This window comes from Micromonospora sp. R311 (assembly GCF_056780015.1).
The window spans coordinates 1-57,671 of sequence record NZ_JBSWCE010000033.1 but is presented as its reverse complement, the minus strand read 5'-3'; the positions used below and the strand labels follow the sequence as shown (position 1 = coordinate 57,671).

Below are 57,671 nucleotides of genomic sequence, written 5' to 3'. Positions count from 1 at the left end.
GTGAGGACGACCTCGACCCGCGGCGCGTTGGCGAGCGCCTGGGCCACCAGCAGCGAGTTGGTCACCACGGCGAGCTCGGCGTGGCGGGCGAGCTGCTGGGCGAAGAGTTGGGTGGTGGTCCCGGCGCCGACGACGATGGCGTCTCCGTCCTCCACAAGGGAGGCGGCGAGCTCGGCGATCGCCGCCTTCTCGGCGGCGGCGACCTGGGCCTTCTGGGCGTAGGTCGGCTCCCGGGACAGCGCGCCGGGCAGGGTGGCCAGCGCGCCGGGCAGGGTGGCGCCCCCGTGATGGCGGTTGAGCAGCCCGTCGGCCTCCAGGATCCGCAGGTCACGCCGGACGGTGACCTCGGAGGACTGCACGGCCTGGGCGATGTCCCGCAGCGAGACCGCGCCGTTGGCGTGCATCAGCTCGAGGATGCGTTGCCGGCGCTCGGCGGCGAACATGGTCCGCCGGCCCTCGGTCGCTGTCCGGGAATCGTCCCCAGCTGCCACGTGGTCCTCTCCTCGTGAACGAGTCGGTCTGGTTCTGATCGTACTCTGCGCCGACTCCACGCCTGGTGAAGGCGCTCTCCGATCGGTTCTGATCGTATCTGATCGAATGGTATTGACTTGGGATCGTGACGGTGATTGATTGTTTCTCAACGATTTCAGGCAGGCCGTACCCGGCCCGACCGGCTCTCCGCCGGCCCGGTGCCCGGGCGCTCCGGCCTGTCCTCTCACGCCACGCTCGTGAGAAAGGGGCCCTGAACGATGAGGAAAGCAGTCACCGCACTGATCGCCGCGGCCTGCGTCGTGGTCGGCGGCGTGCCGGGGGTCGCGCGCGCCGAGGCCACCTGGCAGCCGGGGACGCCACCGATCGCCACGCCGTGGACCGACCAGGTGTCGCCGGACAACGCGCTTCCCGACTACCCCCGCCCGCAGCTGGTCCGCAAGAGGTGGGAAAGCCTCAACGGGGTCTGGGAGTTCGCGGGGGCGCACGACGGCGAAGCTCCGCCGATCGGAGAGCAGCTCAGCGAGCGGGTACTCGTGCCGTACCCGATCGAGTCGGCGCTGTCCGGCATTCAGCGGCACGAGGACCGGATGTGGTACCGGCGCACGTTCGAGGTGCCGGCGAACTGGCGGATCGGTGGCGACGAGCGGCTGCGACTCAACTTCGGCGCCGTCGACTACGACGCCACGGTCTGGGTCAACGGCGTCAAGGTCGCCACCCACCGCGGCGGCTACGACGGCTTCAGCATCGACGTCACCGACGCCCTGCGCGGCCCGGGGGCCCAGGAGTTGGTGGTCGGCGTCGAGGACCGCACCAACCAGACCTGGCAGCCGGTGGGCAAGCAACGCACCGTGCCGGACCGGGGCATCTTCTACACCTCGTCGTCCGGCATCTGGCAGAGCGTGTGGATGGAGCCGGTGCCGGCGAGCCACGTCGAGCAGCTGCGGATGACGCCGGACCTCGACGACGCCAGCCTCCGGGTCACCCCGCAGGTCGCCAGCGGCAGCGGCCGTACGGTCGAGGCCGTCGCCTACGCCGGCAACAAGGTCGTCGGCCGCGCGTCCGGGCCGGCCGGCACCGAGCTGCGTGTGCCGGTGCCGAATCCGCGGCTGTGGTCGCCCGACTCGCCGTACCTCTACGACCTGACGGTGCGGGTGCTCGACGGCCGCAAGGTGGTGGACCAGGTCGACTCCTACTTCGGCATGCGCGAGGTGACCAAGCTCCGGGGGGCCGACGGCAAGCTCCACCTGGCCCTCAACGGCAAGATCCTGTTCAACATGTCCACCCTGGACCAGGGCTACTGGCCCGACGGCATCTACACCGCCCCCACCGACGAGGCGCTGCGCTTCGACATCGCCGAGACCAAGCGGCTCGGCTTCAACACCATCCGCAAGCACATCAAGGTGGAGCCGGACCGCTGGTACTACTGGGCCGACCGGCTGGGCCTGATGGTGTGGCAGGACATGCCGTCCATGCGTACCGGCGGGATCCCGCCCGTCGACGCGCAGCAGGAATTCGAGCGGCAGCTGAAGGAGATCGTCGCCGAGCACCAGAGCTGGACCTCGATCACGGTCTGGGTGCCGTTCAACGAGGGCTGGGGCGAGTGGGACCGCACCGCGACCGGGCGGATCGCGGACGAGCTGCGCGCCCAGGACCCGAGCCGGATGGTCAACGCGCACAGCGGCGTGAACTGCTGCGACTCCAAGGGTGACTCGGGGCGCGGCGACATCATCGACTTCCACCAGTACCTCGGCCCGGCCTCCCCGGCGCCGAGCGGGGACCGGGTCGCCGTGGACGGCGAGCACGGCGGCCTCGGACTGAAGGTGCCCGGCCACATGTGGTTCGGCGACGGGCACGGCTACGAGATGACGCCGGACAGCGCCACCCTCACCCGGCGTTACGTGGAGAACCAGCGTGACCTGCTGACCGTGGCCAACCGGTGCGGGCTCTCCGGCGCCGTCTACACCCAGACCATCGACGTGGAGCACGAGGTCAACGGCTTCTACACCTACGACCGCCAGGTCCAGAAGATGGACTTCGACCGGGTCCGGGACATCAACCGGGCCATCGTTCGCTCGGTCGACGGTACCGGCGCGAACGCGCCGCAGCTGCCGCCGGGCACGCCCGGGCTGACCGGCGTGGGCTGGTGGCCGCTGGACGAGGGCAGCGGCACGGTGACCGACGACAGGGCCGGCGAGCACGACGGGACGCTGGTCAACGGCGCGACCTGGACGACCGGCCCCTCCGGCGGCGCCGTGCAGCTCAACGGCGTGAACCAGTACGTCGACACCGGCGCGGCGATCCTCGACACCACCGGCAACTACACCGCCTCGGCCTGGGTCAAGCTGGACAGCCTCGGTGGCTTCGCCACCGCGGTGAGCCAGGACGGCAACAGCCACAGCGCCTTCTTCCTGCAGTACTCGGGCGCTGACAACCGGTTCGCGTTCAGCTTCGCCGGGGTCCGGGCGCTCGCGCCGACCGCGCCGGAGACCGGCCGCTGGTACCACCTGGTCGGCGTGCGCGACGCCGCGGCCGGCACGCTGACGCTGTACGTCGACGGCCAGCCGGCCGGCACGGCCAGCTCCTGCCTCGGCGAGGCGTCCAGCGGGCCGACCGTCATCGGGCGGGCCAGGTACAACGGCGGCCCGGTCGACTACTGGCGCGGCGCGATCGACCAGGTGCGGGTCTACGACCGTGCCCTGTCCGCCGCCGAGGTCGGCCAGCTGCACGCCTCCGCAGGGCTGCAGTGAGGCCGACCCGCCTCACCGCCGTCGCCGCGGCGGTGCTCGCCGCGGCGACGGCCGCCCAGCCATCCCCCGCCGACTGACAACCCGCCTCGGGAAGGGAACCTCATGTCCAGGACATCCGGATTGGCGGCGGTCGCGCTGGCCGCCCTGCTCACCACCGCGGCCTGCGCCAAGAGCGAGGACGGCGGCGACCCGCCGGAGCCGGCCGGCAGCGCGGGCCAGCAGGTCGTGCAGAGCACGGGCGCCACCGGCCCGACCTGCACGCTGCAGAGCTTCGGCGGGCAGAAGTTCGACCTCAGGAAGGATGTGGTCGGCTTCTCCCAGTCGGAGAAGGAAGCCAACCCGTTCCGCATCGCCGAGACCAAGTCCATCAGGGACGAGGCCGCCAGGCTCGGCATCGCCAACCTGCGCGTGACCAACGCGCAGTCGCAGTTCTCCAAGCAGATCTCCGACGTGCAGCAGCTCATCGCCCAGGGCGCCAAGCTGCTGGTCATCGCGCCGCTGAACTCCGATGGCTGGGAGCCGGTGCTGAGGCAGGCGGCGGAGAAGAAGGTTCCGATCATCACCATCGACCGCAAGATCAACGCTCAGCCGTGCACCGACTACCTCACCTTCATCGGGTCGGACTTCTACCAGCAGGGCAAGCGGGCCGCCGACCAGATGATCGAGGCGCTCGGCGGCCAGGGTGAGGTCGCCATCCTGCTCGGCTCGCCCGGCAACAACGTCACCACCGACCGGACCAAGGGATTCAAGGACCGGATCCAGGAGAAGGCGCCGGGCATCACCATCTCCTTCGAGCAGACCGGCGAGTTCACCCGCGAGAAGGGTCAGCAGGTGACCGAGCAGCTGATCCAGTCCCGCCCCGGCACCAAGGGCATCTACGCCGAGAACGACGAAATGGCGCTCGGCGCCGTGACGGCGCTCAAGGGCGCGGGCAAGACCCCCGGCGAGGTGAAGATCGTGTCCGTGGACGGCACCCGCGCCGCCGTGCAGGGCATCGTCGACGGCTGGCTGTCCGCGGTAGTCGAGTCGAACCCTCGCTTCGGGCCGCTCGCCTTCTCCACCGCCCAGAAGTTCCTGGACGGGGAGGGGATCCCGGCCACGGTCATCATCAGCGACCAGGAGTACACGACGGCGAACGCCAAGGAGAGCCTGGGAAACGCGTACTGATGGCCACCGCGGTTCTGGAGGCCCGGGGAATCTCGAAGGGATTCCCCGGGGTCCTCGCCCTCGACGACGTCTCCTTCCGGCTGGACGCGGGGCAGGTGCACGCCCTGGTCGGCGAGAACGGCGCCGGCAAGTCCACCCTCATCAAGGTCCTCACCGGCGTGTACCGGCCGGACCGGGGAAGGCTGCTGCTGCGCGGCGAGCCCGTCAGCCTCGACACCCCCCTCGCCGCCCAACGCGCCGGGATCTCGACCATCTACCAGGAGGTCAACCTCGTCCCGCAGATGAGCCTCGCGCACAACCTGCTGCTCGGACGGGAACCGCGGGGCCGGCTCGGGGTCATCGACGTGGCGGGGCTGTACGCCGAGGCTGAGCGGGTCATGGGCCGGTACGGCATCCGCACCGACGTACGCCGGCCGCTGCGCTCACTCGGCATGGGCACCCAGCAGATGGTGGCGCTGGCCCGCGCGGTCTCCATCGAGGCCCGCGTCGTGATCATGGACGAGCCCACCTCGGCCCTCGAGCCGCGGGAGGTGGACACCCTCTTCGGCGTCATCGCCGACCTGCGGGCCCAGGGCATCTCGGTGATCTACGTGAGCCACCGCCTCGACGAGCTGTACCGGATCTGCGAACGGGTCACCGTGCTGCGCGACGGCCGGGTGGCGCATGCCGGGCCGCTCGTCGAGCTGCCGCGGGTGGACCTCGTCGCGCTGATGCTCGGCCGCGACCCGGTCGAGATCCGGCGCGAGGGCGCGACGAAGTTCTCCGGCGAGCACACCACCGCGGCCGGCGAGCCGCTGGTGGAGGCGCACTCGGTGTCCCGCCGGCCCGTCCTGCGCGACGTGTCGGTGCAGGTACGCCCCGGCGAGGTGGTCGGCTTGGGCGGGCTGCTCGGCGCCGGGCGCAGCGAGACCGCCAAGGCGATCGCCGGCGCGCTCCCGGTCGACGGCGGCACGGTGACGGTGGCCGGGCAGGAGGTACGTCGTGGCTCCCCGGCGGCGGCGATCCGGGCCGGCGTCAGCCTCGTCCCCGAGGACCGCAAGGCCGAGGGCATCGTGCCCACCCTGTCGGTACGGGACAACATCGCGCTGGCCGCCCTGCCCCAGCTGTCCCGGTCCGGAGTGGTGTCCGACGCCCGTGTCGACCGGATCGTCGCCAGCTTCATGCGGCGGCTGCGCATCAAAGCCGCCTCGCCCCACCAGAAGGTCTCCGAGCTGTCCGGCGGCAACCAACAGAAGGTCCTGCTGGCCCGATCGCTGGCCACCGGAGCGAGAGTGCTGCTGCTCGACGAGCCGACCCGGGGCATCGACGTCGGGGCCAAGGCTGAGGTGCAGGCGCTCATCGACGAGCTGGCGGCCGAAGGGCTCGCGGTGCTGCTGATCTCCTCCGACCTGGAGGAACTCGTCGAGGGGGCGGACCGTGTGGTGGTGCTGCGCGACGGCGCGGTCGCCGGCGAGCTGAGCGGCGACGAGGTGACGGAAGAAGCGATCATGGCAACGATTGCCGCGACGGGAGAGACCGATGGCTGAGACCGCGGCCGCGCCGCGCGTGTGGGGCGGCCGGCTACGCCTTCTCGGATGGCTGCAGGAGTACGGCGTGTACGCGTCGGTGCTCACACTCCTGCTCTTCAACGTGGCGTTCACACCGCACTTCCTGGAGGTGGCGAACTTCCGGACCCAGCTGATCCAGGTGGCGCCCGTCGTGATCACGTCGCTCGGTATGGCGCTGGTGATCGGCACCGAGGGGATCGACCTGTCCGTCGGTTCGGTGATGGCACTTGCCTCGGCGATGGTGGTGCTCTACCTCGGGTACGGCGCCCCGGTCGCGATCGTCGCGGCCCTCATCGCCGGCGCGGCCGTCGGCGCGGGCGGCGGCGCGCTGGTGGCGTACGTGGGGGTGCAACCCATCGTGGCGACGCTGGCGCTGCTGGTGGGCGTACGCGGCCTGGCGAACGTGCTGGTGCCGCAGCTCACCGAGTTCCGCAACCCCACGCTGATCACGCTCGGCAGCCGCTCCGTGCTCGGCCTGCCGCTCGTGGTCGTCATCGCGGCGGTGCTCACCGTACTGGTCGCGTTCCTGGTCAAGCGCACCACCTTCGGCCGCCAACTGGTGGCCGTGGGCGGCAACCGGGCCGCCAGCCGGCTGTCCGGCCTGCCGGTACGACGCGTGCTGGTCACCGTCTACGTCATCTCCGGCCTGCTCGCCGCGGTGGCCGGCGTGCTGGCCACGTCCCGGCTCCAGGCCAGCGACCCCACCTCGCTGGGCCTGCTCATGGAACTGTCCGCGATCACCGCGGTGGTCGTCGGCGGCACCCCGCTCACCGGCGGCCGCGTCCGAGTGCTCGGCACGGTGATGGGCGCCCTGCTCATCCAGCTGCTCCAGGCCACCCTCATCAAGCACAACCTGCCGCAGTCCTGGACCCAGATGGTCCAGGCGGTCATCATCCTGGCCGCCGTCTACGCCGCCCGAGGGAGGCGCGCATGACCACCATCGCCGACGCGGACGCCGGCGCCGACGCGCGGTCCCGACCCCGCGCGCTTCGCCGCGAACGGATCGGTCACCTCCTCCAGCACCACGGCGCGCTCATCGTGCTGGCGGTCACCGTCCTGGCCGGGACCGTCGCGTTCGACTCGTTCGCCACCCCGCAGAACGCCGCGAACATCGTGGTGTCGTCGTCGTTCCTGGCCATCGTCGCGATCGGGATGACCTTCGTCATCATCAGCGGCGGCATCGACCTCTCCGTCGGCTCGTCGTTCGTGCTCGCCGGGGTGCTGGCCGCCTACGGCTCCCGGTACGGGCTGCTCGTCGCGCTGCTGCTGCCGCTCGCGGTGTGCGGCGCGATCGGGCTGATCCAGGGGCTGATCGTGGCGCGCACCGGCATGGCGCCGTTCATCGTGACCCTGGCCGGGCTGCTCGGCATGCGGGGCCTCATGCTCGCGGTGTCCGACGAGGGGGCGAACACCTACCTGGTCCAGAACGAGGCCTTCAGCGCGTTGGGCCAGGCGTCCTTCCTGGGCCTCACCATGCCGGTCTGGATCACCCTGGTTCTGGTTCTGCTGGGCGGCGTGCTGCTGCAACGCACCGGCTTCGGGCAGAACGTCTATGCCATCGGCGGCAGCGAGGAGGCCGCGATGCTCATGGGCGTACCGGTCACCCGGGTCAAGGTCTTCGTCTATCTCATCTCCGGTCTGCTGGCCGGGCTGGCGGGCGCCCTCAACGCCGCCCGCCTGTCCTCCGGCGTCACCATCCTCGGCGTCGGCATGGAACTCGACGTCATCGCCGCCGTGGTGATCGGTGGCACGCTGCTCACCGGCGGCGCCGGCGGACTCACCGGCACGATGGCGGGCGTGCTCCTGCTCGGCGTCATCCAGAGCCTGATCAACCAGGTCGGCGTGCTCACCTCGTCGTTCCAGCAGGTCGTCAGCGGGGCGTTCCTCGCACTGGTGGTGGTCACGCAGCGGATCCTTCACCGGACGCAGCGGCTGTCCTGAGCGTCGCGCCTTGTCGGCGTCCGCCCCAATACCAGCGGTATGGGCCGAGGCCACCCCCACCCGCCATGATCCCGCTGTACCCGCCGATCGGGGTGCTCCTGCTGGCCGCGGTCTCACCGGCCGTGATTATCCTACCGCCGCTGGCCGTCGCCATCGCGCCTGTCCTTGTCCTAGCCGGGGTTGCGACAGCCGACGCGACCCGCGCCCGAGGGCGCCCACCCGAGGCGCCGTCACCACCTCACCAGCTAGTGGAGCTGGGCAGGCGGGGACGGCGCCTCTGGGGGGCGGCCGGCTGCGTGTCGGGCGTCCGCGAGGGCGATGCCGAACAGTACGACGGTGGCGGCGGTGGTGGCGATCAACGGTGGGCTGAATGCGAGCGGCAGCGCGAGCAGGAGCAGTGCCCCGATGCCGACGAGCCGGCGTACGGAGAGCCGATCGAAAACCGCCCGTTCCAGTCGGATGCGGCCGATGAGGAACAGTGCCGGCCCGCCAAGGATCACGGCGAGCCAGGCCGGCCGGGAGTGCCCGCCGGGATGTTTCTGGACGATCTCGGATCCGATCGCGACGGCAACGATGCCGAGCACCATGAGAATGTGGGCCACGCCGACCGCCTGGCCGACCGCCGGCCGGTTCGACGACGCCGCGACGGCCTCTGCGAGGACCTGGCCGGAGCGATAGAAGTAGATCCGCCACATCAGCACGGTCGACAGGAACGCCAGCACCAGTGCCGCCGTTGTGGCGAGGGTGACTGGTTGGTTGGTGTAGGTGATTCCGGCCGCGAGCACCGTCTCGCCGAGCGCAATCAACAGCAGTTGCTGGTACCGGTCGGGCAGGTGACTGCTGCTGGTCATCGCCCACGCGCTGGTGGGCAGGTAGCGCATGCCGGGTACCGGCCAGCTCAGCCGCGCCGCGACCAGGTCCATACTGATGGCGACCAACCACAGGGCGACCCGGTACTGCCCACTCACCAGCGCTCCGGCGAGCCACACCACCCCGGAGGCGGCGGCCCACACGGACTTGCGGGCGTAGAGGGCCCGTAGCGCGTCGTGCTCCCGCAGCTTCGGCACGAGCAGCAACGGCCGTCCGAGGTGCAGCAATACGTATGGCGCGGCGAAGGCGAGGCCGCGTTCGATGAACGCGTACGGCAGCGACGTCGACATGATCAGCAGACCGAACGCGCTCGCCAGGATCATCAGTTGGATCCGCGGGTGACGGGGATCGAACCAGCTGGTGATCTGCGCGGTGGTCGTCCACAGCCAGAGCAGCGGTAGGACCAGCACGAGCGCGTACAGCAGGGACAGCCACCTCAACGCCGGGCTTTCCGCGGACAGGTCCGGCACGATGCGGCTGACGACCCCGATCAGGGCGAAGACCAGCACGAGATCGAAGAACAGCTCCAGGAAGTTGGCCTGCCGGGAGTCCTCCTCGCCTCGCAGGATGCTCCTGGCCCGCGTCGCCTCCGACATCCGCCCCACCCGCCCATGGTCGCCAGACGGCCTACGTCCCCGGGCGAATTCGGCGTTTTGCCTGGCTGGACGTGGTCGCCGATCTTCGCTCCCTCAGCGCCCGCAAGCGGCGCGAGAGCGATAGGCTGTCGGCAGCGGGTGAACGACGGCCGACGGCCCAACCACACCCCGCCTCCCTTCCCAGTTCGCAGCTACCGGTGAATCCGTTGTGCGCCGCCCTGAAGATCTTGGAGTGCGTTTTGGCAGATGTAACGCCGCCCGCCCTGAATCCCTTCGGTTCGCAGGGGGACGGTGATGCTGACGGCGATCGTGCGCGGGCCGTAGACGTGAGCGCAGCCACGATGACCCGCATGCGCACGCCGTTCGTGTCCGGGGACACTGAACGCGGAACGGCTGACGAGACCGGCCGCCAATAGCCATCGACGCCGTCGCCATGCCCGACGTGAGCGGCGGCCGCACAGCAACCCGTTGCGCCGCCGGCGGGTAGCCGCCCGGCTGGTAGGGCACGGCGGAGACCGGCGGGTACGGGCCGGGCGGGGCGGACACCGGCGGGTAGGGCCCGGGGATGCCGGAGACCGGCGGCTGCGGGCGGTACGGGTCGTGGCCGGGCTGCGGGTAGGTCATCGTCCGGGTTCCGTTCTTCCGTCGAGTCGGGTGAGTAGGGCGCTCACCTCGGTGTGCAGGCGACGCAGCTCCGCCGCGGTGGGCGCCAGCTCGTAGCAGTGGTGGTGCGCGGCGGCGGAGAGCGTGGCCCAGGCGAACGCCACCCGCCGCGCCGTTTCCGCGCCCGGGCCGAGCCGGCCACGCAGCATCAGCTGCTTGGCGCGGCCCTGCCGGCAGGCGGCCACGGTCGGCTTGACCCGCCGCCAGTAGGCGTCGATGCCGCCTTCGAGGGCGAGCCGGATCAGGCAGGCGCAGGCCCGCGGCCACCAGCCGGCGGTCACCGCTGCGGCGCCGAGCACACCGGCGCCGCGCAGCAACTGGTCGGCCGCCGCCAGGCAGCGCTGCGGCGTCGGCGCGGTCACGACAGCACCGCCGCGAGCAGGCGGGCGTCCGCGACCAGGCCGGGCAGGTCCGCCAGGTACGCCCCGTGCACGCCTTCCCGGCACGCCTGGTACGCGTTCACCGCCCGCGACCCTTGCCGGCGGCTGAGCCAGCCGAGCACGTCACCGCCCCGATCGGCGTCGTCGAAGGCCGCCAGGGCGAGGATCGTGGTGAGCCGCCGGGACGCGTCCTCGATCGCCTTCTCGATGTCGGCGTACGGCACGCCCCGCCCGACCCGGGTCCGCCAGATCACCCGGTGGCAGGCCGCCTCGAGCGCCGAGCGGCACAGCTCCGCCACCACCGGCCCCCGCACCTCCGCGGCGATCTCCTCGTTGCGGGCCAGCGCGTACGCGTCGTCGAGGTGCCGGGTCACCGGGTCGGAGGCGGGCCGCAGCGTCACCACCGACCGCTCCGCTCGGGTGACCTCGACGATCCGGGCGTCACCGAGGCCGAGGCGGGTGACCGCGTCGGGCAGCCGGGTGTCGTGGGTGAAGACCACCACCTGCCGCTGCTCGGCCAGTGCGGCGAGCACCCGGGCCAGGCCGTCCACCTTCGCCGGATCCATGCTCTGCACCGGGTCGTCGACGACGATGAACCGGAACGGGCTCTCCGGCGCGCAGCCGCGCGGCAGGAACGTCGCCAGCCCGAGGGCGTGCATCTCGCCCTGGCTCATCACGCCGAGCGCGGTGCCGTTGTCGGCGCCGTCCACGCTCACCGGGAACACCACCCGCCGCCGGGTATTTGTGCCCGCGAGGGTCATCGCGCCCAGCTCGACGTTGCTCTCCTGCCGCAGCTGCGCCCAGATCCGCTGCGAGTGCTCCGCGAACGGCGCCACCCGCTCGTTGCGCAGCTGCGCCGCGGTGTCCTTCAACCAGGCCCGCGCACCCTTCAGCCGGGCGAGGGTCGCCTCCCGCTCCGGCAGGCCGGCGGCGGCGTCGACCCAGGGCCGCAGCTCGGCCGCCGCCCGCCGCCACCCGGTGTCCCGCTGCCGCAGAAACCCCTCGGCGTACGCGCGGGCGGCCCGCGCCGCCGCCACCACCGCCGGGTACCGCGCGGTAAGGTGCGCCGCCAACTCAGCCGGCTCACCGGGTACGTCCCGTAGCGCGGCCACCGCCGCGCGCAGCCCGTCGAGCGGCGTCTCCGGCAGGTCGCCGTCGGGCACGACGATGTCGTCGACCAGGTGGCGCGCCTGGCGCAGCAGCGCGTCCAACCGGGCGGCCGCCGCCTGGGCGGCGAGGCTGCGGTCCCGCAGCTGCGCCAGCGACCCGGCGGCGGCCTGGTGCCAGTCCCCGTCAAGCGTGCCGGCGGCGCAGACCGGGCACGGGCCGTCGCCGGCGTCCTCGTGGTGCTCGATGGCGAGACGGAGCAGCTCGGCGCTGCGCAGCGCCGCCCGGGACCGCCCACCGTCGTGCCGCTGGGCTTCCGCGGCGGCCTCCACCAGCTGGGCGGCCAGCCGGGTCACCCCCTCCGGCGCCGGCAGGGTCAGCTCGACCAGACCCCGGCACAGCAGCAACGGCCCGTCGGCGGTGACCTCCTCCGGCTCGTCGCAGATCGCGGTCAGCGCCGCGAGGTCAACCGCGCCCCGACCGGCGAGCAGCGCGCCGGCCCGCCGCGCCCGGTCGTCGGCGACGTCGGCCAGGCTGGCGACGAGGGTGGCGCGCTGCGCGCGTACCTCCTTGATGGCCGCCTCGACGGGCCGGGCGGCGGCCATCAGCCGCTGGTCGGCCTCGGTGATCGCCTCCAGACCGAGGATCGCGGAGATCGCGTCGAAGAGCTGGCTCTGCGTGCCGGCGGTCAGCCGGCCCAGCTCGGCGGCGGTGAGGAACGGCCGGTACAGCTCCAGCGGGCGGGCCAACCCCAGCTCGGCGAGGTCGGCGTGGCGACCCCGTTCGCTGCTGACGGTGACCTCCGCGTCGGCCAGCGCCGCCCCGACCGGCCACGACCGGGTCACCGTCACCGGCTTCGCCACCCCGTCGATCCGCAGCTGCACCACGATCCAGCACGGGTCGGGGGCGTGCAGGTTGCGCCACCCCGTACGCCAGACGCTGTTGCGCTCCGCCCACCGCGCGCTGTCGCCGGTCAACGCCAGCTCCACCGCCTCGGCGAAGCTCGACTTGCCGGAGCCGTTACGGCCGACCACCAGGGTCAGGCCCGGACCGGGGTCGATCTGGAGCGTGCGTTCCGGGCCGACGCCCCGGAACCCGGCGACGGTGATCGAGGAGAGCCAGATCTGCTCTCTCGACCCCTCGTCGGCCGCGGGGCCCGGGCCGATGCTGGTCTTCCCGCCGTCGAGGGCGGCGGCCAGGTCGGCCTCACCGCTGAGCGCGGCGAGCACCAGATCAGCGGTGTGATCGGGTACGTCGTCGTCGGCGAGCCGGTCGAAGATCAGCTCGACGAGGGGTTCGGTGCGATGGGCGGGGAGGGGTGGTGCCGTGGGGGAGGGCTGACGGGGGATCGGCATGGTCGCCTCCAGGCGCGTGGGCTCCGCGGGCCGGCAGCGGCGCCGGCCCGCCCGGGGGAGCGGTGGAAGAGATTGCGGGTGCTGTCGAGCTGATGTCGGGAACGGATCAGGTGCGGTCGCGGCGCCGTGTCGAGCTGCCCCGGCTGTGCGACCAGAGGCGTCAGTGCGGGACGGTTGCGTGCCAGTCGCGCAGGAACGCGTCGACCAGGGCATGCGCCCGCGGGCGTACGTCGAAGGACTCGCCGAGCCGGCGGCGCGCCATGTGCGACAGGGCGTCGGCGGCCTCGTTCAGGGCGTGGCCGGAGTGCCCCTTCACGTGGGCGAAGGACAGATCCGGCCGCCGGCTCACCAGCTCGGCGAGCCTCACCAGCGTGGGCTGGGCCGACCACCTGCGCGGCCGCAGGCTGTAGCCGGCGGGCATGGCCCCGGTCTCGCCGGCCTGCCAGCGGTGCAGGTAGCGCAGGGCGGCCAGGCTGTCCAGCAACACGGTCATCCCCGACGGCACCTCGTCGTAAGCGGCGAGCAGGAAGTCGACCGCGCGCAACTCGTTGATCAGGACCCGGGAGTATCCGGTCGGGTCCATCCGGCCGGTGCCCCGGCTGCGCAGGCCGTAGTGGCCGTCGCTGACCACGTACCCGATGCCGCCGGCGCGTCCCTTCCAGCTCGCGTCAGTGGCGGCGACCAGCTCCGCGGACGCCTCGGCCCAGCGGCCGACCCGGCCGTGGCCGCGCTGCTGCTCGCTCGGCTGCGGCCGGCAGGCCGAGCCGTGCCGGGCGGCCTGCTGCTCCGCCGAGTCGAGCAGCCGGCCGGCGGAGCCGAGCTCGTCGTAGGCCGCGGCGGTGAGGGCCAGGCGGACGTCGTCGCCGATCCGCTGGCAGTCCGGGCAGCGGGTCACCCGGGCGTAGGCGCGCAGCGCGACGGCACGCTCGTGCAGGGGAGTGGGCAGCAGGTCCAAGGCTCTCAGGAACTCACCGGGACACACGACGTCCTCCCTAGAGCTCGGAGACGTCGGTCACGACGGCGGTCAGCTTGTCGCCGGAGCGCTTCGTGCTGGCCATCTCCTCCTGCTGCACCGACGCGGAATCGCCCGTCACCTCGAAGGTGTTGATGATCGGATCTTCGGCGCCCTTGACCTGGTAGGTCACCTCGTACGTCTTGGACGGGTCCAGGTCGCCGTCGCCGGTGTACGTCACGTCGATCCGGTAGGTGATGTTGCAACCGGCGCTGCCGAAGCACTGCTTCCTGAGGACCTTGACCGTGAGCTTGAAGTCGTTCTTCGTCGGGGTGTCGTAGGTGAGAGCGGGCGGCGCGGTCGTCGCGGGCGTGGTGGTCGGCGCCGCGGCGGTGGTCGGGGCGGACGTGGTGGAGAGCGTCTGCGGCGCGGCGGAGACGGCAGCCTTTTCGTCGGACGGCTCTTCACCGCTGCTCGTGGCCAGCAGGGCGCCGCAACCGCCGAAGCAGAGCAGCAGGACCAGCACGGCGGCGCCGGCAATGATCCACCGGACCTGGGGCTCCTTCTGAACGGTGTTCTGCAGAGTGGCGGTGTCCGTCGTCTCGGGCTCGGCCTGGGGCTCGGCCTGCGGGTCCGGCTGGGCCTGGGGCTCGGTCATGGGTTTCTCCTCGTCGAGGCGGTGGTGGGTGGTAGCTGTGCCGGCGGGGCGGTGTAGAGCTGGTGTCGTGGACGGATCAGGCGGAGGGGATGCCGACGACCTCGACCTCGACGCCCTCGTTGCGCAGGGACTTCATCGCCCGGTAGAGCGCGACCTGAGCGAAGGTGAAGAGCGAGTCGACGGTGAGCGGCTTGCCGGTGCCGAGGGCGATCGCATAGATCACCTTGCGTGGGCGGAAGTCCGCCTCGATGAGCCGTGCCGTCGGCTGCTGGCGGACCATCTCGACCAGGGCCTTCCGGGCGTCCGCCTCGTAGCGCAGTGCGTCGACCGATACTTCGCCTTGGGCGAAGAGGTGACTTAGTGCCGAACTTCCCTTGGCCTTCTTGACATGGATCAGTTCGTCGTCCGGGCCAAGTAGGTCGCACGCCTCGATACCGCGGTGGTGCTGGCTCGTCCGCAGCAGGCGCCGGTCCAGCAGCGTCAGACCACCGACATCGGCGGCGTGGGCGTTGTACTCCGCCTCGTCCGTCAGGTCGGTGGTCCATGCCGGGAGCGTGATGCTGGCCGGCACCGCGAGGATCTGCTCGATCTCGGCGCGGAGGAACTCCCGGTGCCGGTCGCCGATCTCGTACCAGCCGCCCTCATGCAGCAGCAGTTGACTCGTGCCGTGTGCGAGCTGGGCGGTGATCCATCCCGACGCGGCGGTCGAGCCGATCTCCTCCTCGCCCGTGGTGTCGGCGTAGAGGGTGATCCGCCCGTTGCAGAGGGAGGCCCACCGCTCGCCCTCCGGCACACCACCGGTCTGGGCGAGGATGTCGGCGAGGGTGAGCTCCGACAGGCGCGCCGCGCTGAGCCCGGACTTGGGCACCCGAAGCTTGTACGACCAGATCCGCTCGATCTCGCCGAGCACCCGGCCCGGTACGGCCAGACCGACCTCGTCCGGGTCCGGTGACGCGAGCAGCACGTCAAGCCGCCCCTCCACCTCGGACAACCGCGGGTCGCGGGACGGGACAGGACGGATCTGGGTGATGAACTCCAGGTCCTCGAAGGGGGCCTCCTGCTTGCAGACCCGATTGATCTCCCGCAGATCGGCGAGCAGGTTCTCGGGCTCCACGCCGAGGTGGATACGCAGGGCATCGCTACCCTCGACCGGGGTGGCCGTGCGGGTGGACCGACAGACCGTCAGGTTCGGGTTGAACGCCCGCCCGCACACCTGGCCGACGATCTCGCCCCACTTGTCGATCCCGTACATCCGAATGTGCTGACCGCCCGGCACCATGTTGCGGTCCACACGGCCGGTGGTGCCGAATACCCGGCGGCGTACCTGCTTGATTTCGTCGGGAGCGAGCGAACGCACCGCGAAGCCGATTCCGAACCCGCTGTTGGCCAGGTCCAGGTCGACCATGTGGCGACCGACGGTGCCGTAGGCCAGCGCGTAGACGTGGTCGTCGACGGCGACGAGCAGCGCGGCACCGCCACTGCTGAACCCGAGGTCGATCGTCTCCCCGGTCAACGAGGCCAGCACATCGCACCAGTCCGCCCGCTGACGCGGCACGGTTCCGTGCACCAGAAGGGCCGGCGCGCCGGCCACCAGTCGCTCCTCGACCGTGAAGTCGTGCTTGCGCAGGTACCGATGGTCCACGGCGTCGTGCAGGCCCTCGGTCGTCGCCGGTACTCGCTCGAGCTGGTAGACCGAGGTCAGATACGTGCCCTCCGGCCGCTCGGGCAGATCGAGGTCGAAGAGCGTCGGCGGATCGTGGCGAGGTCGGGTTACGTCCTTGCGAACGACCCGGCGGTTGGCCGGTCTGGTCGTGGTCGGCGGGTTCGCACGGCGCATGTCGATCTCCTCGCGTCGAGAGTCGGGATGGCGGTTGTGCGGGGAGGATGTGCCGGGGCGGGCGTCGCGGGGCCCGCCCCGGCGCAGGTGGTCAGCTGAGGGCGACCTCGACGCCGCCGGAGAACGGCGAGTCGTGCAGCTCGAGCTTGGCGAGCTTGGCCTTCTTCGGGATGTCGAAGACCACGACGCCGGTGACCTGGTTGCCGGGGTTGATGTCGTTGAGGAACGTCTCGGCGTTCTTGTTGGCGTAGATCGCGGCGCCGGTGTCGGAGGAGTACTCGGTGCCGTCAGCCGCGTACGCCTTCTGGCTGCTGCCGTCGAACATCTGCGCCTCCTTGCCGATGTTCTTCACATTGATCGTGATCAGGCAGAACTGGCCCTGTGCCTTCTCGCCGAGCAGGTCGGTGCCGACCTTGGCGACGCCGCACTTCGACGACTTCACCGTGAACTCGAACTTCCCGTCCCGGGCCGGCTGACCGATCTTGGCGGTCTTCGCCGCCTTCTCCTCACCCTTGGCGGCACCATCGCCGCTGCCCGAGCTGCTCGGGGTGTCGGTGGCCCCGGAGCCGCAGCCCAGCGCGACGACGGCGGTGGCGATCAGGGCGAGAGTGGTGGTCTTGCGCATCGTTGTCCTCCTGGTGTGAACGTTGCGGCGTCAATGAGAGCATCGTCTGTGAACTCTGTCAACACACATCATGCTTGACAGGTGTGACACACTTCGGAGGTGCAGGTGAACCCGACCATCACGGCAGCGGAGATCGCCCGGCTCGCCGGGGTGGGTCGCGCCGCCGTCAGCAACTGGCGGAAACGCCATCCCGACTTCCCGACGCCGGTGGGCGGCACCAGCGCCAGCCCGGAGTTCGACCTCGCCGAGGTCGAGCAGTGGCTGCGCAAGCAGGGCAAGCTCCCCGAGCTGTCCCGCGCCGACCGGCTTTGGCGCCACCTCGCCGCAGTCTCGGAGAGCCCGGTGACCGCACTCGCCGCCGTCGGCGCTCTCTTACTCGCCCGACAGCGCGGCGAACGACCACGCCGCCTCGACGCACCCGTCGCCGACCTGCAACCCGAGATCGAGGCGCTCGCCGAGGAACTCGGCCCGCAGGCCGCGTTCGACGAGCTCTGGCAACGCTTCTCCGCACCCGGCCCCGGCCGCCCCTGGGCCACCCCCGACGAGCTGGCCGACCTGATGGTCGGGCTCGCCGGCGTCGGTGGCGGCTCCGTGCTCGACCCGGCCACCGGCTCCGGCGCCACGCTGCGGGCCGCCGTCCGCGCCGGCTGCACCTCGTCGTACGGGCAGGAACTCGACGAGGACCTCGCCAAGCTGGCCGGACTCTGGCTCGCCCTGCGCGAGGTACCCGGCGAGGTGCGACCCGGCGACTCGCTGCGCGCCGACACCTTCGCCGGCCGCACCGTCGACGCGGTGGTCTGCCACCCGCCGTTCGGCATCACCGCCTGGGGGCACGAAGAACTCGGCTACGACCCGCGATGGGAGTACGGCGTTCCGCCGCGTACCGAACCGGAGTTGGCCTGGGTGCAGCACGCCCTGGCCCACCTGCGACCCGGTGGACACGCCGTCCTGCTGATGCCGCCAGCTGCTGCCGGCCGACGTGCGGGCCGACGGATCCGCGCCCAGCTGCTGAGAGGTGGCGCGCTGCGCGCCGTCATCGCGCTGCCGAGTGGAGTGGCCGCGCCGCACGGCGTACCACTGCACCTGTGGGTGCTGCGGCGGCCCACGGCCGGCGAGCCCGCGCCGGTGCGAGCCCTGTTGGTCGACGCATCCGAGGGCAACCTCTCCGAGCTGTCCGTCCGGGTTCTAGCTGCCTGGCACGGCTTCGCCGCGTCGCCAGAGGCGGAGGTCGAGGAACCGGGCTTCGCCCGCGCGGTGCCGATCATCGAACTGCTCGATGAAGAGGTGGACCTGACCCCCGCGCGCCGCCAACCCACTGCCGGGTCCGAGCAGACGGGTGAGCAGGTGCTACGTACGAGAGAGCGCCTCAGCGCCATCATCACCAACCTGACGGCACTGATGCCGCAGGTCAGCCCAAGACCGGACACCGGCACGACGCTGGCCGTCACCGTTGTCGACCTGGCCCGCAACGGAGCGCTGCAACTGCTCGGCCCGGTCCGTCCGGGTGCTCGTGACACGGACGGACCGCCGACAGATCTACCCGTCCTGCACGCCCACGACGTGGTCGAGGGGAGGGGGCCGTCCTCACCTGGCGACCGGCCTGTCGGCCCGCCGATTCCCCTGGAGCCCGGGGACGTCGTCGTGCCGATGATCGCTCGCCGGATCACCGCTCGCGTCATCACCGACGAGAAGGCGGTGCTCGGGGCCAACATGTACCTGCTGCGGCCCAACCCGGCCGCGCTGGACCCGTGGTTCCTCGCCGGGCAACTGCGCAACTCGGCGAACGAGAGGCAGGCGTCGAGCCTGTCGGGCACACTGCGGTTCGACATCCGGCGGGCGCTCGTTCGGCGGCTGCCGCTGGCGGAGCAGCGGGTCCACGGTGAGGCGTTCCGACAACTCGATGCATTCGAGTCGGCCGTTCGGCAGGCCGCGACGCTGGGGGCTGAACTGGCACAGCTCACCGCGGATGGCCTGGCCCAGGGCAGCCTCCGGCCGGAGAGGGGCGAGCAGTGAGTCCGGAATGCGTCGGATATCTGACAGCGGCAGGGCGCTTCGATGACACACCCGGAAACCTGACAACCGTAGGGGCGTCCAGCGAGGCTGACGTGGCATGACGCCATCGCACGCCCGCCATCGAAGCGGCCGGCAACCGCTCGTGAACGAATGATGACGACCCTCTGAGACTCGGTTGATCATCATCAGCCGAGTAGACGACTACAACGTTGCAGGACGGCGGGCATACTGCTTGCCTTGCGGAATTCTTCAGAACAGGTGGGAACGCCTGGATAGCGGCAGCAAACCCTGACACGTCATACGGGGCGTACAGGACAGCGGTGGTTAGCGGGGATGTAGGGATTGACCGTGGAGATGGAACTGGTGGCGAACAGGTTCCGGCTGCTGAACGCGCTGGGTCGGGGCAACATGGGGGAGGTCCACCGGGCGGAGGACCTTCAGGCGCCGGAGGGCTCGCCGGATCGGGTGGTCGCGGTCAAGCTGATCCTTCGCAGCCGGTCGGGCGCGGTCATCGATTCGAGCGCGGACAGCAAGGCGGTGCAGCGGTTCGAGCGTGAGGCCCGGATCATGCGCAAACTCACGCACCCGAACCTGCCGCGTTCGATCGCCGGTGGCGTCGATGCCTCGGGTCTTCCGTACATCGCCATGGAGTTCCTCGACGGCGAGACGCTGGCGAACCTGATCTCTGAGCAGCCACAGCTGCCGATCTCGTGGGTCGCCGCGGTGGGTGCCCAGGTCGCCGACGCCCTCGCCGCCGCGCACACCGCTGGTGTGATTCACCGCGACCTCAAGCCGTCGAACGTGATGCTCCTGCGCGGTGGCCTGGTCAAGGTTCTTGACTTCGGCATGGGTCGGATCCTCGACGCCGACGAGGCCGAGCGGCTCACCAGCACCGGCGTCACGGTGGGGACGGCCCGCTACATGGCTCCCGAGCAGTTCCGGGCGTCGTCGGTCACCCAGGCCGCCGACCTGTACGCCCTGGGCTGTGTCCTGTTCGAGTTGCTGACCGGCGTGCCGCCGTTCCACAGCGGCTCGGCGCACGAGGTGGGGCAGAAGCACCTGGAGGAACCGCCGCCGCCGGTGCGGGTGCTGCGTTCGGATGTTCCGCCAAGCCTCGAGCGGCTCATCGAGCGTTTGCTCGCCAAGGACCCGGCGGAGCGGCCGGAGGACGCCGTGGCCGTCCGGGAAGCGCTGCTGCCGCTGGTGAAGGGGGAGGAGAAGGTCCCGGGCTGGGACGACTTCAACCCGGTTGGTCGCTTCCGCATCGCCTACACGATCGGTGCCGCCGCCCCCACCCGACCTGCGGCTTCTGAACCAACGGTCATGACCGGCCCGGCCTTGGGCATGGACGTTTTCGGGGTACACCGGCAGCTGATCACCGACTACCGGGCCTTCACCGAGGGCGGCACGATCATCCGCGACGACCGGATCGCCGACTTCGTCGAGCGTGACCTCGACGCGAAGTCGCAGTGGCCCGACCCTTGGCTGTCGCTGAACCCGTTCTTCGCCTCCGGCGGCAGCATGCTCGAGCTCGTCAGCGAGGGTGTGCTGCACCCGGAGTGTGCGCGCATCTTCCAGGCAAACAAGACGGAGGGCGGCACAGACTGCGATGGGCGACCGCTGACGCTGCACCGGCACCAGCGTGAGGCGATCGACAAGGCGCAGTCCGGCGCTTCCTACGTGCTCACCACCGGCACCGGGTCCGGCAAGTCCCTGTCGTACATCGTTCCGATCGTCGACAAGGTGCTCAAGACGCGGGTGCAGGAGGGCCCGAACGCGTCGAAGCGCGTCCGCGCAATCATCGTCTACCCGATGAACGCGCTGGCGAACAGCCAGCTCAAGGAGCTCGACAAGTACCTCTGCGACGGGTACGGGCCGGGCCGGGAGCCGGTGACGTACGCCCGTTACACCGGGCAGGAGAGCGACGAGCGGCGCAAGGAGATCCGGGACAACCCGCCGGACATCCTGCTCACGAACTACGTGATGCTCGAGCTGATGCTGACCCGGCCGGACGACCGCCGGTCGCTCATCAAGATGGCCCGAGGGCTGGAGTTCCTCGTCTTCGACGAGCTGCACACCTACCGTGGCCGCCAGGGTGCCGACGTGGCTCTGCTGATCCGCCGGGTCCGGGAGGCCTGCCAGGCCACCGACCTGCAGTGCATCGGCACCTCCGCCACCATGTCGACCGAGGGCACCCTCGACGACCAGCGCGACGCGGTGGCACGGGTGGCCACCACCCTATTCGGCACCGAGGTCAGCAGCGGCAACGTCATCGGCGAGACGTTGATCCGGGCGACGGCCGAAGCGCCCGACACCGTACCGGTGGAGCGGCTGCGGGCGCCCGGCGCTCCCCGGGCGTACGCGGATCTGGTGGACGACCCGCTGGCCCGCTGGATCGAGACCCGGTTCGGGCTCGCCACGGATCCGGTTACCGGCCAGCTCGTGCGGCAGAAGCCGGCCAAGATCGAGGACGCCGCGCTGGAGCTGGCGAGGGAAAGCGAACTGACCGCCGCCACCTGTGCCCAGGCGATCCGGGCCACGCTCAAGGCCGGCTCCGAGGCTCGTGACCCGGTCACGGAACGGCCGCTTTTCGCGTTCCGGCTGCACCAGTTCCTCTCCAAGGGCGACACCGTCTACGTCACCCTGGAGGACGAACTCACCCGACACCTCACCCGCGAATACCAGCTCGTCCTGCCCGGCTCCGACGGCAAGATCCTCCTGCCGTTGGCCTTCTGTCGTGAGTGCGGCCAGGAGTACCTGACCGTGTGGCGGTCCGAGAAGGACGGCAAGGTCGTGTACGCGCCGCGCCGGGACACCGCCGCGACCGGTGGCTCTGGGGACGACGGCTACCTCTACATCGACTCGGACCGCCCGTGGCCGGCCCACGAGGAAGAGGCGATCGAGGCCCGGCGGATCCCCGAATCGTGGCTGGAGGTCGACGCCGGCGGCCATGAGGTGGTCCGCAGCTCCTACCGACAGCGGCTGCCGCAGGCGATCACCGTGAACCCGCAGGGCTGGGAGGGACACGGCGACCTGAGGGCGGCGTTCATCCCGTCGCCGTTCCTCTTCTGCCTGCACTGCGGCGTGAGCTACGAGCAGACCCGGGGGAAGGACTTCGCCAAGCTCGCCACGCTCGACCAGGAGGGCCGCTCCTCGGCGACCTCGCTGGTGTCGGCGTCGATCGTCCGGTCGCTGATGCAGGCGCCGCCGGAGGCGCTGAACAAGAAGGCGCGCAAGCTGCTCACGTTCGTCGACAACCGGCAGGACGCCTCGCTCCAGGCCGGTCACTTCAACGACTTCGTCCAGGTCACGCAGCTTCGGGGCGCCCTCTACCGGGCGGTGGTCGAGGCGGGCGACGACGGCATTACCCACGAAGACCTCGCCGCGCGGGTCACCGCCGCCCTCGGACTGAGCCTCGGCGACTACGCGCGGGAGGCCGACCTACCGCCCTCGCTGGCCAGCCTGGCGGCGAAGACGCTGCGGGACGTCGTCGCGTTCCGCTTGTATCTCGATCTGGAGCGTGGCTGGCGCATCACCATGCCCAACCTCGAGCAGACCGGCCTCCTGAAGATCGACTATCAGGACCTGGTCTGGCTCGCCGAGAAGCAGGACCGCTGGTCGGGCACCCACGAGAAGCTCCGGGACGCGGAGCCGGAGGACCGCAAAGAGATCATGCGGGTGCTCCTGGACGAGATGCGTCGCGGGCTGGCGATCGACGTCCAGTACTTCCGCGACGACTTCGACTCGCTTCAGCGGGCCAGCGAGGAACGCCTCGTCGACCCCTGGGTGCTCTCCGCCGGCGACAAGCCGAAGGTCGGAGCGGCCTACCCCCAGCCTTCGGGTCGGGGCCTGGACCGGTCGAACCTGTTCCTCTCCGGTCGGGGCAAGGTCGGCAAGTACCTGCGAAGGGTGCACTTCCCCGAGCTGTCGTGGAGCGACGCCCAGGAGCTGATCGCCGACCTGCTGGAGGTGCTCAAGCGGGGCGGCCAGGTCACCGAGGTCACCCAGGTGCCCGAACGCGCCGGTCGGTACCGGCGTTCGGCCGGCACCCCGGCCACCGGCTACCAGGTCTCGGCAGCCGCTCTCATCTGGCGGGCCGGGACGGGTGAGACCGGCAGCCACGACCCGCTGACGCGAACCTACGCGAGTGGCGACGGGCCACGGGTCAACACCTTCTTCCGGGACCTGTACAAGACGGCAGCCGGGACTCTCGCCGGTCTGACCGCCCGGGAGCACACGGCGCAGGTCGACCCCATGGAGCGGGAGCGCCGGGAGGAGGCCTTCCGCAAGGCGGAGCTCAAGCTGCTCTACTGCTCGCCGACGATGGAACTCGGCGTCGACATCTCCGAACTCAACGCCGTGATGATGCGCAACGTCCCGCCGACCCCGGCGAACTACGCCCAGCGCAGCGGTCGTGCCGGCCGGTCGGGACAGCCGGCGCTGGTCACCACGTACTGCGCCACGGGCAACAGCCACGACCAGTACTACTTCCGGCGCTCCGAGCGGATGGTGGCCGGGGCGGTGGCACCTCCTCGGCTTGACCTTGCCAACGAGGACCTGGTGCGCTCGCACGTGCACGCCATCTGGCTGGCCGAGGCGGGGCTCAAGCTTGGCCGGGCGATCCCCGAGACGATCGACATCGCCTACCTCGAGGACAGCCGCCGCCCCGACCCGGCGTTGAAGCTGCACGATCACATCGAAGCGGCCCTGCGGGACTCGCCCGCACAGGAGCGGGCCATGGCCGCGGCCCGGCGAGTGTTCGCCGCGCTGGTGCCGGAGTTCGAGAAGTCGACCTGGTGGGACGACAACTGGATCGAGGACACCGTCCGGACCACGCCGGAGCGGTTCAACGGCGCGTTCGACCGCTGGCGGGACCTGTTCCGGGCGGCGCTCGTCGACCAGGCCGAGCAGAACCGGCGCGTCCTCGACCACACCCTCTCCGAGCGCGACCGGCGAATCGCCGTCGGACGACGCAAGGAGGCCGAGACGCAGCTCAACCTGCTCAAGAACGAGACGGTGGAGAACCGGTCGGTGCTCTCGGACTTCAACCCGTACCGGTACCTGGCCAGCGAGGGCTTCCTGCCGGGCTACTCGTTCCCCCGCCTGCCGCTGGCCGCGTACGTGCCGACCACCGGCCGCCGCTCCGGTGACGGCGACTACCTGCAGCGCCCGCGCTTCCTCGCCATCCGGGAGTTCGGGCCGGGCGCGCTCATCTACCACGAAGGTGCCCGCTATCAGGTCACCCGCATCCAGTTGCCGCCGGACGCGGCCGGCGAGGTGGTGACGAGCCAGGCCCGGCGCTGCACCAGTTGCGGCTACCACCACGACGCGCGGGGCGGCGCGGTCCGCTGCGAGATGTGCGACGAGCCGCTCGGTGACACTACCTACGGCCTGCTGCACCTGCACACCGTCTACACCAAGCGCCGGGAACGGATCTCCTCCGACGAGGAGGAGCGGCGCCGGGCGGGCTTCCGGCTGGTGACCTCGTACCGCTTCCAGGACCACGGTGCCCGGGCCGGACGGCAGGACGCGGTTGTGTCGGACGGCGACGACCGGCTCGCCACCCTGTCGTACGGCGACTCGGCGACCGTCCGCATCACCAACACCGGTCGGGTCCGCGCCAAGCAGGACGAGCCCGACGGCTTCTGGCTCGACCCGGCGGACGGGCGGTGGATGAACGAACGCGACGCCAGCGAGGCGTCCGGCGACTCCAGCGAGATGCCGGTGGTCGACGCCGACGGCAACGAGAAGCGCCGCAAGAAGCGGGTCATCCCGTACGTCGAGGACCGCCGGAACATCCTCGTCCTCAAGCTCGACGAGCCGGTGGAGCACGACGTCGCGCTCACCCTGATGTACGCCCTCGAGCGCGGCATTGAAGCGGCCTTCGAGCTGGAGGACTCGGAACTCACCACCGAGCTGCTTCCGCCGGACGACGGTCCCCGCGACCGGATGCTTTTCACGGAGGCGGCCGAAGGCGGCGCCGGCGTACTCCGGCTCATGCAGTCGGATTCGACGGCGCTGGCCCGGGCCGCCGCCACGGCGCTGGACATCTGCCACTTCGAGTCAGACGGCACCGACCGGGGCGGGCCGCACAAGGACCGCCCGTGCGCCTGGGGCTGCTACGAGTGCCTGCTTACCTACGGCAACCAGCTCAACCACCAGTCGATCAACCGGCACCTGGTCCGCGACCTGCTGCTGCGGTTCGCCGGTGCGGCGGCGCGGACCACCGGCGAGGGCGAGTCCCGCACCGAGCAGCTGGCCCGGCTCACCGCGCAGTCGGACACCAAGCTGGAGGGGAAGCTGATCGCCTGGCTGAAGGAGCGCGGCCTCCGGCTGCCGGACGACGCGCAGGTCTTCGTCACCGAGGCGCTGGCCCGCCCCGACTACGTCTACCGCCTGCCCGGGGCGAACGTCGCCGTGTTCGTTGACGGACCGGTCCACGAGCACGCGGCGGTCGCCGAACGCGACCGTGAGGCGGAGGAGCGTCTGTTCGACATGGGCTGGGACGTCGTGCGGTTCCCGCACGACGCCGACTGGTCCGCGATCGCCGCCAAGAACAAGCGCTACTTCGGCACCGGCGCCACCGCCTGACCACCCGACCGCCACTCACTTTGACGATGACGCGAGGAACAGCTTCATGACCACCTTCAGCGCCGGAACGCTGGTTTCCGCCCGGGGCCGCGACTGGGTCGTGCTGCCCGAGAGCGCCCCCGACATGCTGGTCCTGCGACCGCTGGGCGGCGCCGACGACGACATCGCCGCCGTCTTCCCCGCCTTCGAGCAGGTGAAGAGCGCCGAGTTCGCCCCGCCCACCCCGTCGGACCTCGGCGACGCGTACGCGGCGAGCCTGCTTCGCTCCGCGCTGCGGATCGGCTTCCGCTCCGGTGCCGGTCCGTTCCGCTCGCTCGCCGGGATCGCCGTCGAGCCACGCGCCTACCAGCTCGTGCCGCTGCTGATGGCGCTGCGGCAGCGGACAGTGCGGATGCTGATCTCCGACGATGTCGGTATCGGCAAGACCGTCGAGGCCGGCCTGATCGCCAGCGAGCTGCTGGCCCAGGGGAGTGCCAGCAAGCTCGCCGTGCTCTGCTCGCCTGCGCTGGCCGAGCAGTGGCAGGCGGAGCTGCGTACCAAGTTCGGCATCGACGCCGAGCTGGTGCTGGCCTCCACGGTGTCCAAGCTGGAGCGCGGGCTGGACCTGGGCCAGTCGCTGTTCGACAAGCATCCGCACGTCATTGTCTCTACCGACTTCATCAAGTCCACCCGGCACCGCGACGACTTCGTCCGCCACTGTCCGGACCTGGTCATCGTCGACGAGGCCCACACCTGCGTCGCCGCCGACGACAACACCTCGGCCCAGAACCAGCTCCGCTTCGAGCTGCTGCAGCGCGTCGCCGCCGACACCGAACGCCACCTGTTGCTGGTCACGGCGACCCCGCACAGCGGCAAGGAGAGCGCCTTCCGCAACCTGCTCGGCCTGGTCCGGCCGGAGCTCGCCACTGTCGACCTCGGCTCGGAGGCCGGTCGGCGGATGCTCGCCCAGCACTTCGTGCACCGCAAGCGCGCCGACGTGCGGCAGTACCTCACCAGGGAAGACGGCCTGGCAGACGACAGCCTCGCCGAGGAGACGGCCTTTCCGTCCGACCGAGAGTTCAAGGACGAGACCTACAAGCTCTCCCCGGCCTACCGGGCGCTGCTCAACGACGCCATCGCGTACGCCAGCGAGCGGGTGACCGCCGCGGACAGCCGTGGCCGGCGGGAGGCCCGTATCGCCTGGTGGTCGGCGATCGCCCTGCTGCGCTCGCTGGTGTCCTCGCCGCGTGCCGCCGCGCAGACCCTGCGCACCCGCTCGGCGACCGCGACCGCCGTCACCGCTGAGGAGGCCGACCGGCTCGGCGCTCCGCTGACCAGTGACTTCTCCGACACCGACGCGCTGGAAGGGCTGGACGTCGCCCCCGGCGCCGAGACCGGCGGCGTGGAGGTCGACGCGGGCCGGCGGCTCGCCGAACTCGCCGACCGGGCGGCCGAGCTGGAGGGACCGGCGGAGGACAAGAAGCTGGCGGCGCTGGTCAAGCACCTCAAGGACCTGCTCAAGGAGGGCTACCACCCGATCGTCTTCTGCCGCTACATCCCCACCGCCGAGTACGTCGCCGAGCACCTGGAGGGCGCACTGGGCAAGAAGACCGTGGTGCGCGCCGTCACCGGCACCCTCTCCCCGCAGCAGCGCCTGCAGCGCATCGAGGAACTCGCCGAGGCAGCCGGCGACGACCCCGCCGCCCGCCGCGTCCTCATCGCCACCGACTGCCTCTCCGAGGGCGTCAACCTCCAGCACCACTTCGACGCCGTCGTCCACTACGACCTCGCCTGGAACCCCACCCGTCACGACCAGCGGGAGGGCCGGGTCGACCGGTACGGCCAGAAGCGCGACGTGGTCCGGGTCATCAGCCTCTGGGGCAGCGACAACGGCATCGACGGCAAGGTCCTCGACGTCCTGATCCGCAAGCACCGGCAGATCCGCAAGGACCTCGGCGTCTCCGTCTCCGTCCCCGACGCGGCCTCGCAGGGCGTGACCGACGCGATCGTGGAGTGGCTGTTGCTGCGCGGCCAGGAGCAGGAGCAGGGCAGCCTCTTCGACGTCGAGGAGTACCGCGCGATCGACAAGAAGGCCGCCGCCCTGGCGACCGAGTGGCAGTCCGCCGCCGAGAAGGAGAAGACGTCCCGGTCCCGGTTCGCCCAGCACACCATCCGGCCGGACGAGGTGGCCCGGGAGGTCGCCGCGATCCGCGACACGCTCGGCCGGGCCGCCGAGATCCGCGATTTCGTACGCCAGGCGCTGCGCGCGCTCGACGGGGTGCTGCGCGACGAGCCGGGCGGAGCGGGCGACTTCACTGCCGACGTGAGCGGCACGCCAGCTGGGCTCCGCGACGCGCTCGCCCCGGTGCTCGGCGGTGACGCCGTCGAGTCGGGTCGGCCGGTCCCGTTCCGGGCCACGGCGGCCGTCGCGCGCGGCGAGGCCGCTCTGGTCCGCACCGACCCGGCGGTGGTGGCGCTCGCTGGGTATGTGCTCAACGCCGCCCTCGACGACCAGGTCAGCGGCCCGCGCCCGGCCCGCCGCTGCGGCGTCATCCGCACCCGGGCCGTCGCCGGCCGCACCACGCTGCTGCTGGTCCGCTACCGCTTCCACCTCACCCTGCCGTCCCGCGCCGGGGCGCGGCAGCTCGTCGCCGAGGACGCCCGGCTGCTCGCCTTCGCCGGCGCCCCTGCCAACGCCACCTGGCTGCCCACCGCGGACGCTTTGAAGCTGCTCGACGCGACCGCCGACGAGAACACCGACCCCGACTTCGGCGAGCGCACCATGAGCCGGATCCTCGACGGGCTGCCCGAGGTCACCGACCACCTTGAGGCGTACGGCGAGGAGCTGGCCGGCGAACTGCTCGCCTCGCACCGCCGGGTGCGCAGCGCCGCCGGCGAGATCGTCCGCGGCCTCACCGTCACCGTGCAGAAGCCCGCCGACATCCTCGGCGCGTACGTCTACCTGCCCGCGTCCACCCCCGCTCCCACCGCCGCCGGAGGCAACGCCTGATGTCCGCCACCGCCCGCAACCAGGTCTTCTCCGCCGTCCACACCATCGGTGGGCTGATCCCTGTCGACATGCTGGTCAGGATCGCCGAGGGCAAGGACGTCAGCGGCTCCAAGCCCGCCGACTACCGGGTGATCGGCTCGCGATCGGTCCGCGACGACGCCGAGCGGCACTGGGACTACCTCAAGTCGGTGTGGAAGGAACTGCGCGACCGGCTCCCCGTCGCCCCGGAGGCCGAGGCTTCCGCCGACCCCACCGGCCTGGCGGTCACCCAGTGGCTGGAACCGCTCTTCGCGGAGCTGGGCTTCGGCCGGTTGACCGCCCTTGGCGCCACCGGCATCACCTCCGACGACGGTGCCAAGACGTTCGCGATCAGCCACCGCTGGAACCACGTCCCGATCCACCTGGCCCCATGGAATGCCGCGCTGGACAAGCGGCCCGCCGGCGCGGGCAGTGTGCCGCCGCAGTCGCTGGTGCAGGAGCTGCTGAACCGCTCCGAGGCACACCTCTGGGGTGTTCTCACCAACGGCCGCCAGCTGCGGCTGCTGCGCGACTCCAGCGCGCTCGCCACCGCCGCCTATGTCGAGTTCGACCTGGAGGCGATCTTCGACGGCGAGCTGTTCAGCGAGTTCGTGCTGCTGTATCGGCTGCTGCACGTCTCCCGCTTCGAGGTTGCCGAGGGCGCCGCGCCGTCGACGTGCTGGCTGGAGAAGTGGCGCACCGAGGCGATCACCGCTGGCACCCGGGCGCTTGACCAGCTCCGCAAGGGCGTCCAGGACGCAATCACCGCGCTGGGCACGGGCTTCCTGCGCCACCTCGACAACAGGGCGCTGCGGGAAAACGTCGACCCGCAGGCCCTGCACAACGCGCTGCTGCGCCTGGTCTACCGGCTGCTCTTCCTCTTCGTCGCCGAGGACCGCGACGCGCTGCATCACCCGGACGCCGACGAGCAGGCTCGGAAGCGATACGGGACGTACTTCTCGTCGGACCGGCTGCGGGCGCAGGCGCGACGCCGCCGGGGCACGACGCACAGCGACCTCTACCAGGCGCTGCGGATCGTGCTCGATGCGCTCGGCGACGAGAACGGACGCCCGGAGCTGGGCCTGCCCGGCCTCGGCGGCCTCTTCGACTACGACGAGGTTGCAGACAAGCCGCTGAAGGGCCTGTCGCTGTCGAACGACTACCTGCTGACGGCCGTCCGGCACCTCTCATTGGTACGGGACGCCGGCTCGCGCCGGTGGCGGTCGGTCGACTACCGCAACCTGGATGCCGAGGAGCTGGGCTCGATCTACGAGTCCCTGCTGGAACTGGTGCCAAAGCACAGCGCCGTGGACCGCACCTTCGAGCTGGTCGAACTCGCCGGCAACACCCGCAAGACCACCGGCTCCTACTACACGCCATCCTCGCTGATCGACTGCCTGCTCGATTCGGCGCTCGATCCGGTGATCGATGACGCGGTGAAGCGCGGCGAGCAGGCCGCCACGGCGGCCGGACAGCCCGACCCGAGCGACGCCATCGTCAACGAACTGCTATCGCTCACCGTCTGCGACCCGGCCTGCGGCTCCGGCCACTTCCTGGTCGCGGCGGCCCGCCGGATCGCCAAGCGAGTCGCCGCCGTCCGCGAACGCAACCCGGAACCGACCGTCGTCGTCGTACGCCACGCCCTGCACGAGGTCGTAGCGCGCTGCATCTACGGCGTGGACCTGAACCCGATGGCCGTCGAACTGGCCAAGGTGTCGCTGTGGATGGAAGCCTTGGAGCCGGGCAAGCCGCTGAGCTTCCTCGACGCCCACATCAAGTGCGGCAACGCACTGATCGGCGCCACGCCCGCGCTGCTCAAGCGCAGCATCCCCGACGAGGCGTTCAAGCCCATCGAGGGCGACGACAAGGCGTTCGCCAGGGGCTTGGAAAAGCAGAACGCGCAGCAACGAGCGAACCAGGCCAGTTTGTTCGACTTGGACGCCGAGGCGAAGGTGGCCAACACGGTCTTCGCCCAGGACCTGCGTCGTATCACGACGGCACCCGCAGACACCCTCGGCGACGTCCGTCGGCAGGCGTCCGAGTACCGGACCTGGAAGACCTCCGCCGAGTACGCCCGTGCCGTGCACGTCGCCGACGCCTGGTGCGCCGCGTTCATGTGGAAAAAGACATCGGCTACCCCGCCTGCCGTCACGCACGCTGTCTTCCGCGCGCTGGAGGATCCCGACGCCTCGGCCGCCCCGCAGGCGACCCACGACGAGATCGCACGGCTGCGCCAGCAGTACCGGTTCTTCCACTGGCACCTGGAGTTCCCGGAGGTCTTCGAGGTTCCAGAGCACAGCACCGGCATCGACCCAGCGACTGGATGGATCGGCGGTTTCGACTGCCTTCTCGGCAACCCGCCGTGGGATCAAGTCCAAGTTGACGCAAGGGAGTTCTTCGCGACTCGCAACACGAAAATCGCTGAGGCAGCCAACATGGCGACTCGGACTCGGATGATAAAGAAGCTTGAGGCCGACGATCCGGAACTCTTTGCAGAGTTCGCCAATGAGAAGCGGAAGAATGACGGCTTCAAGCATTTCGCGCATTCGTCGGCCAGGTTTCCGTTGACTGCCTATGGCCGCCTCAATACGTACTCGCTTTTCGCTGAACATGTCCGATCGGTCACCGGGCCACGGGGGCGCGCCGGTCAGATCGTGCCATCGGGCATTGCAACGGACTCGTTCAACCAGTACTTCTTCAACGATCTGGTGACCAGCGGATCAATCTCAGCGCTTTACGACTTTGAAAATGCGGCACCGCTATTCCCTAGCGTACATCGGTCGTTCAAGTTCAGCACCCTGTCCCTCGCCGGGCGCGCTCGCCGTGAGCCAGCTGCCAAATTTGCATTCTTCCTTCGCGATCCGGCAGAACTTGGCGACGCCGACAAAGCTTTCACCCTTACGCCGGAGGAGATCACTCTACTCAACCCGAACACAGGCACATGTCCGGTCTTCCGCTCCCGCCGCGACGCGGAGATCAATATCCAGATTTACCGAAGGGTACCAGTCTTCATTCAGGACGCCACAGGTGCTGATGGTAGTCGAAACCCGTGGGCGGCCAAGCTTCAGCTAATGTTCATGATGAACTCGGTTTCTGAGATCTTTGAAGACGCCGAAACCCTTCGCGAGAAAGGCGCAACTCGGCGCGGGAACATCTACCTCGTGGACGAAGCGAACTATCTTCCTTTGTATGAGGCCAAGATGGTGGGGCCATACGACCACAGAGCGGCCGATGTCAAGAAGAGCGATACGGCCACCGTGCGTCAAAACCAACCAAGTTACCTCACGCCCGCCGAGCACGAGGACCCGAACCGCCTAGCAACCCCGATCTCCTGGGTCTCTGAGCGCGAAGTATCCAAACGAATCGGAGAGGCAGCGTGGCTTGCAGCCTTTTGTGATGTAACCAGTCCAACCAATGAACGAACCGTGCTCGCATCTATGATCCCTCGCGCAGCGGCTGGGGACACACTACCTGTCGTTCTCTGTGAGAAGAGCCATCTTCTCGTCAGTGTCCTTAACTCCTTCGTGTTCGACTACATTGCTCGCCAGAAGGTCGCGGGCCTTCACCTCCGCTTCGCCTATTTCAAGCAGCTGCCCATTATCGATCCGTCAGTCATCGCCGCCCACCGAGAATTCATTGAGAAGCGGGTCCTTGAACTTACCTACACGGCACATGACGTGATGCCTTTCGCCTCCAGTTTGGGAGATGTTGGCGGCCCCTTCGTCTGGAACGAGGCACGACGCGCGACCATGCGTGCCGAGTTGGATGCCCTCTTTTTTCACCTCTATGGCATCAGTCGGGACGACGTGGACTACATCATGGAGACGTTCCCGATCGTCAAGCGCAAGGACGAGGCGAAGTACGGCACGTACCGGACCAAGGACCTGATCCTTGCCGAGTATGACCGGATGGCCGTCGCCGGCGTCAGCCTGACGAACCCGCTGACTGACGGTGAGAACTACAGGTCAACCCTCAACCCGCCGCCCGGGCGCGGCCCCCGCCATCCGGCGGCCCCTGCGATCCCTCGGTAGCGTGCGGCGAAGTCCTACTCTCAGTCGGCAAGCCAGAGTCGACCCGGGGAGGGAGCGCCGACGAGAGGGCGTCCAGGACGAAGCCCTGGACGCCCTCTGCGCATCTCTTGTGGAGGAACCCCATCTGTCCGACCGGTTGTAGTGAAATCGCAACCTGAGTGTCGCGCTGTCGCTGGGTCTGCTCGGACGAGCGGGGGGCTCACGGCCGCCCATTGCTTGCTAACAGGGTTAGCCAGGAGGCTGCCGGTGGTCTTCGACCGGCCGACCCGTGAGCTATGAGTCCTGCTCCGAAGTATTGGCGACGAAAACACCGATGCCCATGCGGCCGACCAGCTCGCCAAGCTCGATCATGGAATCCAACGCGCGCCGGACGGTCACGTGGCTCGTGTCGTACTCCTCGGCGAGGAGGCGAGCGGACGGAAGCTTGCTGCCCGCCGGGTAGATGCCAGCCCGAATCTTCGCGCGTAGATCATCTCTGATCTGGCGCCAGAGCGGCTGGGCGTACGGCATGGGATCAGGGAAGCACCCACGCGAAGGATCATGTAAAGCATCCCCCTCCTACCTTTACAGGCTTTATAGGTGGCGTAGACTCTGCTCGTCGTGACCGGGCGGCGAGGGGAGGGGTATGGGCAGGCGGTGGAAGTGGTTCTTGCGGCCTCGGAAGGTCGTGCTCGACCTGACCGGGCAAGCGTTGCCGGACGGGGACGTGCCGGGGCGGTTTCGGCGGGTGGCGATCGAGCACGTCGTACCGAAGCTGCGGGCGACCTCGCGGTGCGACGGTGCGCTCGTCTACGAGCGGCCCGAGGAGCGGCCGGCGGCCTCCTCGGCGCGGAATCAGCGTGCGAGCCGCTACGAACCGGACCGGCGCGGCTAGCGGAACCGGGGGAGGTTCCCGACGCCGGCCGACAAGGCGTCGCCCGGCGGTGAGCCGGCCCGGTCCGCCCGGTCGGACGCGGATGACGACCTCTTCGCCACGCCTGCTCAGCTCGCCAGGGCGAACCGGCTGGTCGAGCTGCACTGGCGGAGCCCCACCGGGGATCCCCGTACCAGAAAATGCCCCTACTGCCGCGCCGACGGCACCTGCCCCCGGGCGGCCTGGGCCGACTCGATCATCGTGCGCTGTCTGCGGACATACTGGCGATGAACGTCTTCGACCTGTCGCCCGCGCAGATCCGCAACCGGCTGATCCTGCGGGCGCGGCGGGCGGCGCTGGCCGCCGGGACCGTACCGCAGCCGCCGGCGCCTCCGCGTGGCCACGGCGAGGCGGCGCCGGCGGTGGTAGCCCGGGTGCCGGTCGTTCCGTGCGTGTCCGTCGCCCACGGGGACGTGGTCCAGCTCGCCGAGTCCGACTACCGGTACGCGGACGGTCCGCTTCGGCTCCGGATCGCGCGGGTCCGGCCGGACCTCAGCGAATGGTACGACGGCGAGTGGGTGTGGTTCGAAGGCGTCGAGATCGGCCCGGGCGACCAGGATGCTGCGTTCCGGCCGGTGCTGGCCCGGGTCGCCCCGCTGCGGCCGGAGCGGTGACAGGTGAGCGTCGGCGCGCGCGCCCATCTCGCCGGCAAGTATCGAAGGGTGCCCGCAGCACGATGCGGTCGGTGAAGAACACGACCGACTGCAGCGGGCTGCCGATCGTGTGCCTGTCGACGCGGCCGCTGTCCAGAGTGAGTGACTGTGTCATCCTGCCCCCGCCGGGTCAGCGGGGTTGTCGAAAACCTGGCAACCTGGCTAGACGCTGAACCGCCCGGGAGGACTCGCCATGACCGACGCTCCGATTGACGCTGTCGATGACGGCGGCGACGATGCCGACCGAGAGGTTGTCGAGCATGAGCGGGCCGAACTGCGGGAGTTCATCAAGGGGCTGAGCCCGGACGATATCAAGTCGGGCGGCTGGTTCACCAAGCTCATCGCTCAGGGCCTGCGCTCCTATACCAATAAGGTCGACTGGCAATACTTCCAGGAGCGGTATGAGGGCGTACCCGCGGATGCCATCGTGGATCAGCGGATCAAGATGGCGGCTCGGTACGCCGCGCTCGAAGGTGGGCTCTCTGCTGGGGCCTACTCGGCAGCCATCATCGCCACCCTCGGGAGCCTTGGTGGTGCCTCACCGGCGACTGTCCCGGCCGCCGTCGCGACCTTCATGGTCGATGTCGCGTACATCACCCGGCTCCAGCTTCGCCTGGCCTACGACACCGCAGTCCTCTATCGAGTCCCGCTCGACCTGTCCGATCCCGATGACATGTGGAAGCTTATCCGAGTGGCCTTCACGATCAAGAGCGGAGAAATGGTCCGGGAAGGCGTGGTCAAGGCGGTCCCGGTCATGATGCGGCCGATGATCAAGCGCTTCTACTCGGGGGCGGTACTGAATGCCGCGAAGGGCCTCCCCTTCGTCGGCAAGTTCCTCCTGCAGCGCAACGTCATCAAGATCGGTATTCCCGTGGTCGGTGTTCCACTTGCGGTGGTGTTGAACCGCTATACGACGCTGCTCGCGGGGCGGCACGCGCGAGCCGTCTTTAGGAACGAGGCGCGGGTGATCGAACTCGCCGAGGGTCTGAGCAAGCGGAGTCAGCATCCCCAGTTGATGCTGTGGGTCGCGTGGCTCGTCATCACGGCGGACCACAAGATTGCCGACGATGAGGCGCTGTTGATCCGGCACCTGGTGAGGCTCGTCCGGGATCAGCATCAGGTCGTTGATCGACAGCTCGAGCACCTTGTCGATATCGACCCCGCCGAGGTGTGGCGACGCCTGGACGCCGAGCCAGGGGACCTGAGTGACATTCTCGACGCGGCCGGCCTTGTGGCCGCTGTGGATGGTGCCGTCAACGGGCTCGAGAAAGCAGTCATCTCCGAGCTTCGAGATCGCTGCCGTCGAGTCTGACCCCGCTGAGACGGAATGCTGACGGGCGTGCATCAACCGAGCATCTCCATCACGACCGCCTCGATCTCGGGAGTGGCAGGGTGCCGCGCGAGTTCGGCTCGGACGTGACGGCGCAAGGTCACGAAGTTCGTGGCCTCGGTGAGGCGCAGCCCGGCGACAGTTTCGGACTGCTGCCGACCGAGTTGCGCGAGCCGTTGGTGCGCCGCGATCGAGTCGTCGTACCGGGGGATGGGCAGGTCCCAGACGTGCTTGTCGATGTCGCGCTCGTCCTTGCCGTAGGACATCATGGGTCGGACGAGCTCGGTCAGCGCGCTGCTGTTCAGGATCGCGGACAGGAAGAGACCCTCCTCCCAGCTGGCGATGGGGGCCCAGTAAAGCTTGTGGTCGATGATCGCGGCCGGGTCGTCGAGGACGGCGGCGGCGACATGCATGCCTGCCTTGCCGTAGACTAGGCGCAGGGGTGGCGCGGGGAACTGCCCGGTCAGCTTGTGTCGGAAGTCGAGCTGCTCGGCCAAGGTGAGGCGCGCGCTGCTGCGGTGCGCCTCCCAGGTGGCTTCCGCCTTCCGCCACCATTCGGCGAGGCCGAAGTAGTAGTCGAGTCGGGAGCCGGGTCCGGTCATCAGCGCGGAGCCGTCGAGCGGCAGCACCGCCTTCTTCGCCGGCAGGATCCGGTACGGCAGCAGGTTCTCGCCGAGCAGCACGGGCCGGATGAACTCGCTCTCCACGACGCCTTCGAGCGCGGGCAAATCCTTCCATGGGGCCTTCTCCAGGTTGCTGCGCGCAGAGCGAACGGCGTGGCGGCCGGCACCGAGGCCGAGCCGCCCGCCGGAATCTGTCTCGACGAAGAACAGGATCTTGGGAAAGATCGTCGCGCCGTTGCGCACGTGTGGCTTGTACGGTGACTCGGCGAGGAGCGCCCGCCCCAGGGGGACGGGTTCCCGATGGATGCATGGTGCGGCCTGTTTCCACCTCCTGGCATCGCCGCCGAGGCGCCCCGTCCACTGCTCGGTGACCGATGGGAGGCCGCGAGGGCTGTGCGTGGCCGCCTTGTTGCCGAAGACGACACTGGCACCCCGCGGAAAAGGGTGGGGACGCAGGCGGCGCAGGTCCCAGGAGCCGGTGAAGGCAACCGCTGTCGGCTCGACCTCATCCTTGTACCACCCGCTGCGGAAGCCCTCGAAGTGCTCGCGGTCGAGCACGGCGTTGGGCAGGACGAAGGCGAACGCGCCACCGTCGCGTACGTATTGCTGGACGGCTCTGGCCACGAAGAGGCCGGAGAGGTCCTGCTGCGTCGCGAACTGATTGCCACGCCACAGCCCGCGGTCGCGGGAGAGCTTCTTGAACATCGCCTGCATGCCCAGCGGCATTTGCCGGTAGGAAAGCCACGGCGGGTTACCGATAAGGACGTCCACCCGGTTGTCGTCCATGGCGAGCCAGACGGGACGGGCCAGGTTGCGCAGGTAATAGCTCCAGATGTGGTCGCGGCCCTCGTCGTGCAGCCGGCACATCGCCTCGAAGGTACCGCGAATCATCGGCTGGTCGTCCGGTCCGATCTCCATGTGGTGGAAAAACGCCGCCAGCGACGGCGGGTTGGCCGGATCTCGTGGTTTTGCCGCGAGGCTGGCGAGCCCCGCGACGATCTGATCGAAGCGGCTTGGCTTATTCAGCAGGTCCTTCGGGAAGCGGAGCCATTCCTCGACCTCGCTCGCGTTGTAGCCGGCGCTGATCCTTACGTGCTCCTCGGTGAAGAGGTCGCGGCGCTCCCGCCACTGCATGCTGTCGCCGAGATAGACCGGGATGGTGATGGCGCCCCGCTGGTCGGTGAGCCGCTGGTGGCCGATAGCGAGGAGGTAGGTCACGCGCGCGAGCGCCACGGCGACGGGGTGCAGGTCGACGCCGACCACGTGGTGGGTGAGCTGCGTCAGCGCGGCATCGAGCGGTATGTCCGCCGTCTCGGCGGCGGCGAGATACCGGCGTACGGCGTGGAAGAGGAAGGTGCCGGAGCCGCAGGCGGGGTCCAGCACCCGTTGCCGCAGCGGATCGGTGACGACGGTGTCGACGAGGTGCTCTGCGAGCCAGTCGGGCGTGTAGTACTCGCCCATCCGCTTGCGCGTCTCGGTGCCGATCATCGACTCGTAGAGCACCTTGAGGATGTCGTGGTCGGCCCGCAGCCAGTCGAATCGGGCCAGCCGACGGGTGAGTCCCTGGATGAACTCCCGACCGCCGGGCACCTCGGTGGTCCAGCCGAAGAAGTCGTGCTCGACCACGCCCAGGATGCGGGCCTTGTCGAACCGTTGCCCGGTGATGAGATCGTGCGGCTGCAACTCGAGGGCGTCGATGCCGACGACCAGGTGCGCGATGATGTACGCGCTGTTCATCAACAGGGTGTGTTCGACGAACAGGTCCGGGTCGTCGATGAACTGGGTGCCCAGGGCGCTGTCGAGCAGCTCCGCCCACAGCTTCCGCTTCAACTTGACGGTCGGCTGCTGCTCGTGCTCTCCGTAGAGCGCGGCGAGCGCGGCGCGATCCAGCTTGTGGGAGGTGCTCTGCGCGCCAAGGCGGCGAGCCACCTCGGCGGGACCCGGCCGGACCCGCTGGCTCGTCGCCAGCACGCCTTCCAGCCAGTAGAAAAGAGCCAAGCCGTCGGGGCGGGTGGCCGCCAACGAGTGGGTGTCGATAAGGGTCAGCCTGTCGCCGGTCAGCTGGTACGCGCGCCAGGTGGCGCCGTCGGTGAGGATGCCGACGTATCGCTGGCCGCTCTCAAGGCTCCGCGACCGGACGTAGCCGCCGAGCTGCCGCTCGGCCTCCAACAGCGGGCGCCCGGTCTGGAGTCGTCTCTTGACCTCGATAATGGTGTAGCCGACCTCGATGTCGATGCGCCGGCCACCGCCGGCCGGGGCTTCGAGATCGACGTCGTCGAGGTGGCCATCGGAGAGCCCGAAGTCACCGGCCAGCAGAAGCTGGCGGATGTCGGCCTGCAGGGTCGCTTCACTCCGGGCGGCACGGCGGTCGGCGATCCGCGCCAGCAGTGGCTGCAGTGACGGGGGAAAACCGCCGGGCGCGCGCACCTGCGACCGGGGTGATGAGTGGCGGCTCCGGCTTCCGTCTGGCGTAGCGTCCGAGCGGGCCATACACCAGTGTGGATATTGAGACTCGCTGAATCCAAGAGATGGTGAATCACTGTCGGATTATGGACAGCTTATTTACGGTGACCTGGCCGAGCGGGCAGGAACCGATAGCGTCGGTGCACGTCAGCTCTGCCGATACGGTCCAAATCTACGAACCCGGTAGCCGGTAGGGTCGCACCCACCGCCTCGATCGATCACACAGGAGGCCGCGCCGTGCCGCAGCTCGCCTTGGCCAACAGCTTCTGGCAGAGCTACGACGTCCTGGAGAAGCCGGTCAAGGCCGGCGTACGCAAGGCGATGGAGAAGTTCCAGCAGCTCAGCATCGCCGAGCTGCACGCCGACAAGGGCCTGCACCTGGAGTCGGTGAACAACGCGCGGGACCCGCGGATGCGGACGATTCGGATCACCGACTTCTGGCGTGGAGTGGTGCTGGCGCCCGACGACGGCAGCGACACGTTCCTGCTGCTCAACGTCGTGCCGCACGACGACGCGTACACCTGGGCCGCGAAGCGGCTCTACACGGTGAACACGGCGACGCGGGCGCTGGAGGTCCGCAACGTCGTCGCCATCGAGCAGCTCACCCCGGCGCTGGAGAAGGCCGCGGCAGAGGCGCCGAGCCTGCTCTTCGCTCGCTACTCCGACACGGTGCTGCGTCACCTCGGCATCGACGACCAGGTGCTGCGGGCGGTACGCACGATCATCGACAAGCGTCAGCTGGACGCGTTCGGCACGCTGCTGCCCGAGGACCAGTTCGAGGTGCTGCAGTACCTCGCCGAGGGCTTCACGCCGGACGAGGTCTACCGCGACGTCGTCGCCGAGCGTCGGCCGGTGGACGCGACGCCGGAGCCGAGCGAGAGCCTGGCGGTGGCGATCGCCAACACCGTCAACCGGATCACCCTGGTGACGCGGCCGGACGAACTCGCCGAGATCCTCGACAAGCCCTTCGCCGCCTGGCGGGTGTTCCTCCACCCGTCGCAGCGACGGGTCGCGTACCGGGTCTCCTACAACGGGCCGGCCCAGGTGACCGGTGGGCCCGGCACGGGCAAGACGGTGGTGGCGCTGCACCGGGTCAAGCACCTGCTCTCCCGTACGCCCGACAGCCGGGTACTGCTCACCACGTACACCAATGCCCTGGCCGCGACCCTGCGGGAGAACCTGGCGCTGCTCCTCGACGACGAGGAGCAACTGGCGCGGGTGGAGGTGACCACGGTGAACGCGTTCGCGCACCGCACCGTGCGGGCCCTCGCCGGGCGGGTGCCGACCCCGATCGGCGACGTGGACGAGCGGCAGATCTGGCGGCGGGTATGCCGGAGACTGAACCTGCCCTGGACCGAGCAGTTCCTCGCCCAGGAGTTCCGGCACGTGATCCTTGCCCACAACGTGCAGAGCCCGGAGGAGTACCGCGCGGCCAGCCGGCGGGGGAGAGGGTCGGCGCTCGGCCCGCGGCAGCGCGACCGGGTGTGGGACGCCGTGGACATGTTCCAGAAGGAGCTGTCGGCGGCCGGCACCGCCACCCACCTGCAGATCTGCGCGCGGGCGGCGCAGCTGCTCGGCGGCGCCGACCCTACCGACCACGGCTACGACCATGTCGTGGTCGACGAGGCGCAGGACCTGCATCCGGCGCAGTGGCGGGTGCTGCGAGCCGCGGTGGCGCCCGGGCCGGACGACCTCTTCATCACCGGTGACCCGCACCAGCGGATCTACGACTCGCGGGTCTCGCTCAACGCGCTCGGCATCTCCGTCGCCGGACGCAGCAGCCGGCTGCGGGTCAACTACCGAAGCACCGAGGAGATCCTCTACTGGTCGACCGGCGTGCTCGTCGGGTCGCGGGTCGAGGACCTCGGCGGCGACGGTGACGACAGCCTCGCTGGCTACCGGTCACTGCTGCACGGCAAGCGACCGCATGCCGCGGGGTACCCGACGAGCCAGGCCGAGATCGCGGCGCTCGTGGAGCGGGTGGGGGAGTGGCTGGAGCAGGGCGTAGCGGCGAGTGAGATCGCGGTGTGCGCCAGGTTCAACCTGACTCTGGGCGACGTGCAGGAGGAGTTGGCCGCGGCCGGGATTCCGTCTGTGCGGGTTCGGGATCAGCCCGGGGCGGACGTCGACGGGGTGCGGCTCGCCACCATGCACGCGATGAAGGGGCTGGAGTTCCGGTGCGTGGCGGTGGTCGGTGTTACGGCACGGGCGGTGCCGTTTGGGAAGGAGATCACGTCGGCCGAGGTGGATCCGATGCAGCACGACAGCGACCTGCTCCGGGAGCGGTGCCTGCTGTTCGTTGCGAGCACCCGTGCCCGGGAGGCGCTACACGTGTCGTGGAGCGGGCAGCCCAGCCCGTTCCTGGCGTTCGCCACCGCGCGCTGACGCAGAGGCTGTCAGGCGCGCGGCCGCGTAGCAGCGTTCGCGCTCCTTCTGCCACAGCACCTTGTCGTCGAGGTTCTCGTACTCGGGGCGCAGCCGGCGGGCGAGCGCGTAGAAGCCCTCGTGCGGTCGGTCGGTCTTTTTGCCGACCACGAGGGCGCTCCAGATCGGCTCGCCTCGTTCAGCGGCACGCTCCGACACCTGGGCCAACGGCTGGCTCAGGAAATTCGCCTGGAGGCCAACGCGCCTTCCGAGCGGGCCGTAGCCGATGAGGCCCTCCGCGACGGCAACCCCGTAGAGAATGTCGGCGATCCGGTCGACGCGATCCATCTGAAAGATCTCAGGCATGGGGAGAGGCTAGTGATGGCGATCCCGTGCGAGCAATGGCGGTAGCGGCTAGGTTCTGTGGTCGACTGAGGTGCCGTTGTACCCGTCACCAATCTCACCGGTGGCGATTGTGGCTAGGGGCGGCGGCGGATCCTGGCCCGATTGGCGAATCGACCCGTCTACCTGTGCGTGGCCTGAAAGCCGTGGTCGATGAGACCATGGTCGCTGTGTCGAACGACTGTGTCCCTGTCCCGAATCGTCTCCGTGAACTGGTGGCGCGGTGGAACAACGATGGACGCCAGCCCCAGAACGGCATGGGGTGGAACCGTTCCACGTGGCAGGCAACGCTGCCGGAACATGGCGACCTTCTCGCCCAGTTGCCGGACCGTCTCGACCGCGAGTATGTGATGAAGCGTGGGGGCCGTGCCGCTGACGGTGAGGAAGCCGCCGTTCAGGCGTTCGTGACAGCGATGGTGTGGGGGTACGGGCCGGTCGGGTACGGCGCGTTCCGTACCGCCCGGGTGCTGCGCGAGGGCGTCGACGCACCCCGTGTTCTCCGCGAGGTGGCGTTGAGAACGCGCCGCGATGGCGGGGCCGAGACGTTCGAATGGCTGAATCAACACCGCCTTCGCTACCTCGGCGTTTCCTTCGCCACCAAGTACCTCTTCTTCTGTAGTGACGCGGAGGCATCGCCAGCGCTGGTGCTTGACCGGCGGGTACAGCGGTGGCTCTGGCAGCACGCCGACTGCCACGTCAGTCTGAACTGGAACGTCGAGGACTACCGCCGGTACCTGTGTCTGGTGACCAAATGGGCGCGGGATCTCGACCTCAGGCCGGACGAGGTGGAGTACCTGATGTTCGCCGACGACGGCTCGCAGCAGCTCACCGCCCAGGAGGTCTCCGAGGAGTCCGACGAGTTTGCCGTGCTAGACGCTCTCGACGAGGCTGCTGCCGCCTTCGCCGCTCTGCCGGGCGACATTGACGCAGACGACATCGAGGACTTCGAGCGCGGCGTACGGCAGTTGCGGCGTATCGTGCTGGCTCGCGGCTTCGTTCGGCGGGAGTCGCCGGAGTGATCATGCAATGGTCGAGTGGTGAGGGCTGGGGCCACACCGGACGCACGCCCTTTGCTGCGACCACTGGCACTCACCGGGACCGCGGGGAGGCGGTGTGTCAGGGCGAACGGTGATGAACGGCCGATACGTGTTGGAGCCGTTGCCAGTACCTGGCGGTGCGATGGGACAGGTCTGGTTCGGCCGGGACAGCACGCTCGACCGCGAGATCGCTGTCAAGTTCATCCGGTTGCAGGACGACAGGCACGACGACGCCCTCATACGGCGATTCCGCCGGGAGTCCCGCATCATGGCGCGGTTGGAGCATCCGGGCGTGCCGGCGGTCTATGACTGGGGCGAGCAGGACGGGCGGCCGTTCCTCGTCATGCAGCGGATCCGTGGCATCAACGTCTCCGACCTGATCGCGGAACAGGCCCCACTGCCGCTCGGCTGGGCAGCGGCCATCGCCGCGCAGGTCTGCTCCGTGCTCACGGCCGCCCACGAGGCCGGCCTGGTGCATCGCGATCTGAAGCCAGGCAACCTGATGTTGGAGCCGAACGGCGCGGTCAAGGTGCTCGACTTCGGCCTGGCGGTCGCTCCCGCAATGCCGGACTTTTCCAAGATCACCCATAGTGATCAGAACCCCGGGACCCTCGCCTACATGGCGCCGGAGCAGTTCCTCGGCGGGAACGATCCGAGTCCAGCGAGCGACCTCTACGCCTTGGGCTGCACCCTGCACGAGATGCTTGCCGGTGAGCGGCCGTTCAACGGGTCCACGACCTATCTGCTCATGAACCAGCACGTCCATGAACAGCCGCCGGCGCTGCGGGACGTACGCGCCGATGTGCCGGCCAGGCTGGAACGGCTCGTGCTCGACCTGCTGGCGAAGGATTCCAAGGATCGCCCCGCCGACGCCGAGACCGTCTACGAGCGGCTGCTGCCCTTCATCCGCGGACTGGGGCAGTTGCCTGGCGCACTCAACCCGCCGTCGCAGCGCAGCCCCTTCCGCATGTACGCGGGCGTGCTGAACCGGGTGTTCACCGATGTCCCACCGACTGTGCCGGGTCCCGCACCGGCACCGTCGCAGTTCACCACCTCCGGCGCCGCACTGCTACCCGGGGGCGAGAGCACGGCCACCCACGGGACCGATCTCCAGAGTCCACTGCAGCGTGCCGACATGTGGTTCGACAGCGGCGACTACCGGCAGGCAGCTCAGGCGTACGCCGAGGTCGCAGATGACGCCCACGTGAGCGAGGACCTCGACCGGCTGTTGCACTGCCGGAGGCGGGAGGCCACCTGCTACAGCCGCACCGGCGACGTCAATCGCGCGCTGCGGAGACTAGAGGGGCTGCTGCGGGACGTCGGACCTCTCCTCGACGGCGACGATCCCCGGATCGTTGACCTGCAGCGAGACGTCGGCCTGCTACAGCTCGGCGCAGGCCGGCGGAACGAGGCCAGCAGGACGCTCAACCGGCTGCATCGGAACCGCTGACCAGGCCATTCCAACCGCACGCCCGATTCCACTCGCGACAGACAGGCGGCAGGTTTGGTCGCGTAGCCAACACGAGGAGAGCACATGGGGGAGCCGGTTCGGCCGATCGAGCACATTTCCATCCGCGTGCCCTGGCACGACGGCGGATGGAACGGCACGGTGTGCCACGACCCGCGCGGCAACGGCACGTGCGTGCTGTTGCCGAACATTGGCCAGAACCGCCGCGACCAGCAGGAACAGAGCCTGGCCGGCAAGCCGATCGCCGAGCTGTCGCTCGCCGACGCGCCGCCGTGCGTCGCCGAGCGCGCCACCTTCATGTCGCCGCGTCCGATCCACTTCCAGCGCGTCCACCCCTTCACCGACAAGAACCCCGCATTCGCAACCTTCCTCCCCACGTCACAGCCGATGCCGCCCTACTCGGCCCAGGCGGTGCCGTTCCGGTGGATGTCGCGCGACGACGCCCAGGTGATCGGAGGGGAGCGCCAAATCGGCCTGCAGTTAGAGCTCGAGGAGCAGGTAGACGCGATCACCGGGTGGAAGAACATCAACTGGGTGATGCACGGCGACAACCAGAAGACGCTGCTCGACGCCTTCTTCGACACCGTGCAGCCCGAACGCAGCCTGGTCTTCTTCTACGCCAAGCACAGCCCGCTCACGGACGACACCCGCCGGCTGTTGGTTGGGGCGGCGATGGTCGCCAAGGTCACCCCCACCGGCGCCTACCGGAGCCAGGGCGGCGAGCGGTTCCCGGCGCAGATGTGGGAGACCACGATCGAGCACTCGCTGCGCCCGAACCAGCAGCAGGGGTTCCTACTGCCCTACCAGGCTCTGCTCGCCGCTCGCGACCACGACGGCATCGACATCAGCGACGCCCTCGCTTTCGCCCCCGAGGCGGGCTGGGTGGCCTTCTCGTACGTCAGCGAGCACGTCAGCCACGACCTCGCCATCGACGCCCTGCTCGCCCTGCAGGCGGCCGGCCGTAATGCCCAGCGGATCCTCGGCGACGGCGCCGGCCCACTCGGGTTCGACTGGCTGGAAGCCCAGCTCAACCGACTCTGGAAGCTGCGCGGCCCACGTCCTGGGCTCGCCAGCGTCCTGGCGGCATTCGGCGTGCGGCAGTCCGTCACCTTCGCCCACATGGTCGCCGCAGCGGCCGGTCCCGACGCGGATCCCTGGCCGACGCTCGAGCAGGCGATGACTGACCCAGACCGTCTCGGCATCACCGCAGCCGCACACCTGACGCCGAGCCTGCAAAAGACGTGGCAGGCGCTGAAACCCGAGCGGCGGGAACTGCTCCAACTGCTCAGCCGCTTCTCGCTGACCAGGGAGCAGGCCGAGCGGTTCTTCGTGGTCGAACGGCGTTACTCGGCGCTGACCGACGACGCTATTATCGCCAACCCGTACCTGCTGTTCGAAGCCGACCGCGACCAGCGGGAGGCGGTACCGTTCTCCGTCATTGACCGCGGCTGCTTCCCCGACGCGAAGATCGCCTCGGCTCACCCGCTGCCCAAGCCGACCGCGATGGACGACGAGCTCGACGCGCGGCGAATAAGGGCCCTCGTCATCGACGAGTTGCAGCGGGAAAAGGCAGCGGGGCACACGCTGCGTCCGCAGGCTCACCTGGTCAACCAGATCCGTGAGCGGGCTCAGCACGGGCTGAGTGCGCCGTGCCCGGTCAGCGCGGATGTTCTCGACGCGCACTGCCTCTCGGCCGGCACCCTGCGGCCGGGCGCGCCGCTGACCGGGGTGACGCTGCCCGACGGAGCGCCGGCGCTACAGCTCACCGAGTTGGCGGAAGTCGGCGGGCTCATCCGGGACCAGGTGGAGCGCCGGTTGAAAGGTACGTCGCTCAGCGGTGCACCGGACTTCGCCGCCCTGCTCGGCGACACCCTCGGCGACATCAAGAGCGACCTGACCGCCGAGGAGCGAGACGCCGAGGTACAGGCACGGAAGGAGAAGGTTGCCGCGCTGGAGACGCTGTACGCCTCGCGGATCAGCGTGCTCATCGGGCCCGCCGGCACCGGCAAGACAACCCTGCTGAAGGTGCTCCGGCACACCGCCCCCATCGAGTCCGGGGGAGTCCTGCTGGTCGCGCCGACCGGCAAGGCCCGGGTGCAGCTGGCGCACCGGGTGCAGGCGGACGCCGTGACCCTCGCTCAGTTCCTGATCAAGACGGGACGGTACGACCCTCAGAGCGAGCGCTACCTGATCACAAGAGATCCGCAGAGCCGCGCGACCAACTACAAGACCGTGGTCGTCGACGAGGCGTCCATGCTCACCGAGGAACAGCTCGCCGCGCTTCTGGACGCGGTCACCGGCGTGCAGCGTCTGGTGCTCGTCGGCGACCCGCGCCAGCTCCCGCCGATCGGTGCCGGGCGGCCGTTCGTCGACATCGTCCGGCGACTCGCGCCAGAGGACATCGCCACTCGCCACCCTCGCTGCGCGCCCGGCTACGCGGAACTCACGATTCCGCGACGGCAGACCGGCGATGAACGAGATGACCTGGTCCTGGCGAACTGGTTCGCCGATGGTGAGTTGTCCCCGGCCGCCGACCTCATCTGGGAACGGTTGCGTTCCGGTGAGAACATGGCGACCCTGCGAGCGGTCCGGTATCAGCGGCCGCATCTGTTCAGCACACTGCTCGCTGTGTTGCGTGATGAGATCGACGAGCTTCGGGACGTCTCCGAGGACGAACTCGCCGGCGCGTTCGGCAGCAGCTACGGCGGCCAAGTCTCCGACAAGGGCAACCTGTACTTTGCGAAAGGGGCCGGAGCCAAGGCCGACCGATGGCAGATCCTCTCCCCGGTGCGTGGTCGAGCCTGGGGCACCACCGAGATCAACCGTGCCCTCAAGGATGCGTTCGGGGCGAAGGCGCTGGCGCAGGCTGCCGGATTCAACCGTTACAACGCCAGTCCAATCGGCCCGGAGCGGATCGTCGTCGGCGACAAGGTCATCAACATCCGTAATCACACCTTCCGAGAATCCAGGGTGTATCCAAGGACCGCGGAACTGTTCGTTGCCAACGGCGAACTCGGCGTGGTGGTCGGGCAGACCCGCTGGCAGGTCAAGAAGCGACCCTGGAAGACCGAGGTCGAGTTCAACGGGCGCCCGGGTGTCACGTACGACTACTACGACTGGGCCGATAACGATCGGGCAGCGATGCTGGAACTCGCCTGGGCCATCACCATTCACAAGGCACAGGGCAGCGAGTTCGGAATCACCATCGTCGTGCTGCCCGCCGACGGCGCAGGCTTGAGCCGCGAACTGCTCTACACCGCGCTGACCAGGCAGAGCAGGAAGGTGATCCTGCTGCACGAGGCCGAGCTGAACGATGTCGCGAAGCACAGCTCAGCTGTATGGTCCGACACGGCCGGCCGTCTGACGAACCTCTTCGTGCCCTCCGAACCGATCGAGGTCGACGGGACCGTCATTGACCGCGGCCTGGTGCACCGCACCGACGGTGGAGAACTTGTCCGCAGCAAGAGTGAAGTGATCATCGCGAACCTGCTGCGGCAGCTGAATGCCGTCTACAAGTACGAGGAGCCGTTCACCGGCGACGACGGTCGAACGGTCCGGCCGGACTTCACCATCGAGACGGACCTCGGCGACACGGTCTACTGGGAGCATCTCGGCATGCTCACCGACCCGCGGTACGCGACGAAGTGGGCGGAGAAGAAGGCGTGGTACGCCCGCAACGGCGTGCTGCCGTACGAGGAGGGCGGCGGCCGCCGCGGAACGCTCGTCATCACCGACGATCTCAACGGCGTCGACGTGCCGAAGTGGCGCGAACTCGCCCGCAAGGCCCTGGGAGTGTGAGGGCAGGGGTGATTGAGCTACGGGACGTCGTCAGGCAGTGCGTCGAACGGTTGGAGAGCTACCGGCGGAACGCGAAACAGGTCACCGAGCAGTACACCAAGGCCGCGTTGATCGAGCCCGTCATCGCCTCGCTTGGGTGGGACGTGCTCGACCCGGATGAGGTGCAGCGTGGGTATAGACGGGGCAGCAGTGACAGTTCCGTGGATTACGCCTTGCTGATGCTGCGTACGCCTCGGCTGTTCATCAGGGCAAAGGGCCTCGACGACGATCTTGACGATCCACGGTGGGCGGCTGAGTTGTTAACGGACGCCGCTGAGGCAGGTGTGGAGTGGGTGGCGTTGACAGACGGCGCCGAGTGGCGTGTCTACAACGCGCGTGTGGCTGGTCCTGTCGAGCAGAAGCTGTTCGGTACCGTCCGCCTCGAGAAGGACGTTGAAGGTGCAGTCGAGATCTTGTCGCTGCTCAGCAAGGCAAGCATGCAGGACGACCGGATCTCTAAACTCTGGCCTGGCTTCCTCGTCGACCGGCAGGTGCATGCCGCACTCCTTGACCTGTTCAGCGAGGACCAGCTGCCCCACCTCGTCGCGTTGCTCTACCGTCGGTTGCCGAGACTGAGCCGAGAAGAAATTCGACTCAGTCTCCGTCGGGCGCGAGTGACTTTCGACTTCCCCTTAGCGACCGATCCCCTCGCCGCCGAACCGGCTCGGGCACCGGCCGAGCCTTCCGCCGCTCCTGTGCAGGAGGCCGACGTACGGGTGGTTGAGGCCGAGCCCCTTCCGTTCCGCCCCGTGGCCCAGCGCCGTCCAGGCAAGCAACGCGTGAGTTCGGAGGAGCGGAAGCTGCGCCTCTCCGACATGATCGGGGTTGGTCGCCTGCGGCCGGGATGCACCCTCGTCGCCAAGTACTTCGGGCAGCACTACCAGGCCGAGCTTCTTGCCGACGGCAGCATCCGCTACGGTCGCCGGTCATTCACCTCGCCCTCAGGTGCCGGGGAAGCGGTGAAAATCGACGTGCACGGCCGTGACATCGCGCCCTCGACGAAGGCAACGGACGGGCTCGACTTCTGGCATACGGAGGACGCACGTGCGGGCGACTTCGTGTCGCTCAAGGAGATCCGTCGCAGGACGGCGTCGGACCTGTCCCGCTCCGACTTCTCAAACCAACCCTATTGAGGAACCCGCGTTGCGTGGTGTGGCGGCGTCTCCGCTGAGGTGGTCACTAGCTTGCCCAACGGTGCGGTTGGTAGGGCGATCCAGCCCTCGGTGCTGCCGGCGGCCAGGTCGGCGGGACCGGGACGGGTGACCTCGCCGATTGCGGCCGCCCGTGCGGTCAGGGCAGCGACAACGGCGTCGAGTGCGTGATCGCTGGTCCGGCACACCGACTCGAAGGCACCGAGTTGCAGCCATGGCGCAGCGTCGGCCAGCCGGTCCACCAGGTCCCCGCGGGCGACGAGGTTCTGCCGCCCTTTGTATCCACGATGGGGCAGCCCCCCACTGCTTGAGTGACGCCGCGGGGTAGACCTCGACCAAGGTTCCGCCACCGGTTCGGTCCACCGGTTGCCCGTCCTCGGCGAGCCGGGCCAGCAGAGCGGCGCAGCGCATCGCGGTGTGCGCGATGCGATCCGCAGCCACGCTGAGCGAGAGACGACGGGTCAGCTCGTGGGTTACCAGATCGGTGCGGCGCCAGGCCAAGCTCCTGCGCCAATCCCGGCCGATCAGGTCGGTGCGGGCGGTGAGATTTCCGCGGTGGTGGGCGACGATGAACTCCACGAACGGCTCGGGCCAGCCCAGTGGACAATCGATCCCAGCCTTCTCCGCCGCCGCCACCGTGCGCAGGAGCTGATCATCGCCTGCGCCGATGATCAGCTCCTCCAACGAGGCCCCGGTCGCCGTCCACCGGATCCAGGCGACAGCGGTGGTGGTGTCCTCCGCCAGCAGGTCAACTCCCGCCGTCAGCATCCGCCCAACCTAGTCAATTCCTGCGGATCCGTACATTAATCAGGTCCCGTCGTCGCCGGTCATGTCGAAGCCCGATCCGGCAGCCCGTTCACCGCCCATTCTCGGCGGCACGGGGGAATCTGCGGCAATCGCCGCTGGGAGTTGCGGCTACCGCTGCTCCCCAAGCTCCGGTTGGCCGCTCGACCGGTGCACGTTCGCCTCCAGAGCCGATCCAGGTGACCATGCAGTCCCGTCTACAGTCTCAGCCGTGGAACGAGCTGAGGTCGTCGTCCGGCAGCCGAACCGGAATACGGAGCCTGTCCGGGTCGGCGCGGTGCTTTCCGTCGACGGGACCAGGTGTCTGGTCCGGTGGGAGGACAACGGGGAGGAAGAGGTCGTCGTCGCCGGCGGCTCGCTCAGGCGTGCCCGGCGTGGCTCGCTGCGCCACCAGGCGCTCGTCGACCCGACCCCCATCGCCGGCTGGTTCGCCCAGGACCCCAAGGGCATCATCCTCCGAGTGCTGCGCGAGCAGGGCTCGTCAATGACGTCGCTGCGTATCCGAGAAGAACTCGAACAGCTGGGCCTCGACTCCGCGGCCGTGAAGACGGCCTGGGCCACCGCGAGCAGGGTGCTCAGCAAGAACGGCGATGTGGAGGTGACCGGGAAGGGGCGAGCTGCGAAATTCCGGTGGATCGGTCCCGACGACCAACCCGCCGGCGTTGCCGCAGCGCCTGCTCCTGCCCCGGAACCGGTTCCTGATCCGTCACCGGTGCCTGAGCCTTCGCCTGTTCCTGCCCCAGAGCAGCGCCGGCCCGCTTCCGACAGTTTGGTCGTACAGGTGGTACCGGTCGCGGAGACAGACGCAGCGGCAGACGACGTTGGGACGGAAGAGCCGGTCGCCCCCGAGAAGGTCACACCGCCCGCGGCGCAGCCGTCCCTCGCCGACCGGATCGCCGAGGTAACCGGCGACCTGCACCCCGCTCAACTCCAGGACAACCTGTCCCGACCGCTCGCGGTCGGGGCGCGCTTCGGTCAGCTCGAGAGCCAGCAACTCGACGCCTTCCTCACCGCCCTCTCCGACGAGGATCGAACGGTGGCGGAGAACCTGCTGCTCGCCCTGCCACGGCAGTCCGCCGCGATCGACGGCGCGCGCCGACGTACGCCCCTTGACGGGTCGGTCGTGGCCTTGGTCCTCGACGCGGCCGCTGCAGAGCTTCGCGCGTACGTTGAACCGGAGCCCGCCGTCGTCGCAGCCGCAGCCTGGCTGCTCCGGCGGGCGGCGGCGCTCGCCGACCTGCCGGCGACGGCCGTTGCCCCAATGATGGCCCTCCTCGTCCGGCTTGGTGCGGCCCGTCGGGACCAGGATCTGGCGGTCGTCGACGCTGCCGTCAGTGTGCTCGCCCGCCTCCTTCCGGGCCTGCCACGCGACCAGCGCGCCGGTCTCGACCTCGGCGGCCTTCCGCAGGCGGTGTCGCACCTTCCGCTGCGACCCGAGGGCGGCCGGGCTGCCCTGCTCGCCGCGGTCGGCAAGTTCCGGAGCAAGTCCCTGCTGCTACCCGAGTGGTGGGAGGGCGTGACGGTGGACGCCCTCGCCGAGTGCGCGACCGGGGTGCTCGGCGGCGTCACCTCGCGTTCGGAGATCGTCGAGCAGTACGTCAAGCCGCTCGTGATCCGGGAGTTGTCCCAGGTCACCTCCCGGACCCGGCTGGGTTTCCTGCTCGGATTGCCCGGCGAGTTCGTCGCGGACCTCTCCACGGACACAGTGGTTGCCGCCTTTCGACGGGTCGCCGGAGGCGACCAGGTCGTGGCCGGGTGGGTCGGCGCGCTGGCCCAGGAGCAGCGCGTCGAGGCGTTGCGGCGCGACGTGGAGCGGGCACATGCCGAGGTCGAGTCGGCCGAGCAGCGGATTGAGGCCGCGGAGCGGCGGGCGGCCGCCCTCGCCGAACGGTGTGATCGGTTAGAGGAGAGTCTGCGTGCGGAGCATCGCCAGGCCGCATCACTCCGCTCCGCACAGGACCGGCAGATCCAGATCGACATCATCCGGTCGTTGGCCGACCTCGCCGCCGAAGTGGAGGAACTTTCCGTCGAACAGACCGCACCGGAAATACTCGTGGAACGGGTACGGGCGCTGGTCTCCGCGCAGGCGTTGGAGCCCGTGGGTCAGGCCGGACAGAAACTGACCTTTGATCCGACTGTCCACGAGCCCATCGTCGGTGTCCCAGGAAGTGGAAATGCGGTTACGGTCATTCGACCTGGATACCGCTGGTGCCCGCCGGGTGAGGACATCCTCATCGAGAAGGCGCTGGTGACGACGACGTAGGAGCACTCATGGGGGGAGCCCACGGTCACGCCGTCGGGGTCGACTTCGGCACGTCCACGTCCCTGGTGGCCACGCGGGCGGGTCGCCGTCCGGTGGAGATCGCGCCGCTGGGGCGTACCACCCGATGGTTTCCCTCACTGGCGGGCTACCGCGGCGGGACACTGCTCGTCGGGGAGGACGCCGATACCCTGCCGAGCGACCAGGTCATCCGGTCCATCAAGCGGGCGATCACCGACAACGAGGAGACCGTATCGCTGCCCGGCCTTGACGGGCCGCGCATCGTGTCGGCGGACGAGGTCATGGTGGCGGTCCTTGCCGAGATCGGTGACCGCGCGGCCAGAGCCGGTGAGCCACTCACGTCCGATCGTGAGCTCCGGCTGGGCTGTCCGGCGATGTGGGAAGGGGCGCAGCGGCAACGGCTGCTCGACTTGGCAGCGAAGGCTGGTCTGCCGGTCGAGGGCTCGTCACTGGTCGACGAACCCATCGCCGCTGGCATCGCCTGGGTCACTCACCGCTTCCTCGCCTACGGCGAGCGACCGGCGGGCCGACTGCTCGTCTTCGACATGGGCGGCGGCACGCTCGACATCGCTGTGCTCGACGTGGTCGGCGGCGCCCACCCCGAGGTCTCGGTGTTGACCGCGCTCGGCACGGCCTACGCCGGCGACATGCTCGACCATGCGATCGCCCGGGACCTCCTCGAGGACCTTGGCGGCCGCGGCTTCGACCTGGAGGCGGTGCGGCAGCCGGAGTTGCTGCGGGCGCTCGTGCTTCGCGCCGCTCGTGACGCCAAGGTGAACCTCTCCCGCTTGTCCGAACACCGGATCGTGCTGCCGTCCCGCGGGATCGGGGCAGTGCCGATCCTCACGTACAGCCGAGAGCAGCTCGAGGAGGCATTCCGCCCCCAGATGGACGCCGCCGAGCAACTGGTGTGGGCCGCACTGCGCGCCGCGCGGCTCACCGAGCGCGGCAACCGGTCGCCGTCCGAGCTTCGCGCGATGGGGCCGGTAGCGCTCAGCCCGGACATCGACTACGTGTTGCTCGCCGGCGGCATGAGCCGCATCCCGTATGTGGAGCGCCGCATCGGGGCCCTCTTCCCGAACGCGCAGGTCTTCGACGACGCAGGTGTCCAACCTGACGAGGCCATCGTGGCAGGGCTAGCCGACACGGCCGGCTACGAGCGGCTGAACCTGCATCGGCCGGGCTTCGACTTCGTTGTCGAGTGGGACGAGGGCGGGCAACTCCGCCAGGAGACCCTGTACGCGGCGTACACCCCGTTCTATGAGCCGTGGCAGGTCCTGAACGGTCAGTTCGATCTCGGCTACGAGCGCCATGGCCGCGACTTCCCCGGCCCTCAGCACGGCACCGGCCGGCTGCGGGTACGCGCCACAACCGGTGAGCCGCTCGGCTTGACGTTCGACGGACAGGTCATGGACGGCGTGCGCCTGACGTTCGGCCGCAACATGGGATTCAAGCTCTACTGCGACGGTCGCATCACGATCCGCCACGGGTCCGGCCAGCGGGTGCGGATGCGGGTCGACCGGTGGCCGGTCATCCGGGGACGTGACCACGCGCAGCTCGTGCTCCGCAGCGCTGAGGAGTCGACGCCCACGCCCCCTACTCCCTGGTACATGGAGAAGGAGTGGGCTCCTCCGACTCGATGAGGGCGACCGCTACGGCGCTCAGCGAGATCTCCAGATCCTTCCGGGCGGCCAGCTCGTGCCGGATCTCCGTCCGGCGGGCCCGAAGGTTACGCAGGCGTCCCTCATGCAGGCGGACGATCGTCGCTCCGCGGCCCTCAGTGCGTAGCCGCTGGAGGAGCTCCTGGGTCTTCTGGATCTGAAGGTCCAGCGAACCCTCCCGGGCGCGGATCCGTCCCTCCACGAGCGCCGCGTTCTCCTGCCGCCGGAGCCGTTCCGTGTCCCGGTGCCGGGCCGCGAGATGTTCCTGAGCCTGGCGCCACAGCTCGTGCGGGTCCGCGGGCGGGGCCGACCGGCCGTCCGTGAGGGTACCTTCGGCCAGCGCGGTGAGGATGGCGTCCCCGGCGGTGGAGTCCGGCTGGCGCGTGTCGAGGTCGATCGCTGTCGCCCAGAGCTCGAGCAGCGGCCGCAGTCCCGAGGTCTCCGCGAGATCGATCGTGACCAGGTAACGCTTGCCGGGCGGCAGCCCGGGCACGGCCATCGAGCCGAAGCGTCGCAAGTCCAGCGTCTCGTCGTCGAGCACCTCGAGGGCGAGCTTGACCAGTGGATGCCGGGCTGACAGCAGCTCGACGTCGTGCTTGCTCGCCGCTTCCGGCTGGAACGTGCACTCCAGCGGGGTCCCGTTCTGCAGTAGCGCGGCGAGCTTCGACCGGGTGAGTTTGCTGCCGCTCTTCTCACCCACCCTGCTCGACCGCAACCGCTCCGCCAACTCGCTCGAACCGACCAGCTGGAAGATGCCGCTCCTGTCCGGCTTCCGTCGCTTGCCCCCGAGCCGCTGGAAGAGCTTGTCGAGTAACCTCTGGATTTCGGCGGGGCCGATGAAGCGACCGTTGCCAGGCCCGGCGTCGGTCAGCCCTTCGACGAGCAGACCGTCGAGGCCGGACAGCTGCGCCTGCGATGCCCGCAGCGCCTCGGTCTCGTGCGAGCGCTGCTGCACGGCCACCGCTATCCGGTCGATCTCTCTCCGTCGGCTGGCGGCGCCGAGCCGGGGGTCGAGCAGCTGCTTGGTGATGTCGCCGAGCTGGTCGCGCAGGATGGGTTCAAGCTCACCGATCGAGCTCTCGAACACACCGATCCGGTCGTAGAGCCGTTGGAAGATGTCGGTTTCGATCGTGCCGGGCACGTGCATGTTGTAGATGAAGATCTTCTCGTGCTCCTGGCCGAACCGGTCGAGACGACCGATGCGTTGCTCGACCCGCATCGGATTCCACGGCAGGTCGTAGTTGACCAGCACGTTGCAGAACTCGAAGTCCAGACCCTCGGAGCCGACCTCGCTGAGCAGGAGTATCTCGAACTGCCCGGCGCGGAACTCCCGCATGATCGTTTCTCGTTCCGGCATTGGCACGCCGCCGTGCATGACCCGAACCTTGAAGTGCTCCTGCAGACGCCCGGCCAGGTAGGCGAGGGTGCGACGGAAGAACGAGAAGATCATTACTTGCCGTAGACCCGCGGCGCGTACCCGGAGCAGCTCGGCGAGAAGCTGGTCGTACTTGCTGTCGACGCGGAGCGGAACGGCGAGCGTCGGGACGTCCAGCAGGCCGATCACATCGGCGGTCGTGTCCTCCTCGGGGTCGTCGACCTCCTGCGAGAAGTAGTCCGGGTTGCGCTCCCGGATCAGCTGCTGGGAAGCCGGGATGCAGCTCGCGGCCTGGCGCAGCGGCATCTGCATGGCGAAGCCCGGGGGAGTGTTCATCTCCAGGGCCCGACTCATGTACCAGGCGTAGACCGCGTCGTAGTACGCCTGCTCCTGCTCGGTCCACGCGACGTTGATGTTCCGGGGCTCGCGGACCGCCTTCCGGTCGGGCACCTCCGCCTTGCGGGTGCGTGTGAGCACGCTGCCGAGCACGTTCAGGTCGGCCAGCAGGCGGCGAGCCCGAGCCACTTCGTCGTGATCTAACGGACGGTCGATGTCGAACAGCGAACGGAGCAGTCGGTAGTCCGGTCGCCCGGTGACGGCCGGCCCGAACTGGAGCGCATCGAGGTCCGACAGGCGACGCACCAGCTTGCGCGGCGTCTGCCGGCCCTCGTCGAGTAGCTTCCCGGCGACATCGTTCAGGATCTGGTTCGGCTCGAGCTGAGCCTCGAAGATGGCCCGGTCGCCGAAGTGGCCCTCGTCCAGGAGGCTCATCAGATTGAACAGGTCGTCGTTGCCGAGGTTGAGCGGCGTCGCGGAGAGGAAGATCAGGTAGTCGGACCAATCGGCCAAGAGCCGTCCGAGCGCGTGCGACTTGCTCTCGCGGTTCCGTAGGTAGTGCGCCTCGTCGACGATGACCAGATCGAAGCGCGGGTGCAGGCCATTGAGCTGTTCCAGGACGCCGTCGGCGCCGCGCAGCGACTCGAGCGAAACGACACCGTGCAGGCCCGGCTCGTCCCGGTTCGCCAGTCGCTCGGCAAACTCGGCGAGGTCGCGTGGTCGAAGTATCTCGAGCTGGCGGTCGAACCGCCGACCCATCTCCGCCTTCCACTTGAGGGTCAGTATGGCCGGCGCGACGACGAGGACCCGTTCGAGCCGCGACCGTTGCTCCAACTCGCTCCAGATCAGGCCCGCTTCGATGGTCTTGCCGAGCCCGACCTCGTCGGCGATGAGCAGGCGTCCGGACGATGCGGTGAGCACCTTGAGAACCGGCTTGAACTGGTACGCCCGGAATACGGTCTTGCTGGAGGCGAAGGAGTAGAGCGTGTCGGTGAGGGGATGGCGCAGCTTGGTCCAGGTCAGAGTGAGCGACAGATCCTCGGCACCTACCGGCGGTTGCGAGAGCCAGAAGGCTGGGTCCCGCGGGTCGCCGACCATCAGGACGAGCGAGTCCTCGTTGTATCGCTTGATCTCCCCGTGCATGTCGACCTGGTACTGGTACGTGCCAGCGAGCGGCAGCACTTCCTTGACTCGACCTATACCGCCGGCGCCGCTCTTGGTACGGACCATGTCACCACGGCGGAACGCCGCCCGGCCGGCGAACGGATCGGCACCGGCCCAAAGGGCGTCGTACACGATGCCGGCGTGCACCAGGTGCCCGTCCTCGGCGTACCGGGATCGAGCGCTCTCCGGTCGGGTGGGCTCCCGCCCGGACACCACGATCGTCATATGCCAGACGCCCGCTCGCCTGAAGGCGTACGTGCCCCCGTGGACCAGCCGGACCAGCGGGTTCGCCGGCGCTTCGCGCACCTCGCCGGCGAGGGTGCTCACCACATCGCGATAGGTCTCGGGTATCTCACCGACGACCAGGCAGGTCGCCGGCTCAAGGTGCGTCAGCCAGTCGAAGCCATGCTGTGGCGGCTCGTACCGAAGGTCGTCCTCGATCACGTCCTTGCCCCCCGTCCTACCTGCGTACGTGAAGCCCCGATCCTGGTAGAGGAAGAGTCCACGCTGCAGCGCCCGGTTGTCCAGAAGCCCGTCCGCCTTTTGACCTGACTGTCGCTACGGCCCGCCCGTCCCGCGATCGTGGACCTGACGGACAAACCCAGCACAGGGTCGGGATTCATGGCGATACGGAGGATGACGGTCCACATCAGGCGGAGGAGGATCGGGCAATGGCTGTCTTCCTGACTGAGCTTGACCCACGGGCCAGGGTGAAGGGCTCGCGGGACGGGCTCGGCGCGCAGGCGGTGTGGTCGGCGATGGGCCGGCCGCTGGTCGGCAACCTGACCACGGTGACCGACTCCCTGCCCGGCTTCACGACATTGCTCGTCGGGTTGCGCCTGGCGGAGCGGACCGTGGCCACCGGCTATCTCCAGCCTGAAGACACCGGGAACGCCTTCCTGGTCTGGGAGCAGATGGCCGGGTACGCCCGCCACACCGTGCACGGTCACCGTGGCTTCTTCGGTCTGCAACGGATCGCCGCGCGTGCGGCCAAGGCCGGCGGCAACGGCGGCAGGGTGCACCTGTCCGCCGGGCCGGAGCACCAGATCCTCGGCAACCAGAAGACAGACGGGCTGCTCGGCAACTACAGCGCCCTGTCCCGCCCCGGGTTTGATGGAGACATCGAAACCTGGGAGGAACACCAGCGATGCCTGCACCGAAGAAGTACAACGATGAGCTGCGTGAGCGTGCGACTCGATTGGCGGTCGAGGCCCGTCGGGATCCGGTGTC

Annotated in this window: 33 protein-coding genes and 1 pseudogene (1 of these 34 running past the window's edge); 21 read left to right on the top strand and 13 right to left on the bottom strand. The window is 69.3% G+C overall.

What is annotated here, in order from left to right:
• Positions 1-491: the 5' portion of a DeoR/GlpR family DNA-binding transcription regulator gene (locus AC1WTP_RS25585; protein WP_481651819.1), read on the bottom strand. The gene continues 346 nt to the left of window position 1, outside the view; only the first 491 of its 837 coding nucleotides appear in the window; its start codon is at positions 489-491; its stop codon lies beyond the left edge, outside the window.
• Positions 492-749: 258 nt separating this feature from the next.
• On the opposite strand from AC1WTP_RS25585, the gene AC1WTP_RS25580 reads away from it, so the two are divergent.
• The 5 genes from AC1WTP_RS25580 (at position 750) to AC1WTP_RS25560 (ending at position 7,894) form a co-directional block, all read left to right on the top strand.
• The gene (locus AC1WTP_RS25580; RefSeq protein ID WP_481651818.1) at positions 750-3,239 is read left to right on the top strand and encodes a LamG-like jellyroll fold domain-containing protein; all 2,490 of its coding nucleotides are present in this window, start codon (positions 750-752) and stop codon (positions 3,237-3,239) included.
• Positions 3,240-3,341: 102 nt separating this feature from the next.
• Positions 3,342-4,406: an ABC transporter substrate-binding protein gene (locus tag AC1WTP_RS25575; protein ID WP_481651817.1), complete on the top strand. Its 1,065-nt coding sequence runs from the start codon at positions 3,342-3,344 to the stop codon at positions 4,404-4,406.
• On the top strand, positions 4,406-5,932 hold the full coding sequence (locus AC1WTP_RS25570; RefSeq protein WP_481651816.1) for a sugar ABC transporter ATP-binding protein: 1,527 nt from the start codon (positions 4,406-4,408) through the stop codon (positions 5,930-5,932). Before AC1WTP_RS25575 ends, AC1WTP_RS25570 begins: the two co-directional genes overlap by 1 nt.
• On the top strand, positions 5,925-6,887 hold the full coding sequence (locus AC1WTP_RS25565) for an ABC transporter permease (RefSeq protein WP_481651815.1): 963 nt from the start codon (positions 5,925-5,927) through the stop codon (positions 6,885-6,887). The genes AC1WTP_RS25570 and AC1WTP_RS25565 overlap by 8 nt, the downstream gene beginning before the upstream one ends.
• On the top strand, positions 6,884-7,894 hold the full coding sequence (locus AC1WTP_RS25560; protein WP_481651814.1) for an ABC transporter permease: 1,011 nt from the start codon (positions 6,884-6,886) through the stop codon (positions 7,892-7,894). The genes AC1WTP_RS25565 and AC1WTP_RS25560 overlap by 4 nt, the downstream gene beginning before the upstream one ends.
• Before the next feature lie 245 nt (positions 7,895-8,139).
• On the opposite strand, the gene AC1WTP_RS25555 is transcribed toward AC1WTP_RS25560, so the two are convergent.
• The 7 genes from AC1WTP_RS25555 to AC1WTP_RS25525 all read right to left on the bottom strand — a co-directional run bounded on the left by AC1WTP_RS25555 (position 8,140) and on the right by AC1WTP_RS25525 (position 16,937).
• Positions 8,140-9,360, bottom strand: a complete 1,221-nt coding sequence (locus AC1WTP_RS25555; RefSeq protein WP_481651813.1) for a low temperature requirement protein A — start codon at positions 9,358-9,360, stop codon at positions 8,140-8,142.
• Positions 9,361-9,980: 620 nt separating this feature from the next.
• On the bottom strand, positions 9,981-10,385 hold the full coding sequence (locus tag AC1WTP_RS25550; RefSeq protein WP_481651812.1) for a hypothetical protein: 405 nt from the start codon (positions 10,383-10,385) through the stop codon (positions 9,981-9,983).
• Positions 10,382-12,865 carry an AAA family ATPase gene (locus AC1WTP_RS25545; protein ID WP_481651811.1) on the bottom strand — a complete coding sequence of 828 codons (2,484 nt, stop codon included), beginning with the start codon at positions 12,863-12,865 and terminating at the stop codon, positions 10,382-10,384. Before AC1WTP_RS25545 ends, AC1WTP_RS25550 begins: the two co-directional genes overlap by 4 nt.
• Positions 12,866-13,025: 160 nt before the next feature.
• Positions 13,026-13,847 (bottom strand): RNase H family protein, encoded by an 822-nt coding sequence (locus AC1WTP_RS25540; protein ID WP_481651810.1) that lies wholly within the window; start codon positions 13,845-13,847, stop codon positions 13,026-13,028.
• Positions 13,848-13,857: 10 nt separating this feature from the next.
• Positions 13,858-14,475: a hypothetical protein gene (locus AC1WTP_RS25535; RefSeq protein WP_481651809.1), complete on the bottom strand. Its 618-nt coding sequence runs from the start codon at positions 14,473-14,475 to the stop codon at positions 13,858-13,860.
• A 76-nt stretch (positions 14,476-14,551) separates the two neighbouring features.
• Positions 14,552-16,312: a DUF6119 family protein gene (locus tag AC1WTP_RS25530; RefSeq protein WP_481651808.1), complete on the bottom strand. Its 1,761-nt coding sequence runs from the start codon at positions 16,310-16,312 to the stop codon at positions 14,552-14,554.
• Positions 16,313-16,403: 91 nt separating this feature from the next.
• Complete coding sequence (locus AC1WTP_RS25525; RefSeq protein WP_481651807.1) at positions 16,404-16,937, bottom strand: DUF4352 domain-containing protein; 534 nt, start codon at positions 16,935-16,937, stop codon at positions 16,404-16,406.
• Positions 16,938-17,036: 99 nt separating this feature from the next.
• Here AC1WTP_RS25525 and AC1WTP_RS25520 point away from each other — a divergent pair, with 99 nt between their 5' ends.
• The 4 genes from AC1WTP_RS25520 to AC1WTP_RS25505 all read left to right on the top strand — a co-directional run bounded on the left by AC1WTP_RS25520 (position 17,037) and on the right by AC1WTP_RS25505 (position 32,579).
• On the top strand, positions 17,037-18,950 hold the full coding sequence (locus AC1WTP_RS25520; RefSeq protein ID WP_481651806.1) for an N-6 DNA methylase: 1,914 nt from the start codon (positions 17,037-17,039) through the stop codon (positions 18,948-18,950).
• Positions 18,951-19,304: 354 nt separating this feature from the next.
• Entirely contained in the window at positions 19,305-25,541 is a 6,237-nt protein-coding gene (locus AC1WTP_RS25515) for a protein kinase domain-containing protein (RefSeq protein WP_481651844.1), read from the top strand.
• A 46-nt stretch (positions 25,542-25,587) separates the two neighbouring features.
• Complete coding sequence (locus AC1WTP_RS25510) at positions 25,588-28,530, top strand: helicase-related protein (protein WP_481651805.1); 2,943 nt, start codon at positions 25,588-25,590, stop codon at positions 28,528-28,530.
• Entirely contained in the window at positions 28,530-32,579 is a 4,050-nt protein-coding gene (locus AC1WTP_RS25505) for an Eco57I restriction-modification methylase domain-containing protein (RefSeq protein WP_481651804.1), read from the top strand. Before AC1WTP_RS25510 ends, AC1WTP_RS25505 begins: the two co-directional genes overlap by 1 nt.
• A gap of 273 nt (positions 32,580-32,852) precedes the next feature.
• Here AC1WTP_RS25505 and AC1WTP_RS25500 read toward each other — a convergent pair whose 3' ends face one another.
• Positions 32,853-33,089, bottom strand: a complete 237-nt coding sequence (locus AC1WTP_RS25500) for a GntR family transcriptional regulator (RefSeq protein ID WP_481651803.1) — start codon at positions 33,087-33,089, stop codon at positions 32,853-32,855.
• A 157-nt stretch (positions 33,090-33,246) separates the two neighbouring features.
• Here AC1WTP_RS25500 and AC1WTP_RS25495 point away from each other — a divergent pair, with 157 nt between their 5' ends.
• The 3 genes from AC1WTP_RS25495 to AC1WTP_RS25485 all read left to right on the top strand — a co-directional run bounded on the left by AC1WTP_RS25495 (position 33,247) and on the right by AC1WTP_RS25485 (position 35,457).
• Positions 33,247-33,453: a hypothetical protein gene (locus tag AC1WTP_RS25495; protein ID WP_481651802.1), complete on the top strand. Its 207-nt coding sequence runs from the start codon at positions 33,247-33,249 to the stop codon at positions 33,451-33,453.
• A gap of 266 nt (positions 33,454-33,719) precedes the next feature.
• Positions 33,720-34,106 carry a hypothetical protein gene (locus AC1WTP_RS25490; protein ID WP_481651801.1) on the top strand — a complete coding sequence of 129 codons (387 nt, stop codon included), beginning with the start codon at positions 33,720-33,722 and terminating at the stop codon, positions 34,104-34,106.
• Positions 34,107-34,338: 232 nt separating this feature from the next.
• Complete coding sequence (locus tag AC1WTP_RS25485; RefSeq protein WP_481651800.1) at positions 34,339-35,457, top strand: hypothetical protein; 1,119 nt, start codon at positions 34,339-34,341, stop codon at positions 35,455-35,457.
• A 32-nt stretch (positions 35,458-35,489) separates the two neighbouring features.
• On the opposite strand, the gene AC1WTP_RS25480 is transcribed toward AC1WTP_RS25485, so the two are convergent.
• Positions 35,490-38,525 (bottom strand): N-6 DNA methylase, encoded by a 3,036-nt coding sequence (locus AC1WTP_RS25480; protein ID WP_481651799.1) that lies wholly within the window; start codon positions 38,523-38,525, stop codon positions 35,490-35,492.
• A gap of 273 nt (positions 38,526-38,798) precedes the next feature.
• Here AC1WTP_RS25480 and AC1WTP_RS25475 point away from each other — a divergent pair, with 273 nt between their 5' ends.
• A complete protein-coding gene (locus tag AC1WTP_RS25475) occupies positions 38,799-40,946 on the top strand; it encodes a UvrD-helicase domain-containing protein (protein WP_481651798.1) in 2,148 nt (715 codons plus the stop codon).
• On the opposite strand, the gene AC1WTP_RS25470 is transcribed toward AC1WTP_RS25475, so the two are convergent.
• Positions 40,887-41,291 carry a hypothetical protein gene (locus AC1WTP_RS25470; protein ID WP_481651797.1) on the bottom strand — a complete coding sequence of 135 codons (405 nt, stop codon included), beginning with the start codon at positions 41,289-41,291 and terminating at the stop codon, positions 40,887-40,889. The two genes, AC1WTP_RS25475 and AC1WTP_RS25470, sit on opposite strands and share 60 nt — an antisense overlap.
• A gap of 182 nt (positions 41,292-41,473) precedes the next feature.
• Here AC1WTP_RS25470 and AC1WTP_RS25465 point away from each other — a divergent pair, with 182 nt between their 5' ends.
• The 4 genes from AC1WTP_RS25465 (at position 41,474) to AC1WTP_RS25450 (ending at position 48,802) form a co-directional block, all read left to right on the top strand.
• A complete protein-coding gene (locus tag AC1WTP_RS25465; RefSeq protein WP_481651796.1) occupies positions 41,474-42,346 on the top strand; it encodes an 8-oxoguanine DNA glycosylase OGG fold protein in 873 nt (290 codons plus the stop codon).
• Positions 42,347-42,506: 160 nt separating this feature from the next.
• Positions 42,507-43,814 carry a serine/threonine-protein kinase gene (locus tag AC1WTP_RS25460; RefSeq protein WP_481651795.1) on the top strand — a complete coding sequence of 436 codons (1,308 nt, stop codon included), beginning with the start codon at positions 42,507-42,509 and terminating at the stop codon, positions 43,812-43,814.
• A gap of 84 nt (positions 43,815-43,898) precedes the next feature.
• Positions 43,899-47,630 (top strand): AAA family ATPase, encoded by a 3,732-nt coding sequence (locus AC1WTP_RS25455; protein ID WP_481651794.1) that lies wholly within the window; start codon positions 43,899-43,901, stop codon positions 47,628-47,630.
• An 8-nt stretch (positions 47,631-47,638) separates the two neighbouring features.
• Positions 47,639-48,802, top strand: a complete 1,164-nt coding sequence (locus tag AC1WTP_RS25450; protein WP_481651793.1) for a restriction system modified-DNA reader domain-containing protein — start codon at positions 47,639-47,641, stop codon at positions 48,800-48,802.
• Here the strand turns inward: AC1WTP_RS25450 and AC1WTP_RS25445 are convergent.
• Positions 48,796-49,588, bottom strand: a pseudogene (locus AC1WTP_RS25445) (DUF429 domain-containing protein). The gene AC1WTP_RS25450 and the pseudogene AC1WTP_RS25445 overlap by 7 nt on opposite strands.
• A gap of 247 nt (positions 49,589-49,835) precedes the next feature.
• Between AC1WTP_RS25445 and AC1WTP_RS25440 the strand changes: the two are divergent.
• Positions 49,836-51,887 carry a hypothetical protein gene (locus AC1WTP_RS25440; RefSeq protein WP_481651792.1) on the top strand — a complete coding sequence of 684 codons (2,052 nt, stop codon included), beginning with the start codon at positions 49,836-49,838 and terminating at the stop codon, positions 51,885-51,887.
• Positions 51,888-51,895: 8 nt separating this feature from the next.
• Positions 51,896-53,548 carry an Hsp70 family protein gene (locus AC1WTP_RS25435; RefSeq protein WP_481651791.1) on the top strand — a complete coding sequence of 551 codons (1,653 nt, stop codon included), beginning with the start codon at positions 51,896-51,898 and terminating at the stop codon, positions 53,546-53,548.
• Here AC1WTP_RS25435 and AC1WTP_RS25430 read toward each other — a convergent pair.
• Complete coding sequence (locus AC1WTP_RS25430; protein ID WP_481651790.1) at positions 53,502-56,588, bottom strand: helicase-related protein; 3,087 nt, start codon at positions 56,586-56,588, stop codon at positions 53,502-53,504. The two genes, AC1WTP_RS25435 and AC1WTP_RS25430, sit on opposite strands and share 47 nt — an antisense overlap.
• Before the next feature lie 117 nt (positions 56,589-56,705).
• On the opposite strand from AC1WTP_RS25430, the gene AC1WTP_RS25425 reads away from it, so the two are divergent.
• Positions 56,706-56,993, top strand: coding sequence for a hypothetical protein (locus AC1WTP_RS25425; RefSeq protein ID WP_481651789.1), 288 nt, complete (start codon positions 56,706-56,708; stop codon positions 56,991-56,993).
• 119 nt (positions 56,994-57,112) lie between these two features.
• Positions 57,113-57,671: hypothetical protein (locus AC1WTP_RS25420; protein ID WP_481651788.1), on the top strand; the 559-nt coding region annotated here is incomplete at its 3' end.

Excerpts from the sequence above, each read along its gene's own strand:
- AC1WTP_RS25485 (WP_481651800.1), top strand. The coding sequence starts at position 34,339 with ATGACCGACGCTCCGATTGACGCTGTCGATGACGGCGGCGACGATGCC.
- AC1WTP_RS25460 (WP_481651795.1), top strand. The coding sequence starts at position 42,507 with ATGGGACAGGTCTGGTTCGGCCGGGACAGCACGCTCGACCGCGAGATC.
- AC1WTP_RS25580 (WP_481651818.1), top strand. The coding sequence starts at position 750 with ATGAGGAAAGCAGTCACCGCACTGATCGCCGCGGCCTGCGTCGTGGTC.
- AC1WTP_RS25525 (WP_481651807.1), bottom strand. The coding sequence starts at position 16,937 with ATGCGCAAGACCACCACTCTCGCCCTGATCGCCACCGCCGTCGTCGCG.
- AC1WTP_RS25575 (WP_481651817.1), top strand. The coding sequence starts at position 3,342 with ATGTCCAGGACATCCGGATTGGCGGCGGTCGCGCTGGCCGCCCTGCTC.
- AC1WTP_RS25555 (WP_481651813.1), bottom strand. The coding sequence starts at position 9,360 with ATGTCGGAGGCGACGCGGGCCAGGAGCATCCTGCGAGGCGAGGAGGAC.
- AC1WTP_RS25570 (WP_481651816.1), top strand. The coding sequence starts at position 4,406 with ATGGCCACCGCGGTTCTGGAGGCCCGGGGAATCTCGAAGGGATTCCCC.
- AC1WTP_RS25535 (WP_481651809.1), bottom strand. The coding sequence starts at position 14,475 with ATGACCGAGCCCCAGGCCCAGCCGGACCCGCAGGCCGAGCCCCAGGCC.
- AC1WTP_RS25455 (WP_481651794.1), top strand. The coding sequence starts at position 43,899 with ATGGGGGAGCCGGTTCGGCCGATCGAGCACATTTCCATCCGCGTGCCC.
- AC1WTP_RS25500 (WP_481651803.1), bottom strand. The coding sequence starts at position 33,089 with ATGCCGTACGCCCAGCCGCTCTGGCGCCAGATCAGAGATGATCTACGC.
- AC1WTP_RS25470 (WP_481651797.1), bottom strand. The coding sequence starts at position 41,291 with ATGCCTGAGATCTTTCAGATGGATCGCGTCGACCGGATCGCCGACATT.
- AC1WTP_RS25545 (WP_481651811.1), bottom strand. The coding sequence starts at position 12,865 with ATGCCGATCCCCCGTCAGCCCTCCCCCACGGCACCACCCCTCCCCGCC.
- AC1WTP_RS25560 (WP_481651814.1), top strand. The coding sequence starts at position 6,884 with ATGACCACCATCGCCGACGCGGACGCCGGCGCCGACGCGCGGTCCCGA.
- AC1WTP_RS25435 (WP_481651791.1), top strand. The coding sequence starts at position 51,896 with ATGGGGGGAGCCCACGGTCACGCCGTCGGGGTCGACTTCGGCACGTCC.
- AC1WTP_RS25565 (WP_481651815.1), top strand. The coding sequence starts at position 5,925 with ATGGCTGAGACCGCGGCCGCGCCGCGCGTGTGGGGCGGCCGGCTACGC.
- AC1WTP_RS25510 (WP_481651805.1), top strand. The coding sequence starts at position 25,588 with ATGACCACCTTCAGCGCCGGAACGCTGGTTTCCGCCCGGGGCCGCGAC.
- AC1WTP_RS25530 (WP_481651808.1), bottom strand. The coding sequence starts at position 16,312 with ATGCGCCGTGCGAACCCGCCGACCACGACCAGACCGGCCAACCGCCGG.
- AC1WTP_RS25490 (WP_481651801.1), top strand. The coding sequence starts at position 33,720 with ATGAACGTCTTCGACCTGTCGCCCGCGCAGATCCGCAACCGGCTGATC.
- AC1WTP_RS25505 (WP_481651804.1), top strand. The coding sequence starts at position 28,530 with ATGTCCGCCACCGCCCGCAACCAGGTCTTCTCCGCCGTCCACACCATC.
- AC1WTP_RS25515 (WP_481651844.1), top strand. The coding sequence starts at position 19,305 with ATGGAACTGGTGGCGAACAGGTTCCGGCTGCTGAACGCGCTGGGTCGG.